General features: G+C 39.9%; 46 protein-coding genes, 3 tRNA genes and 1 other RNA gene (2 of these 50 cut by a window edge). 27 read left to right on the top strand and 23 right to left on the bottom strand.

The window, feature by feature from the left end; translation table 11 throughout:
- The 3 genes from G7B18_RS06315 to uvrC form a co-directional block, all read left to right on the top strand.
- Positions 1–2,975, top strand: the 3' portion of a protein-coding gene (locus G7B18_RS06315) for a tetratricopeptide repeat protein (protein WP_164122218.1). 181 nt of this gene lie to the left of the window's left edge; the window shows 2,975 of its 3,156 coding nt (coding positions 182–3,156); its start codon lies off the left edge, out of view; it ends in the stop codon at positions 2,973–2,975.
- 16 nt (positions 2,976–2,991) lie between these two features.
- A complete protein-coding gene (locus tag G7B18_RS06320) occupies positions 2,992–5,238 on the top strand; it encodes a penicillin-binding protein 1A (protein WP_164109000.1) in 2,247 nt (748 codons plus the stop codon).
- A gap of 130 nt (positions 5,239–5,368) precedes the next feature.
- Positions 5,369–7,183 (top strand): excinuclease ABC subunit UvrC, encoded by a 1,815-nt coding sequence (gene uvrC, locus G7B18_RS06325; protein ID WP_164108998.1) that lies wholly within the window; start codon positions 5,369–5,371, stop codon positions 7,181–7,183.
- 10 nt (positions 7,184–7,193) lie between these two features.
- Here uvrC and G7B18_RS06330 read toward each other — a convergent pair whose 3' ends face one another.
- Positions 7,194–8,807 (bottom strand): Na+/H+ antiporter, encoded by a 1,614-nt coding sequence (locus tag G7B18_RS06330; RefSeq protein ID WP_164122219.1) that lies wholly within the window; start codon positions 8,805–8,807, stop codon positions 7,194–7,196.
- A 98-nt stretch (positions 8,808–8,905) separates the two neighbouring features.
- A complete protein-coding gene (gene era, locus G7B18_RS06335) occupies positions 8,906–9,784 on the bottom strand; it encodes a GTPase Era (protein ID WP_164108993.1) in 879 nt (292 codons plus the stop codon).
- Positions 9,785–9,986: 202 nt separating this feature from the next.
- On the opposite strand from era, the gene G7B18_RS06340 reads away from it, so the two are divergent.
- From G7B18_RS06340 to G7B18_RS06375, 8 genes are all read left to right on the top strand, one after another.
- Positions 9,987–10,058: transfer RNA gene (locus G7B18_RS06340), tRNA-Met, on the top strand.
- Positions 10,059–10,138: 80 nt separating this feature from the next.
- A tRNA-Met gene (locus G7B18_RS06345) sits at positions 10,139–10,210 on the top strand.
- Between the two features lie 41 nt (positions 10,211–10,251).
- A tRNA-Met gene (locus tag G7B18_RS06350) sits at positions 10,252–10,323 on the top strand.
- Between the two features lie 344 nt (positions 10,324–10,667).
- Positions 10,668–13,673 (top strand): SusC/RagA family TonB-linked outer membrane protein, encoded by a 3,006-nt coding sequence (locus G7B18_RS06355; protein WP_240452785.1) that lies wholly within the window; start codon positions 10,668–10,670, stop codon positions 13,671–13,673.
- A gap of 15 nt (positions 13,674–13,688) precedes the next feature.
- Positions 13,689–15,401, top strand: coding sequence for a RagB/SusD family nutrient uptake outer membrane protein (locus tag G7B18_RS06360; protein ID WP_164122221.1), 1,713 nt, complete (start codon positions 13,689–13,691; stop codon positions 15,399–15,401).
- 184 nt (positions 15,402–15,585) lie between these two features.
- The gene (der, locus tag G7B18_RS06365) at positions 15,586–16,890 is read left to right on the top strand and encodes a ribosome biogenesis GTPase Der (protein WP_164108989.1); all 1,305 of its coding nucleotides are present in this window, start codon (positions 15,586–15,588) and stop codon (positions 16,888–16,890) included.
- 31 nt (positions 16,891–16,921) lie between these two features.
- Positions 16,922–18,394 carry a cysteine--tRNA ligase gene (gene cysS / locus G7B18_RS06370; RefSeq protein WP_164108987.1) on the top strand — a complete coding sequence of 491 codons (1,473 nt, stop codon included), beginning with the start codon at positions 16,922–16,924 and terminating at the stop codon, positions 18,392–18,394.
- Between the two features lie 24 nt (positions 18,395–18,418).
- Entirely contained in the window at positions 18,419–19,288 is an 870-nt protein-coding gene (locus tag G7B18_RS06375; protein ID WP_205600172.1) for a YybH family protein, read from the top strand.
- A 58-nt stretch (positions 19,289–19,346) separates the two neighbouring features.
- On the opposite strand, the gene G7B18_RS06380 is transcribed toward G7B18_RS06375, so the two are convergent.
- Positions 19,347–20,717, bottom strand: a complete 1,371-nt coding sequence (locus G7B18_RS06380) for a peptidylprolyl isomerase (RefSeq protein ID WP_164108985.1) — start codon at positions 20,715–20,717, stop codon at positions 19,347–19,349.
- A gap of 317 nt (positions 20,718–21,034) precedes the next feature.
- On the opposite strand from G7B18_RS06380, the gene G7B18_RS06385 reads away from it, so the two are divergent.
- Positions 21,035–22,117, top strand: coding sequence for a lactonase family protein (locus G7B18_RS06385; RefSeq protein WP_164108983.1), 1,083 nt, complete (start codon positions 21,035–21,037; stop codon positions 22,115–22,117).
- A gap of 280 nt (positions 22,118–22,397) precedes the next feature.
- On the opposite strand, the gene mtgA is transcribed toward G7B18_RS06385, so the two are convergent.
- Complete coding sequence (gene mtgA / locus G7B18_RS06390) at positions 22,398–23,126, bottom strand: monofunctional biosynthetic peptidoglycan transglycosylase (RefSeq protein ID WP_164108981.1); 729 nt, start codon at positions 23,124–23,126, stop codon at positions 22,398–22,400.
- A 100-nt stretch (positions 23,127–23,226) separates the two neighbouring features.
- Here mtgA and mutS point away from each other — a divergent pair, with 100 nt between their 5' ends.
- The 4 genes from mutS to fbp are packed head-to-tail and all read left to right on the top strand — an operon-like array spanning position 23,227 to position 28,140.
- A complete protein-coding gene (gene mutS, locus G7B18_RS06395) occupies positions 23,227–25,833 on the top strand; it encodes a DNA mismatch repair protein MutS (protein WP_164108978.1) in 2,607 nt (868 codons plus the stop codon).
- Between the two features lie 33 nt (positions 25,834–25,866).
- The gene (locus tag G7B18_RS06400; RefSeq protein WP_164108976.1) at positions 25,867–26,574 is read left to right on the top strand and encodes a tRNA1(Val) (adenine(37)-N6)-methyltransferase; all 708 of its coding nucleotides are present in this window, start codon (positions 25,867–25,869) and stop codon (positions 26,572–26,574) included.
- Between the two features lie 27 nt (positions 26,575–26,601).
- On the top strand, positions 26,602–27,096 hold the full coding sequence (locus tag G7B18_RS06405; RefSeq protein WP_164108975.1) for a metallophosphoesterase family protein: 495 nt from the start codon (positions 26,602–26,604) through the stop codon (positions 27,094–27,096).
- A 36-nt stretch (positions 27,097–27,132) separates the two neighbouring features.
- Positions 27,133–28,140, top strand: a complete 1,008-nt coding sequence (gene fbp, locus G7B18_RS06410; protein ID WP_164108972.1) for a class 1 fructose-bisphosphatase — start codon at positions 27,133–27,135, stop codon at positions 28,138–28,140.
- Here the strand turns inward: fbp and G7B18_RS06415 are convergent.
- The gene (locus tag G7B18_RS06415; protein WP_164108970.1) at positions 28,135–28,470 is read right to left on the bottom strand and encodes a MerR family transcriptional regulator; all 336 of its coding nucleotides are present in this window, start codon (positions 28,468–28,470) and stop codon (positions 28,135–28,137) included. The two genes, fbp and G7B18_RS06415, sit on opposite strands and share 6 nt — an antisense overlap.
- A gap of 265 nt (positions 28,471–28,735) precedes the next feature.
- Here G7B18_RS06415 and G7B18_RS06420 point away from each other — a divergent pair, with 265 nt between their 5' ends.
- Positions 28,736–29,083: a hypothetical protein gene (locus tag G7B18_RS06420; protein WP_164108968.1), complete on the top strand. Its 348-nt coding sequence runs from the start codon at positions 28,736–28,738 to the stop codon at positions 29,081–29,083.
- Between the two features lie 32 nt (positions 29,084–29,115).
- Here the strand turns inward: G7B18_RS06420 and accD are convergent, their stop codons facing one another.
- The 3 genes from accD to dprA all read right to left on the bottom strand — a co-directional run bounded on the left by accD (position 29,116) and on the right by dprA (position 31,571).
- Entirely contained in the window at positions 29,116–29,958 is an 843-nt protein-coding gene (gene accD, locus G7B18_RS06425; RefSeq protein WP_164108967.1) for an acetyl-CoA carboxylase, carboxyltransferase subunit beta, read from the bottom strand.
- A 224-nt stretch (positions 29,959–30,182) separates the two neighbouring features.
- Positions 30,183–30,280, bottom strand: an RNA gene (gene ffs / locus G7B18_RS06430) — signal recognition particle sRNA small type.
- Between the two features lie 190 nt (positions 30,281–30,470).
- Positions 30,471–31,571, bottom strand: a complete 1,101-nt coding sequence (gene dprA / locus G7B18_RS06435; protein ID WP_164108966.1) for a DNA-processing protein DprA — start codon at positions 31,569–31,571, stop codon at positions 30,471–30,473.
- 112 nt (positions 31,572–31,683) lie between these two features.
- Between dprA and G7B18_RS06440 the strand changes: the two genes are divergently transcribed.
- On the top strand, positions 31,684–31,917 hold the full coding sequence (locus G7B18_RS06440; protein ID WP_164108965.1) for a hypothetical protein: 234 nt from the start codon (positions 31,684–31,686) through the stop codon (positions 31,915–31,917).
- A gap of 79 nt (positions 31,918–31,996) precedes the next feature.
- Here G7B18_RS06440 and rsmG read toward each other — a convergent pair whose 3' ends face one another.
- Complete coding sequence (rsmG, locus tag G7B18_RS06445) at positions 31,997–32,632, bottom strand: 16S rRNA (guanine(527)-N(7))-methyltransferase RsmG (protein ID WP_164108964.1); 636 nt, start codon at positions 32,630–32,632, stop codon at positions 31,997–31,999.
- A gap of 58 nt (positions 32,633–32,690) precedes the next feature.
- Positions 32,691–33,833 (bottom strand): glycosyltransferase, encoded by a 1,143-nt coding sequence (locus tag G7B18_RS06450; RefSeq protein ID WP_164122222.1) that lies wholly within the window; start codon positions 33,831–33,833, stop codon positions 32,691–32,693.
- Between the two features lie 177 nt (positions 33,834–34,010).
- Here G7B18_RS06450 and tgt point away from each other — a divergent pair, with 177 nt between their 5' ends.
- The 3 genes from tgt to G7B18_RS06465 are packed head-to-tail and all read left to right on the top strand — an operon-like array spanning position 34,011 to position 37,195.
- Positions 34,011–35,141: a tRNA guanosine(34) transglycosylase Tgt gene (gene tgt / locus G7B18_RS06455; RefSeq protein WP_164122223.1), complete on the top strand. Its 1,131-nt coding sequence runs from the start codon at positions 34,011–34,013 to the stop codon at positions 35,139–35,141.
- A 39-nt stretch (positions 35,142–35,180) separates the two neighbouring features.
- On the top strand, positions 35,181–36,263 hold the full coding sequence (locus tag G7B18_RS06460; RefSeq protein WP_164108961.1) for an LptF/LptG family permease: 1,083 nt from the start codon (positions 35,181–35,183) through the stop codon (positions 36,261–36,263).
- Between the two features lie 14 nt (positions 36,264–36,277).
- On the top strand, positions 36,278–37,195 hold the full coding sequence (locus tag G7B18_RS06465) for a DMT family transporter (RefSeq protein ID WP_164108960.1): 918 nt from the start codon (positions 36,278–36,280) through the stop codon (positions 37,193–37,195).
- A 4-nt stretch (positions 37,196–37,199) separates the two neighbouring features.
- Here G7B18_RS06465 and mnhG read toward each other — a convergent pair whose 3' ends face one another.
- From mnhG to acs, 8 genes are all read right to left on the bottom strand, one after another.
- Positions 37,200–37,625, bottom strand: a complete 426-nt coding sequence (gene mnhG, locus G7B18_RS06470; RefSeq protein WP_164108959.1) for a monovalent cation/H(+) antiporter subunit G — start codon at positions 37,623–37,625, stop codon at positions 37,200–37,202.
- Positions 37,618–37,890: a monovalent cation/H+ antiporter complex subunit F gene (locus tag G7B18_RS06475; protein ID WP_079640941.1), complete on the bottom strand. Its 273-nt coding sequence runs from the start codon at positions 37,888–37,890 to the stop codon at positions 37,618–37,620. The genes mnhG and G7B18_RS06475 overlap by 8 nt, the downstream gene beginning before the upstream one ends.
- On the bottom strand, positions 37,887–38,363 hold the full coding sequence (locus G7B18_RS06480) for a Na+/H+ antiporter subunit E (RefSeq protein ID WP_164108958.1): 477 nt from the start codon (positions 38,361–38,363) through the stop codon (positions 37,887–37,889). The genes G7B18_RS06475 and G7B18_RS06480 overlap by 4 nt, the downstream gene beginning before the upstream one ends.
- A gap of 4 nt (positions 38,364–38,367) precedes the next feature.
- Entirely contained in the window at positions 38,368–39,876 is a 1,509-nt protein-coding gene (locus tag G7B18_RS06485) for a proton-conducting transporter membrane subunit (RefSeq protein ID WP_164108957.1), read from the bottom strand.
- A complete protein-coding gene (locus G7B18_RS06490; protein ID WP_164108956.1) occupies positions 39,873–40,229 on the bottom strand; it encodes a Na+/H+ antiporter subunit C in 357 nt (118 codons plus the stop codon). Before G7B18_RS06490 ends, G7B18_RS06485 begins: the two co-directional genes overlap by 4 nt.
- Entirely contained in the window at positions 40,229–40,654 is a 426-nt protein-coding gene (locus G7B18_RS06495) for a Na+/H+ antiporter subunit B (protein WP_164108955.1), read from the bottom strand. The genes G7B18_RS06490 and G7B18_RS06495 overlap by 1 nt, the downstream gene beginning before the upstream one ends.
- A 1-nt stretch (position 40,655) precedes the next feature.
- The gene (locus G7B18_RS06500; RefSeq protein WP_164122224.1) at positions 40,656–42,965 is read right to left on the bottom strand and encodes a putative monovalent cation/H+ antiporter subunit A; all 2,310 of its coding nucleotides are present in this window, start codon (positions 42,963–42,965) and stop codon (positions 40,656–40,658) included.
- 314 nt (positions 42,966–43,279) lie between these two features.
- Positions 43,280–45,196 (bottom strand): acetate--CoA ligase, encoded by a 1,917-nt coding sequence (acs, locus tag G7B18_RS06505; protein ID WP_164108953.1) that lies wholly within the window; start codon positions 45,194–45,196, stop codon positions 43,280–43,282.
- 187 nt (positions 45,197–45,383) lie between these two features.
- On the opposite strand from acs, the gene G7B18_RS06510 reads away from it, so the two are divergent.
- A complete protein-coding gene (locus G7B18_RS06510; RefSeq protein WP_164108952.1) occupies positions 45,384–46,244 on the top strand; it encodes a UbiA family prenyltransferase in 861 nt (286 codons plus the stop codon).
- Here G7B18_RS06510 and G7B18_RS06515 read toward each other — a convergent pair.
- From G7B18_RS06515 to rsmA, 3 genes are read right to left on the bottom strand one after another with little or no spacing between them, the layout of a single operon-like run.
- Entirely contained in the window at positions 46,230–47,159 is a 930-nt protein-coding gene (locus G7B18_RS06515) for an NAD(P)-dependent oxidoreductase (protein WP_164122225.1), read from the bottom strand. The genes G7B18_RS06510 and G7B18_RS06515 overlap by 15 nt on opposite strands.
- A 5-nt stretch (positions 47,160–47,164) precedes the next feature.
- Positions 47,165–48,328, bottom strand: a complete 1,164-nt coding sequence (locus G7B18_RS06520) for an FAD-dependent monooxygenase (protein WP_164108950.1) — start codon at positions 48,326–48,328, stop codon at positions 47,165–47,167.
- 5 nt (positions 48,329–48,333) lie between these two features.
- Complete coding sequence (gene rsmA, locus G7B18_RS06525; protein WP_164108949.1) at positions 48,334–49,113, bottom strand: 16S rRNA (adenine(1518)-N(6)/adenine(1519)-N(6))-dimethyltransferase RsmA; 780 nt, start codon at positions 49,111–49,113, stop codon at positions 48,334–48,336.
- A 175-nt stretch (positions 49,114–49,288) separates the two neighbouring features.
- On the opposite strand from rsmA, the gene pdxA reads away from it, so the two are divergent.
- The 4 genes from pdxA (at position 49,289) to miaA (ending at position 53,467) form a co-directional block, all read left to right on the top strand.
- Positions 49,289–50,344 (top strand): 4-hydroxythreonine-4-phosphate dehydrogenase PdxA, encoded by a 1,056-nt coding sequence (pdxA, locus tag G7B18_RS06530; RefSeq protein WP_164108948.1) that lies wholly within the window; start codon positions 49,289–49,291, stop codon positions 50,342–50,344.
- Positions 50,345–50,441: 97 nt separating this feature from the next.
- Positions 50,442–51,872, top strand: a complete 1,431-nt coding sequence (locus G7B18_RS06535; protein ID WP_164108947.1) for a CCA tRNA nucleotidyltransferase — start codon at positions 50,442–50,444, stop codon at positions 51,870–51,872.
- Between the two features lie 50 nt (positions 51,873–51,922).
- On the top strand, positions 51,923–52,513 hold the full coding sequence (locus tag G7B18_RS06540) for a plasmid pRiA4b ORF-3 family protein (protein ID WP_164108946.1): 591 nt from the start codon (positions 51,923–51,925) through the stop codon (positions 52,511–52,513).
- Positions 52,514–52,549: 36 nt separating this feature from the next.
- Complete coding sequence (gene miaA, locus G7B18_RS06545; RefSeq protein WP_164122226.1) at positions 52,550–53,467, top strand: tRNA (adenosine(37)-N6)-dimethylallyltransferase MiaA; 918 nt, start codon at positions 52,550–52,552, stop codon at positions 53,465–53,467.
- Positions 53,468–53,585: 118 nt separating this feature from the next.
- Here miaA and G7B18_RS06550 read toward each other — a convergent pair whose 3' ends face one another.
- Entirely contained in the window at positions 53,586–54,653 is a 1,068-nt protein-coding gene (locus G7B18_RS06550) for a branched-chain amino acid aminotransferase (RefSeq protein WP_164122227.1), read from the bottom strand.
- Between the two features lie 155 nt (positions 54,654–54,808).
- On the opposite strand from G7B18_RS06550, the gene G7B18_RS06555 reads away from it, so the two are divergent.
- A complete protein-coding gene (locus tag G7B18_RS06555) occupies positions 54,809–56,575 on the top strand; it encodes an OmpA family protein (protein ID WP_164108943.1) in 1,767 nt (588 codons plus the stop codon).
- A gap of 243 nt (positions 56,576–56,818) precedes the next feature.
- Here the strand turns inward: G7B18_RS06555 and G7B18_RS06560 are convergent, their stop codons facing one another.
- Positions 56,819–57,671, bottom strand: the 3' portion of a protein-coding gene (locus G7B18_RS06560) for a CHAT domain-containing protein (RefSeq protein WP_164108942.1). The gene runs 1,724 nt beyond the window's last position; the window shows 853 of its 2,577 coding nt (coding positions 1,725–2,577); its start codon lies beyond the right edge, outside the window; the stop codon is at positions 56,819–56,821.

A 57,671-nucleotide genomic window follows, 5' to 3' on the forward strand; every position in this document is an offset into this window, starting at 1 on the left:
AGTATAATATTCTTTATAACTCCAACCTGATGTTGGACAATGAAAGGGAAAGTATCTTTCACGGAGCTAAGAAGAATTACCAAGTTCGTCAATCTGTTTTTGATGAACCCCATGGCGATGGCGAACCCCATAAATTGATGGACTCGCTGATCCAGAAAGCCTACAAGATTGTAAATAATAAGCAGGAAAGCAAGTATGTTAATGAGGCTTATCTTTTGATTGGAAAGGCGAATTACTATAAAGGAGCTTACCACACATCAATCGAGTTCTTTAATCAGTTACTTCGTACGGCCTCTGAGGAGCAAAAGCAATATTTGCCGCTGGCCTATGCGTGGAAATCACGGGCTCTTTTGCAGATTGGAAAACAGGAGGCAGCAAAAATGGCTTTGGATTCGTCGTTTATTACGTTAGACGAAGAGAAGAAGAGCCGGACATTTGTGAACGCCGCTGCCGCTAATTATCATATCCGTACCGGAGCGGAACAGACCGCCATTCCTTATTTAGAATATGCTTTAGAGTCGAACTCCAATACATTGGATAATAGACGGTGGACTTTTTTATTGGCTCAGCTGTATAAGGATAATGGACAGAAGGAACAGGCATTCACTTATTTTGATAAAATCGCAAAAAGTAATGTACCTTTTGATATGGCTTTTGAGGCTAGTTTGCAAGCCGCATTTTTGGAGGGAGATAGGGGGCTTACTACTGCCGAGCGGGTGAAGCCGCTCAAACGTATGTTGAAAGAGGGGAAAAATGATGGTTATCAAGATCAGATTCTTTACCAAATAGGCGATATCTATTACGGGGCTGGAGAGGATGAGGAGGCGTTAACTTATTTTAAAAAATCCCTGTTGCAACCTAAACGCAGCGAATATCAATCTACAGAGACGTATTTGCGTCTTGCTGAACATTATTTTGATCAACAACGTTATTTTAATGCGCAGCGTTATTTTGATTCTGTTGCAATGGTTTTGCCGGCAGATTATACCGATGTAAATAAGGTGCGACGCAAATTGGGGTATATGGATGAGATAACGACCTTATATCAGGAAGTCGCCTGGCAAGATACCCTGCTTCAGCTGGCTGCATTGAATGATAGTGATCGTGATGCTACGCTGGACTCTTATGCACAGATACAGTTGTCATTAAAGAAAAAAGAGATTGAAAGACAAAAAGATCTGGCAAAGAAAGGGAAAAAGAAAGCTAAGGGAGAATCGATAACAAATGCGGCCTTTGCGGCCTACAATCAAAATCAAGCGCAAGACATTACACAGGCCTCAGATCGTACTTTTTATTTTAGTAATCCAGATGAATTGCTGGTCGGGCAGAATGCCTTTAAACGTAGATGGGGCAGTAGACCGTTAAAAGACAATTGGCGCTATGATGCTGATAATACGGGGGATTTACAAAATACAACTAAAATAGCGGTAATCGATACAGATTCTGTCGGGAAAGAAGAGGTCTTGGACGAGATGCAATTTATTGCATCAGCAAAGGAACGCTACAGTAAAGATATTCCAAAAGGAAAGGAAGCGTATGAGGCGAGTCATAAAATCGTACATGACAAGCTAATAGTCATCGGTAATATTTACAGGGATTATACACAAGATAATAAAGATGCAATAAAAGTCTATGAGGAGTTCTTGAGGCGTTACCCAAATACGGAAGCAGGAGCCGAGATCTATTACTCTTTGTATAGAATGTACGATGGAATCGATAAGGCCAAATCGCAGGATAATTTCAATAAACTGATAGCTCTTTTTCCGGGTTCACTCCATGCTAAAGTTGCTCAAGATCCATCCTACATGGATAAGATTAGACGAGATAAGAATATTCTTGACCGCGTTTTTGAGAAACTATTTGACTTGTATGCAAATGGAGATCATGCAGCTGTAATTCGTGAAGCAGATATTGATCTAAAAGAAAGATTTGAAAATACGGCATTGGTTGCCCAGGTCGAATACCTACGGGCGTTAGCTATTGGACGAGTAGGGAGAATCGAAGATTTTACGACGACTTTAGAGGGGATCATTGAGCGTTATCCACAAGACAGTTTGGTCGTTCCATTAGCCAAAGAAAATCTAGCTTTTATGGCTCAAAACCCGCAGTATTTTGTACACCGGGTGAATGCCCTTCAGGATATCGACAAGTCGCGTATTGCATTTGTTGATGAGCCCGATATGACGGCTTGGCCTAGTCTTGATATCGATGGTGACTATAGAAGTGGTACGGCAATTGTTAAGGAATTACCTAAGCCGAAAGAAGAGCCTAAAAAAGAGGTTGTAGTGGCTAAGATTAAAGAGGCTGTCAAGGAAGAACCCAAGAAAGAGGTTGTAGTGGCTAAGATTAAAGAGGCTGTCAAGGAAGAACCCAAGAAAGAGGTTGTGGTAGCCAAGGTGGAAGAAAAGGTAAAAGAAGAACCGAAGAAGGAAATTGTCGTGGCTAAGGTTGAAGCGATAAAAGAGGAAGAATTAAAGCGGGCTGCGCTTGCAGATGTAAAGGGTACCGATAACGTTGGTGTAAATAATAAATTGAATAATGATGTTGTTGTTGGAGTCGCTGACATCAAGATTGGAAACTCAAAGATTGATTTTGGTCCAAATGACTATAGGGATAAAAAGCTGTTCCCTGATACGGCAGAGTATTATTTTACGGTAAATGTCATGGATTCCAAAGTGAATATGGCTCCAAGCCGTTATGGGATAGGACAATTTAATCGAACTCGGTATCATAATACACCTATTAATCATCAGTTAAAGGTAGTAAATGGAGAAAACCAATTAATCTTTATTGGTCCATTTAAGTCTTTTGAAGAAGTAAAAGTTTATGAGTCAAGGTTATTGCCACTTATGCTAGAAATAATGAAAGTACCAGCGGAAATTTATAATACCTTTGTCATCACAAAACAGTCTATCCCATCGTTAACAGATGGGGTCGAGATCAAGAAGTATCATCAAAATTATATAGAACAATAGCGGATATTTTTAAAGGATGAAGAGAGAATCGAAAAACACTAAACTGACACCCGAGGAAATAAGTAAATATACACGTACATTCTGGCAGATTTTAATTGGTCTTATAGCCTTTGTATGTTTGTTTTTGGTCGGTGTACGTGTTGGATTATTTGGACAGCTTCCGTCGTTCGAGGACTTAGAGAACCCAAGGAGTAATTTGGCATCAGAAATTTTGACAGATGACAATAAAGTACTAGGCACATACTATCTGCAAAATAGGTCAAACGTAAAGTATAGTGAATTATCTCCCCATCTAGTTCATGCATTAATCTCTACAGAAGACAAGCGGTTTTATGCGCATTCCGGAATAGATTATTTCAGGACCCTTACGACGATTTTTCATACGGTTGTATTACGGGACAAGCAAGGCGGAAGTACGATAACACAGCAGTTGGCACTGAACCTGTTTGCAGAGCGTCGCGAGCGGGGTACAATTAAGCGTATCATGCAGAAATTTCAGGAATGGATTACAGCAGTGCGTCTAGAGCGGAATTACACCAAGGAGGAAATTATCATGATGTACTTCAATACGGTGGATTTTGGCTATAAAAATACCTTTGGTATAAAATCAGGAGCGCGTACTTTTTTCAATACTACACCGGATAAGCTTACGGCTGAACAAGCGGCTCTGTTGGTTGGTATGTTGAAGGGGCCGAGTATGTACTCGCCCATCAGAAATAAGGATAGGGCATTGACCCGTCGTAATCAGGTCTTGATTAATATGCATGGGGAAAGTTTCTTGACAGATGTAGAGTTAGAGGAGGCAAAAAATAAACCCTTAGAATTGGATATTAATATTTCTAGTTATGGTGAAGGTTTAGCCCCTTATTTTAGATCTGTACTGAAGGATGAAATAAAAAAAGAGTTTCAACGACTCTCCATCACCAAAGCGGATGGAACTCCCTACGATTTGGATAGAGACGGTCTACGTATTTATACGCCGCTGAACTATAAGATGCAGGAGTATGCTGAAGCTGCGCAAAAGGAGTGGATGCAGAAGCTACAGCGTGAGTTTGATAAACAATGGCGTAATAGAAATGCCTTTTCCGGAGATAGAGCAAAACTATTGGAGACGGGGATGAGACGTTCTGACCGCTACCGTGAACTGAAGGAAAACGGTGCTTCAGCTGAAGAGATCAAAAAAGCGTTTAATACAAAAGTTTCGATGAGTATATTCACGTGGAAAGGATCGGTAGATACTGTGATGACACCCATGGACTCTATTAAATACAATAAGCTGATGTTGCGCAATTCCATGATGGCTATGGATCCGATGACCGGACATATTAAAGCATGGGTAGGAGGTATTAATTTTGAACACTATAAATATGATCAGGTAAAAATGGGAGTTAGGCAGGTTGGATCTACGGCTAAGCCTTTTACCTATGCAGTCGCCATAGATAATGGATATTCGCCCTGTTACACTGTTCCTAATCACCAACAGACCTATGGTGACTGGACGCCTCGTGGTACCGTACAAGGAGGGGATCCTATTACGCTGAAGAATGCAATTAAGTATTCGCAGAACTTTGCTACGGCTTTTGTCATAAACGAAGTAGGGGCCGCGAGTGTTGCCGATCTAACACATAAAATGGGGATTACTTCCAATGTGCCAAATTATCCTTCGATTGCGCTGGGCGCATATGAGGCATCGGTATATGATATGGTGGGCGCATATTCTTCATTTGTGAATCATGGTACATGGATCGAACCGACTATGATATTACGTATTGAGGATAAGAACGGAACGCCTATTTATGAGCGTACACCGAAGGTCGTAAAGGCGTTGAATAGCGAGTCAGCATATATTATGGTCGATATGTTGAGAGGCGTAGTCGATGGCGGAACCGGTTCGCGCGTACGACGTGCAGATTATGGAGGATTGACCATTCCTATGGGTGGGAAAACAGGTACGACGAATGATAATTCAGATGCTTGGTTTATTGGTTTTACTCCGCAATTGGTGGCTGGTGTATGGACCGGAGCGGAGGATAGAGGGATCAGTTTCAGTAGTATGCAGTATGGTCAGGGAGCGGCTGCGGCGCTTCCGGTGTTCGGTCTTTTTATGAAGAAAGTATATAGCGATAAGTCGTTAAATTATACAAAGATGGATTTTCCAAAACCTCCGGGTGGTATGACGCGTGTGATGGATTGTTCGGAATACTCCAAGTACGATGGATATTCGTCGGAGCCACAGTTGGAAGATGACCGTTTAGGCTTTTAAAATCTTTAAGTTGCGTGTGGTTTTGATTACACGGTAACACAAGTACTCACCGCAAGAAATTATTCTTTCGGTGAGTTTTTTTTAAAACTGGTGCCAAATATAACATGTCGGCAAATAGTATGGATAAATAATGAGTTCATTTGACTATAAAATCGAATTAAAGCGAATCCCACATAAGCCTGGGGTTTATCAATATTTTGATAAAGATGATGTATTAATATATGTCGGAAAGGCCAAGGATTTAAAGAATCGTGTGAGTTCGTATTTTGTGAATGATCGCCAACTGAACTCAAAAACGAAGGTTCTGGTACGGAAGATACAGCGTATCGCCTTTACCATTGTAGATACGGAGATTGATGCTTGGCTTCTGGAGAATAACTTAATCAAAAAGCATAAGCCAAGATACAACGTCATGCTTAAGGATGATAAGACGTATCCTTGGATTGTGATAAAGAATGAAGCTTTTCCCCGTGTATTCTGGACACGTAAATATATAAAGGACGGGTCAAAGTATTACGGTCCTTATGCGTCGATCAGTATGATGCATATCGTCCTCGATACCATTCGGGAGTTATTCCCTTTGAGGACCTGCTCCCTGAATTTAGCCCCGGAAAATATTGCCAAAGGGAAGTACAAAGTCTGTTTGGAGTATCAGATAGGTAATTGCAAAGGTCCTTGTGAAGGATTGCAGAATACGGGGGAGTATAATCTGAACCTAGAAAGTATTAAAGATATTCTGAACGGTAAGATAGGTGTTGTGACGTCAAGACTTAAGGAGCAATTAAATGATGCTATCGCAGCGCTAAATTTTGAAGAAGCTCATATTTTGAAGACAAAGTTGGATAAACTGGACAATTACCAGAGCAAATCAACAGTTGTCAGTTCGTCGATTACCAATATTGATGTTTTCAGCATTGCCTCTGACGAGAGCTACGCTTTCGTTAATTTCCTGAAGGTCATGAATGGTGTCGTGATTCAGACGCAAACGTTGGAAATGAAAAAACGATTGGATGAAACGGATGAAGAGCTTCTGGCAATTGCCATCCCTGAGATCAGAAATCGATACAAGAGTATTTCGCGCGAGGTTATAGTACCCTTTGATATGCAGATCGAAGGTTTTTCGCCCGATGTCACGTTTTTTGTGCCTAAATCGGGTGATAAGCGAAAGCTATTGGACCTTTCGTTGAAGAATGTTGCGTATTTTAAGAAGGAACGATTGCTACAGTATGAAAAGCTAAATCCTGAGATAAAAACTGAGCGCCTGTTAAATCAGATGCAAAAAGATCTGCGGATGAATGTACTGCCTCGACATATTGAGTGTTTTGACAACTCGAATATCCAAGGTAATTTCCCGGTATCAGCTATCGTCGTTTTTAAGGATGGAAAGCCGTCTAAAAAAGACTATAGGCATTTTAATGTGAAGACCGTAGAAGGGCCGAATGATTTTGCGACAATGGAGGAGGCTGTTTTTAGGCGCTATAAGCGACTGTTGGATGAAAATCAAGAACTGCCTCAGTTGATCATAATTGATGGCGGAAAGGGGCAGCTTGGGGCCGCACTGAAAAGTTTAAGGTTGCTAGGGATCGAAAAAAAACTTACTGTAATTGGGATCGCTAAACGTTTAGAAGAACTTTATTATCCGGGTGACCAGTATCCGTTGTACCTGGATAAAAAATCAGAGACATTACGTGTGATCCAACATCTTCGGGATGAAGCGCATCGTTTTGGTATTACCTTTCATCGAAATCAACGCAGTCGCAAGACCTTTGTGTCGGAACTGGAGAATATCCCGGGCATCGGTAAGACAACTGTTGAAAAGCTTCTTAAGGTGTTCAAGTCGGTCAAACGGATTAAAGAGCAATCTGATGAAAGTTTAGCAGCGGTATTAAATGCAAAGCAACTAAAGGCACTTCGGACATATTTTGAAGCCCCTTCAGAGAGCTGATTTGAAGCTATTAAGTGTGTTGAAAGCCAGTTATTTTTACTTCGTCATAATCGAGCTGGTTTTCAATATTCCGTAATACGCTGTCTTCAAAGGTTTTCTCTTTCCGTATTAAACGTAATTCATTTCGTTCTTCCTGGATAAGCGCCCGAATAATCTGTCGGCTTTCGGCTTTGTCAATCGTAAAGTTGCTGGGGCCTGCAGTACAGATGTTTTTATCTTCCAGCATGGCGATTTCGTTTTCCAAACGATGTTTGTAATGTCGCACGAGACCATTGTTTTCTATTTCTTGGGAATAATCATTTTTTAATTTATTCAAGGAGGCTTGTTTGATTCTCTTTTGAACAATAATTTCCTGTTTGTCGGGAGAAATTCCTGTGCCTTGATCTTCGACTTTTAGTAGGTGTAATAACCACGGAAGAAGTAAGCCCTGCCCCACTAGAGTAATCAAAATGGTTACAAATGTTACGAATAATATAATATTACGATGTGGAAAAACTTCACCGTTGGGTAATAAAGTAGGAATGGATAAAGCCGCCGCTAGAGAGACCACTCCGCGCATAGCCGCGAGGCTAATGATTAAGGGCTCTTTCCAATCCGGTTTTGGGAGGTTCTTGTTCTTAAGTTTGGAACGGTACCAAGGGATATAAGTAACCATAAAGCTGTAAGCTATACGGACTAGGATGATGACAAGACTGAGTATAACGGCATAGTAAATGCCCTGTTTGATTGTGTGATGCTGCATATGAGCAATAACAACAGGGAGTTCTAATCCTATAAGAATGAATACGGCTGCGTTCATCAGAAATATGACGACTGCCCAGACGGAGGTTGCTTGAAGCCGCGAGGTATGACTGAGGTAACAGTCGGCATGATAAGACATGAATAGGCCTGCAGATACTACGGCCAGTACACCTGAGAAGCCATAGTGTTCGGCTACGATGTAGACGATATAAGGGACCAATAAAGTAAATACCGTATCAATATTCGAGTTTGAGGGCATTTTGCGGAGGACGAAGCCTGCAAAAGCCCCGATAAGTAAACCTATGGCAGTTCCGCCTAGGGCCATAATAAAAAAGTCAGATATTGCTTCCTGCATTACAAACTGGCCGGTCATTACTGCGGCTAAAGCAAATTTGAAAACGATCAAACTAGACGCATCATTGATCAAACTCTCTCCTTCTAAAACACTCGTTATCTTTTTGGGGATTTTTAAATGTTTCAAGATGGAAGTTGCTGCAACGGCGTCTGGAGGTGAGTTTATGCCTCCTAAAAGGAAGCCCATAGCAAGTGTAAGTCCCGGGATTAAAGAAGATGATACATAAGCAACAACCAAGGAGGTGATGAACACGAGTCCAAAAGCCATAGAAAATATTTGTTTCCGCCAATTGTGAAAATCCTTCCAAGAAGTAAACCATGCTGCTTCGAATAGGATGGGGGGAAGAAATAGCAGAAAAATAAGATCGGAGTGAATTCGAATGTGGGGCATACCGGGAGCGAGGCTGATCAGTAGTCCGGCGATAACAAGAAATATTGGGTAGGCTATTTTTAGTTTTTGACCTAATAGTACTAACATCATCACGCTGAATAGTACGCCGATAGTGGTTAATAGATAATCGTGTATCATGCAATAAAACCATTTATTAACTAAAAATAGTAATTAGTTTCTTTGCTTTTTCTTTCGAAAAAAAAATGCCAGTAAAAAAATACTGGCATTTGTATGTTTTAGTCTTCGTATCCGAATCGTTTTAAGTGATTTTTCTTAGATCTCCAATCGGGGATTACCTTAACAAAGAGTTCCAGAAATACCTTTCCATCAATAAACTCTTCGATGTCTTGGCGCGCATAGGTGCCCACTTTTTTGATCATTGATCCGGCTTTACCTATTAGAATGTTTTTCTGTGAATCCCGCTCTACAATGATTTCAGCCGCTATACGTGTTATTTTAGCTTCTTCTTTGTAGGAGGTTACAACCACTTCTGTACTGTAAGGAATCTCTTTGTCATACAATTTGAAGATTTTTTCCCGAATCATCTCTGAAGCAAAGAAACGCATGGATTTATCTGTAAGTTCATCCTTCTCGTAATACGGAGGGTGTATCGGGAGTTTCTCTTTGATATAGCTGAGTATCGGAGGGACATTGTATCCTAATAAAGCAGACATCGCAAATATAGCTTCCGGATTGAGTTTCTCTTTCCAAAACTCGATCTTTTCTCGTACTTCTTCTTCCGAAGATTTATCAATTTTGTTAATTAATACAGCTACTGGGGAAGAACTATTGCGTAATTTGTCTATGACGTCATTCTCGTCATATTTTTCGTGAATGTCCGTAACAAATAAAATAATATCTGCATCTATCAACGAGCCCTGTACAAAATTCATCATAGATTCTTGTAACGTATATTTGGGAACGATCACGCCCGGAGTATCCGAAAAGATAATCTGATGATCTTCATCGTTGACTATACCCATAATACGATGACGGGTGGTTTGTGCTTTTGGTGTGATGATAGACATTTTTTCACCTACTAAAGCATTCATTAGCGTAGACTTACCTGCGTTTGGTTTACCAATGATACTTACGAATCCAGCTTTGTGCGACATTATTTTGCTTTTTATTTGTTTTACAAAGAAACAAATAATATCTTTGTACTCCAATTAAGGGAGTAAATAATATTTGATTTTGACAACAGGAACAAAGATTTGAAATAAGAAAAGTGGAGAGATGGGGTTAGTTTAACTCATCAGGCTTAAATTCGCCAGCTGGTGAACATTGGGTCGAATCTCAAAAGCAATAAAGATATATTGCGGGGTGGAGCAGTGGTAGCTCGTCGGGCTCATAACCCGAAGGTCATCAGTTCGAGTCTGGTCCCCGCTACTAAAAAACACTAAAGCGCGATGCTTTAGATAAAAAATACTTGATAGACAGACGGATCTTGAAAAGTAAATAAAATATATTGCGGGATGGAGCAGTGGTAGCTCGTCGGGCTCATAACCCGAAGGTCATCAGTTCGAGTCTGGTTCCCGCTACTAAATAAGCCAAGTGCCTACTTGGCTTTTAAAAAACATATTGCGGGGTGGAGCAGTGGTAGCTCGTCGGGCTCATAACCCGAAGGTCATCAGTTCGAGTCTGGTCCCCGCTACTAAGTAGAAAGCTTAATCGAAAGATTAGGCTTTTTTTGTGTTTAGATATAAAGTTTGTTATGTAATTAAATTTGTCTTTTATCTATAAATATATGTCTCAATTGGCTTTTTTTTGGGGGGGCTTGTAACTTTTTGATTGTTAATGCAAACGATTGTTTAATTTACGCAAACGTTTGATGTTATCGTGAAATTCTTAATTCTGTAACATTAAGTTAATTTGGATCCATAAAACTAGATTGTGGTATCTGACTAGTTTACCGAGTACCTTAAATTAAAATTTATGAAAAAATGTTTTTCAAGGCCTTTTTTTGTAACTGGATTTTATCCGATTACATCAGCCTTAATGTTAGCTCTCATAACACCTAGTTCGATCCGAGCGAATACCTTTGCCTCGGAGCTAAGTATTCGCGTGGAGGAAGGCCAGCAAAAGATTACTGGTAAGATAACCTCCAGTTCAGGTTCTGTGAGTGGTGCAACAATTACAGTGAAGGAAAATTCAACGTTGACTACTTCATCTGACCAAGATGGTAATTTTTCTATCTCGGCGGTGCCGGGGCAGACTTTGATTGTAACAGCTGTCGGCCATGAAACTGTGGAACGGAAAATTGTGGGAGGAACGATTCTGATAACATTAGTAGAATCGAGTGAAGAACTGGAAGAAGTTGTGATTGTTGGATATGGGGTTCAAAAAAAAGAAAGTTTGACTGGCGCGCTGCAAGTTGTCTCTGGGGAGAAACTTCGTGATGTCACTACGCCCAACGTAGAGAATATGTTGAATGGCAAAGTGTCTGGAGCTTTTGTGGCTCCTGGTTCAGGACGTCCAGGATCAGGTGGTGCTGTTGTTATTCGTGGTCAGGCTACATTGAATGGTAGTACAAGTCCTTTGTGGGTTATTGATGGTGTTATTGTAGGATCTGGTGCTGGAGATTTGAATCCCGATGATATTGAGACAATGACGGTATTGAAAGATGCCGCTTCTACAGCGATCTATGGTTCACAAGGTGCGAATGGGGTAGTTGTTGTGACTACGAAACGTGCAAAATCAGGCGTGTCTGATATTACCTTCTCCACAAGAATAGGCTTCAACCAGTTGACAAATGGTAACCTTGAGGTAATGAATGGAGAGGAGTTGTATGACTATTATGCTTCATTCTCAAATGCTAATACAATCAAGTTCCCCCGTTGGAATGAAAAGTTGCGAAATAGTAATTTTGATTGGTGGGATTTAGCAACTCAAAATGGGTTTGTGCAAAATCATAATATTTCTGTTTCCAGTGGGACTGAAAAGTTACGTTCTTATTTATCAGTAGGGATGTATGATGAAAAAGGGGCCGTAAAAGGGTATGATTATAAAAGATATAATGTTCGCCTTAATCAGGAATATAAGCCATTTGATTGGTTGACAATTAAGCCTTCAGTTGTGGGATCACGTCGTGGCGTGGAAAACCGGGAATATTCCGTTGGGGCAATGTATTCTAATCTGCCGTGGGATAGTCCCTATGACGCAGAGGGTAATTTAGTGCCACACCGTTCGAGTAACTGGGTGAACAGCGCGAGTACCAATTATTTGTACGATTTGCAATGGGATCATTCCTCTGGTGTCAAGTATGAATTAATGGGTAATTTGGATTTTGTGGTTAAATTGACAGATTGGTTAACCTTTAACTCAGTAAATAATTACCGTTATATTAATGATGCCAGTGCCGGTTATACGGATCCGAGGTCGAATGGAGGACTGAGTGTTCAAGGTCGGATTACCGATTATCGAAATGAAGTAGCTCGACGTTATACCAATCAAATGTTGACAGTGAACAAGTCTTGGGGTAAACATACGTTGTTTGCTGTTGGGGGATATGAATTTAACGACTATTGGTCTAAGAGTCTAGATGTTTATGGTACGGGCTTTATTCCTGGTTTTGAGATTTTAGATGTGGTAAGCAAGCCTGAAAGAACAAAAGGAGGGATCAATGAGTGGGCTGTTCAGTCTTTGCTCTCTAAAGCGAACTATACTTACGATAATCGCTATTTGGTAGAAGCGTCGTTGCGTCGTGACGGAGCCTCAAATTTTGGAGATAATGCAAAATACGGTAATTTTTTCTCTTTTAGTGGTGGTTGGAATATACATAATGAAAGTTGGTTTAATGCGCCTTGGGTAAATACGTTGAAATTGCGTGCATCTTACGGATCTACAGGTAATAGACCAAGCGCCTTATATCCGCAATATAATTTGTATTCAGTTACTCAGAATTACAATGGACTGCCAGGAACTTTAATATCAAATATTGGCAACAAGGCCTTGACTTGGGAGAAAACAATGACAACAGGTATTGGGGTTGATGCGACATTCCTGAATAATCGTATTCGTACAACGGTAGACTACTACGATAAAGATACCGACAATGTTTTGTATAACGTACCGATCAGCGGATTAACTGGGGTTACGAGGATATATCGAAATATTGGGAAAATGAACAATAAAGGTCTTGAAGTAAGTATTGGTGGAGATATCATCAGAACTAATGACTGGTTGTGGAGTTTGGATGTGAATGTAGGACATAATGTTAATAAGTTGATTGATTTATTCCCTACTCGTAATGGGGATGGTTCATATTCTGTTAAACCTCAGTTTATCGGAGATGGTTCAAATATTGCAGGATCTGCTCAATACGTGTTAGAGCCCGGGCGCGCTGTCGATACATACTATTTGAAAGAATGGGCCGGGGTAAATCCAGATAATGGTGCTCCAATGTGGTATATCGTAAAGAGAGATGCTGAGGGGAATGAAACTTCTCGTGAGACAACTTCTGATTATTCAAAAGCGACAATTGAAAAATTGGGAAAATCTTCTCCAAAGTTATTTGGTGGTTTTTCTACGGCACTACAATACAAGCAATTTGACTTGGGAGCGACGTTCGGATACTCGATAGGGGGTAATTTCTACAACTATTCCCGTCAAGAATATGATTCGGATGGTACTTATACGGATCGCAACCAGATGAAACTGATGGATGGCTGGAATCGCTGGGAGAAGCCAGGTGATGTAGCAACACACCCTATTGCCAAATACAACAATCAAGATAAGGGAAATCAGGTGTCTTCACGCTATATAGAAGAAAATGATTTTCTACGCTTGCGCTCACTGACTTTAGGATATAATTTGAAATTGAACCAATATGGTGTTAAAAATGTACGCTTGTTCTTCTCGGGTGAAAATCTATTTGTCTTAACAAATTATTCGGGGGTCGATCCGGAATTGCCTGCAAATGATGGTTCCGTATTGTCATCAACTGGACCGGCGGTATACCCCGCAACACGTAAGTATATGTTTGGTTTAAACGTCTCATTTTAAAAAGAAGAATAGAACATGAAAAAGATATTTATAGCATTATTGGTTTCGGCTACCTTTGCCTCTTGTGATATAGAGCGTTTGCCGTATGGATCAATGGATTCTGATCGTATAGTTGCTGATCCAGAGGCAGCTCTAGATGGTCTTCTGAATGGAACCTACGCGCAATTAAAGGCGTGGTCAGATCCGATGCACCGTGCGGGTGAGTATGCTGGAGATAATATGATGATTCGGGGATCTTCTACAGATGCTTTCTATGAATTTATATCATATGCCCGAACGCCTAATAATGGGCGGTTGTCTCAGTTTTGGGATGCAAGTTATAAAGCTATTGCACAGTCTTCGAATATCATAAAAATGATTAAAGAAGGGCAAAGTGCTGAAATTGATAGTAAATTAGGCGAGTGCTACTATGTTCGTGGGATGCTGTACTTTTATTTAGTACGCGCCTATGGAAGACCCTATTATCAAAGTCCAGAAACGAATTTAGGGGTGCCGATTGTAAATGGTACACCGGATAATGTGTTGGATATGACGCTTCCTGATCGTTCAACGGTCAAAGAGACTTACGAACAGATTGTAGCGGATTTAAAGCGGGCTGAGGAACTGATTGGTGATGGTCAAAATCATATCAAGGCTACAAAAGGTGCAGCTCAAGCCATGTTGTCTCGAGTGTATCTGTATATGAGTGGTACCTATGACAATCCGAATAGAGAGTATGCACAGTTGGCCGTTGATTATGCAGACAAAGTAATTAACTCTGGAAAATACAGCTTATTGTCACGTGCTGACTTTATGAAGTATAATACATTTACGCCAGAAAACAATAAAGAGACGATTTTTGCAATCAAACGCGTGGCGTCTGAGTTTTCGGGGTATGATCACTATTACGGTGTAGGTGGTATGTATGCCAATATCGGTGGCATGGGCTGGGGAGAGATGTACGCTAGCGCGAAATATATTGATTTATTGAATGAGACAGGACGCAATGATTGGCGACCTGACAGTTATAAGATCGTAGATGCTCGGGCTTCATTTATCGAGCCCACATATGCAAAAGATAAGACGGGCAAATATTTGGAGGTTTTTCGTTTTATAGTAGATGATAATGCTAATACTCAGAACTACATTCAAGATACCGTAGTTCGTACCGGTAGTGTAGTTAGTACGAAACGAGGAAATGAAACTTATACCTTGAAGGCTGTGGATGCTGCTCAAGGAATATATTCTGTAGATTATAAAGATGGAAAGACCTATAAAGGTGTAATTGACAATTTCATTTCTTTAAATCGTGTTTATCCTCAATTCTATATAACGAAAAGTTCTAGAGAGGGAGAGGATTCCCATCTGCATTCTCCAGTTATCAGCCGATTGGGTGAGGTGTACTTAAATCGTGCAGAGGCTTATGCTAAATTGAATAATTATGGAGCAGCTTTGTCGGACTTGAACCTGATCCGTAACCGTTCTATTGTAAATGGAGGTTACGCTTCATTGGATGCGAGTAATGCAAGTGAGCGTATCGACAAAGAACGTCAATTGGAGTTGGCTTATCAAGCTGAGCGTAGTTACGATGTGTTCAGAAATGGAAAGTCATTGACGAGGAGATATCCTGGGCCTCACAATCAAGCAGAGGAAATCACCGCAAGAGATTTTCGTGTGGTCTATTATATCCCGCAATCTGCAATTAACTCTTATCCGGGGCCTTTGACACAAAACCCAACAAGTAATTAATAACTTGTAAATATCATATTACTTCCTTTTGAGCTCCATAGGTTTCCTACGGAGCTCTCTGTTTTAATGCGTTATTGAAAAGAATAATACCACTGATTTTACGTAACTTTGTCGCTTCTATTTATTGTTTAATAAAAGATTAGTTGCCGAGATGGTAACGCGCGAGAAAAAAAATATATAAGATATGGCAAACATTGTTGCAATTGTAGGTCGCCCCAACGTAGGGAAGTCGACCTTGTTTAACCGCTTGACGGAGAGTCGTAAAGCGATAGTAGATGACTTTAGTGGCGTGACACGTGACCGTCACTATGAAGTCGCAGATTGGATCGGTAAAAAATTTACTGTAATCGATACCGGTGGTTTTGTACACGGATCCGACGATGTTTTTGAAGAAGCCATACGTGACCAGGTGCACATTGCTATCGAAGAAGCTTCCGTCATTATATTTATGGTGGATGTAACGACCGGGATCACCGATCTGGATGATGAGATAGCTGACCTATTACGTCGCACATCCAAACCTGTATATGTCGTAGCTAATAAGGTGGATCATGCCAAATTACACCATGATTCCGCAGTATTTTACGCTTTCGGCTTGGGCGAAATCTATAATGTGTCTTCGGCTACCGGTTCGGGCACCGGAGAGTTGTTGGATGCGGTAGTTTCCAACTTTCCAGACGAAGAAGAGGAAGAAGATACACCACTACCTAAAGTCGCGATCATAGGTCGTCCAAATGTAGGAAAGTCATCTATGACCAATGCATTATTGGGTGTGGATAGAAATATTGTTACAGACGTCGCAGGTACCACGAGAGATTCTATCCGTATCCACTACAATCAGTTTGGACACGAGTTTTTGCTGATAGATACTGCTGGACTTCGACGTAAAAGTAAGGTAAATGAAGATATAGAATTCTATTCGGTCATGCGGACGATCAAAGCTTTGGAGGATTCCGATGTTGTAGTTTTGATGCTGGATGCCAACGATGGGATAGAAGGACAGGATATTAATATTTTTCATTTAGCGGAGAAGAATAAAAAAGGAATTCTTATTGTGGTAAATAAATGGGATACCATCGAAAAAGACCACAAGACGATGAAAGAGTTCGAAGCTCGAATAAGAGAGAAGATCGCTCCGTTTACAGATGTGCCTATCTTGTTCACTTCTGTTACGGAGAAACAACGTATCTTTAGAGTTGTGGAAAAAGCAATGGAAATTTTCCAGAACAAGACGAAGAAGATCCCTACGTCCAAATTGAATGATGTGATGTTGGAAATTATAGAAAACTATCCTCCTCCAGCGATCAAAGGGAAGTATATTAAGATTAAGTATGCAACTCAGTTACCAGGCCGTAGTCCGATGTTTGCTTTCTTCTGTAACTTGCCTCAGTATATTAAAGATCCTTATAAACGGTTTGTAGAAAACAAATTACGGGAGCACTTTGATTTTAATGGCGTTCCTATTCAAGTGTATTTCAGACAAAAATAATTAGATCACTCCATATATTATCTGTTTTTATATGCAACACAATCTATCGGTATACAATACCCTAACGCGCAAAAAGGAAAAGTTTGAACCTATTCATCCTAATCTTGTCGGTATATATGTATGTGGACCTACTGTCTACTCGGATGTACATTTGGGAAATTGTAGAACTTTTGTGTCCTTTGATCTGATCTTTCGGTACCTCTTGCATTTAGGTTATAAAGTACGATACGTACGTAATATCACTGATGCAGGGCATCTAGAAGGCGATAATGATGAGGGTGATGATAAATTTGCAAAGAAAGCTAAGTTGGAGCAATTGGAGCCAATGGAGATTGTGCAGAAATACACGCTGGGATTCCACGATGTGTTGCGCATGTTCAATACCTTGCCGCCCAGTATAGAGCCAACTGCAACAGGACATATATCCGAACAAATCGAGATGGTTAAGCAGATCATGGCGAATGGGTATGCTTATGAAGTAAATGGAACGGTGTATTTTGACGTCGATAAATATGTTAAAGAACATAACTATACGGTCCTGACCAACCGTAATCTAGAGGATATGTTAAATAATACCCGTGAATTAGGGGGACAGGATGAAAAGCGTGGCCGGTTGGATTTCGCCTTGTGGATCAAAGCCAAACCTGAGCATATCATGAGGTGGCCTGCACCATGGAGTGTAGGATTTCCTGGTTGGCATATAGAGTGTTCGGCAATGAGTCGTAAGTACCTTGGTGATCAATTTGACATACATGGCGGCGGAATGGATTTGGCAGCTACACATCACACCAACGAAATCGCTCAATCTGAGGCATGTAATCACGTTCAACCTGCTAAATATTGGATGCATACAAATATGTTGACTGTAAATGGAGCACGTATGTCCAAGTCAGCAGGAAATGGATTCCTACCGGGAGAGCTATTCACTGGTAACCATCCACTTCTTGAAAGGGGATATTCTCCAATGGCTGTTCGTTTCTTTATGTTGCAAGCGCACTATAGAAGCACACTGGATTTTTCAAACGAGGCTCTAGATGCTGCAGAAAAGGGATACAAAAGACTAATGTCTGCTATAGCGCTGTTGGATAAAATTACGCCGGCAGGTAAGACAAAGATAGACGTGGATCTGGACGAGCTGCGGAAGCGTTGTCATACTGCAATGGATGATGATTTTAACAGTCCGATATTAATAGCTGAGCTTTTTGATGCTGTACGCCTTATTAATTCTATTTACGATGGTAAGCAACAGGTCAACGTGCAAACATTGGATTCCCTAAAGCAACTGATGCAAGAGTTTGTATTTGATATTATGGGCTTAAAAGATGATCAGATTGTGGGGGATAATCAGAGTATGGATGACTTGATGGAATTGGTGATTAGCCTTCGAAATGAAGCGAAGCAAAATAAAGATTTTACCACCTCCGATCGTATCAGGCAAGAACTGTCTGCAATTGGAATTCAGTTGAAAGATAGTAAGGAAGGAACACTTTGGAATAAGATTTGATATTGTAGGTTCAAATTGTTTTAAATGAAGTATAATAGGTTTTTAACCAGCATATCCCTTAGTTGTTTGATGTTGCCGGCGCAGGCACTATTTGCCCAGTTGCCGGACAAGGTGGGAGGGTTGATTGCAGCCGATAGAAATGCGGCGACTATCTCTAGGACACAGTCACCCCATGCGGCTTTTTCGTCAATCATAGATAAGGAGTCCGTTTTTTATGTGCCATCGGCCGTAAATGCATTTAACTATCTGAACAACCGACCGAATATTCCCGATGTATTATCTTGGGATCCCAATTTTGCCGTTGTTTCCAAGAGCTTGGAGTGGGGAGTTACCTCCGGTAAGATGGAATTCCAAAAGGTTGGAGCAGTAAAGCGTAATGGTCAATACTTGACGATTTGGAAACGTGGTAAAAAAGGAGACTGGAAGGTTGAATTACGTGCCGAAGTGGAGAATTATGGTAAGAATGCCGCTAAGGAGTTGTGGTATCACGAACCGGATGATTCTTGGTATTTAAAGCATCGCTCGAAGGTACGTCTTCAGCAGCGAGAGGATATCGTGATGTCCACAGATCAATTGTTTTCTACTGTACTAAAAGCAAATAACGATGCTGCTTACTCTGAGTTTCTAGCTGATGATGTTCGTTTTTACTACCCCTGGCAAGAAGAAATTTCTGGCAAGAAGAATGTATTGTCTTTTCTCAAGAAACAACGGATAGACATCGTCACAGAACCTACTGATGTGGGGAGGGCCTATAGCGGAGAGTTTGCATATTCTTTGGGTACTGCAATGGTCCATTCCAAAGAAAAGGATGTTAAGTTCAACTATATTCGGGTATGGCAGCTAAAAGATGATTTTCAATGGCGGGTTATTCTCGAGATGTTGTTTGAGCGATAAAATATAATGAATTAATAGAACAAGAAGGGGAAAGTTTAACTTTCCCCTTCTTGTTCTATTAATTGCCTTTAGCAATTTTGTCTTTATCGTTGACCCAGACCTTTAATTCGTCGCAGGACATGAACTCGGGATTTATGTCTATGTAAGTGGTTTCTCTTCGGGACTCAAACCATTCACTCAGGGTACGGTTTACTTTGTCCTGACGTGCAGCTTCTTTGATCTTAGCAAAGTCCTGATCCAAGTTTGCTTTATGCGGAGCTATTCTTGATTTAAGATAATAAATACGATAAGAGGTTTCGCCGGTCCTTTTATCTGTATACAAAGTAGCTTTAGAAACATCCCCTTCTTTAAGTGGGTCAATAGCATTAAATACGGCGACATCATCTAGTTGATCAACAGGGATCAATGTAGAACGATCTTCCATATTGGTAACAACACCACCATTATATTTGGTTTCTTTATCATCCGAATATATCGATGCCGCGGTATTGAAGTTCATTTTCTTTAAGTCAACAATAAGATTGTATATACTATCTATTTTACCCTTGGCACGGTTGAGGGCAGCCTGTGTAGGTTTAGTTTTCACAAGGATATGACGTACATTGACCTCTTCACCACGTCTCTCTAGGACCTGAAGAAAATGGAATCCAAATTGTGTTTCGAATACAGGGGATATCTCTCCGGCTTTTAGTCTAAACGCTTGTGCCGAAAATTCCTTTACCCAAGCGTCCCGTGTGCTGAAACCAAGCTCACCGCCATAGGGAGCCGAACCATCTTCAGAGTGAAAACGAGCAATGGTTCCAAAGTCGGAACCGTCCAATATCTGCTTTCTGTAGCCTTCTGCTTTTGTGCGGAACTGTTCTTTTTCTTCTTTCGTCAAAACAGGGTTGATAACCAATTGCGCATATTCAATTTCCGTATTGAAATAAGGCAAGCTGTCTGCATTTAGACCTTGGAAATATTTTTTCACCTCTTGAGGTGTTACATCTACTTTAGAAACCAATTGTCCCTGCATTTTGTTCCCTTTTAACTGCTCGGCTACAGCTGGACGCATTTCTTCTTTGTGCTGTAGGATAGACCGGTTTAAAAATTCTTCCAATCGTTCCTTGCCGCCAGCTTTTTGAATCATCGAGCGAATACGGAAGTTCAGCTGATCGTCAATCTCACTTTCGGATACTTCGACAGAGTCAATTACGGCTTGTTGTGCTAATAGCTTCTGCGTTAGCAATTGCTGAAGTATATAACATTTTATCTTGTCGTTAGGAGGATTTCCTTGAGCTAGAAACTGTGTGTACTCCAGTTCCAGATCCGATTGTAATATATGACTTGATCCTACGGTCGAGATTACGCGGTCTACTAGTTTATCTTGTCCAATGACAGGTGAGAAATATGTCGATAGAACAAGGAATATCCCTAAGATTTTTTTCATTTGTAAAAAATTATTTCATGATCCGTCAGTTGAGGGATCGGTTTGTCTTTTAGCGGCTATATGGAATATCCAAAGTGTTTTTATGCGAGTTTGTATAGCATATACTACATGGGTATTTCATGTGATTGTAGCTCAATATTTGTTTACAAAAATATCAGAATAATTTGTAAAAGTTGTATTTTTCACCTGAATAATCATTCTAAGGTTTTATATTCCAGCTTTGTCTGACATTTTTTTACGAATATAGCTTTTTGGTGAGCGTAAACATGGTTTTTAACGAATTTTAACTTGACTGAAATATGTTTGATTTGAAGAAGATGGCATTATTTATCTCTAGTATATTAGCTTTTGGTTTGTTTCCTACCGTAGTAGCGCAGACGACAAGCCTTTATGTGGGCACGTATACCGGAATAGGGGGAAGTGACGGTGTACAATGTTATGAATTTGACGAATCTAACGGACGAGCAAATTTTAAGTCCACGCTGAGAATGAGCAATCCATCTTTTTTGGCAAAAAATGGACAAGTACTATATGCTGTGAACGAAGACAATGAAGGGATGGTCTCAGCGGTGGATCTGAAAACGGGTGCTCTTTTAAATCAATTGCCTACAAGGGGGGCACATCCTTGTCATGTGGCCGTTAGCCCCAATTTACCTGTACTTGTAGTATCCAACTATTCCGGTGGCTCCCTTATCTTATTTTCTATTCGGGAAGATGGAAGTCTGGCTCAGCAAGAGGATTTCATTCAGTTTGATGGAAGCAGCATTAATCAAGAACGACAATTGAAATCCCATATTCATTCCGCTTTTTTCTCAAAAGATGGGAAAAAGCTTTTTGTCTCTGATTTAGGAGCTGATTTGATTTATGTTTATGAAGTAAAAGAAGAGGCAGGTCGATTTGCTTTGCATCGTCTCGATACCATAGCTGTAAAAAAAGGGGGAGGACCGAGGCACCTTGTAGTCGCTGCTGATGCGAAGACTATTTATTCCGTATTAGAGTTGACAGGAGAGTTAGCTGTATTCCAACAGAAAGGACGTGAATGGAAAAACACACAGATCCTACCTATTTATGCAACAGGTTTCCTGGGTGAGCATGGTGCCGCCGATATCAAGATCTCCAAAGATGGAAGGTACGTGTATGCTACAAACCGAGGTGATGCCAACGTGATAGTATGTTATGAAGTGTTAAAAGATAAGTCTTTACGGGTAAAAGATATTACCTCTACAGGAGGGATTTCTCCCAGAAATTTAAACATCTCGAAAAGTGGCAAGTGGGTGTTCGTAACGAATCAGGTAAGCAATGCGATAACCGTTTTCAAACGCAATCCTAAAAAAGGTACGCTTCATGCGGTGGGTTCTTCAATGATATCTGTGCAAAAGCCTGTTTGTGTCATTTATTAAATCTATTAACCAGAGTTGATTCGTCTACAAGCTGTGCATTTTATTCAAATGCCGCCTTAGCGGATTGGCTATAGTAGGATGAAGCACTACCATTGTGCCAATACGGTACAGCGGCGAGTTTTTGATTACTTTTTTCGGAAATCACGCAGTGTTCATGAATGCCTTGAAGGCAGATGCTAATGAATAAAAAGTAATTGCCTACCCGGCATAAGGGTGAAACAGTTAAAAAGGGTTTGATAATAAACAAAACGACAGTTGAACTAAAGTTAATACACCGGTTTTATTCGGGTATATCGTAATGACCTAAGTAGCGTACAATACTATTTGCCCTTGAATTGACATAGTTTGACGGACGTCGTGCATCCCACTGTCTAGGGTTGGGAAGGATAGCGATAATTAATGCTGCTTCCTTCTTCGTTAAGCTTTTAGCTGATTTGTTGTAGTAATAATGCGATGCAGCTTCAGCTCCGTAGACCCCCTGTCCCATTTCAATAACATTAAGATAGACTTCAAGGATGCGTTTTTTACTCCATAGGATCTCGATGAGAAACGTAAAATACGTTTCAAGACCTTTTCGCAACCAAGAGCGTTCGGGCCATAGAAATACATTTTTGGCGACTTGTTGGCTAATCGTACTACCTCCACGTAAAGGCTTCCCGGATTTGTTTTTCTCCAAGGCCTGTTTGATGGCATTGGTGTCAAATCCGTTATGCGTCATGAAATGTGCGTCTTCGCCGGCTAGGGCTGCTCTTTTTAAATTGTTTGATATCTCATCATAAGGCAGCCAGTCTTTTTCTATTTTAAAGCCTTTACCGTCGGCCTGCCATTGGAAGCCTCTTTTTAGCATCAGATAGGTAATAGGTGGATTTATAAACTTAAGACACAGTACCCAGAAAATAGTCAGTACGAAAAAGCCGCCGATAATACGGATCGACCATTTTTTTAATTGTGCTTTCCATTCTACGGGTACTGTTTTCTTTTTTTTGTAGTTACTACGTTTTATTGCCATGACCTAAACTGAATTTCGATGCAAACCTAAATAAAAAGAGAGACCTTGCCAAATCCCCACAATTCTCTTATTTTTACACCTCAACAAAAAAAGATTCCCATTGGCAAAGGCAAAGAAAGAAACCCCTCTAATGCAGCAATACAATAGTATTAAGACGAAGTATCCTGGTGCATTATTACTATTCCGTGTAGGTGATTTTTATGAAACTTTTGGCGAGGATGCGATCAAAGCTTCCGGTATATTAGGTATTGTCTTGACTAAGCGTGGAAATGGTTCCGAATCCGAGACTGCTCTAGCTGGTTTTCCACACCATTCGCTCGAAACCTATTTGCCCAAATTGGTACGTGCGGGACAACGGGTCGCGATATGCGATCAGTTAGAAGACCCTAAACAGACAAAAACAATCGTCAAGAGAGGGGTTACAGAATTGGTCACACCGGGGGTATCTTACAACGACAATATCGTACAGCAAAAATCCAATAATTACCTAGCCTCTGTCTATATGGACAAAAGCTCGATTGGAATTTCTTTTTTAGATATTTCGACCGGAGAGTTCTTGGTAGCACAGGGAAATGCCAATTATATCGACAAGTTACTGCAGGGGTTTAAACCTACTGAAGTGATTATGCCACGTAAGCAGGCTAAAGAATTTGTTTCGCAATTTGGTAGTCCGTATTATACTTACTCGCTGGAAGAGTGGCCGTATACTGGCGATTATGCCGAAGAAAGTTTGTTGAAACATTTTGAGGTAAAGTCATTGAAAGGATTTGGGATCGATCGCATGCCTACTGGGATCATTGCTGCCGGAGTCTCCTTGCACTACCTAAATGAAACTGAACACCGTAACTTGCAACATATCACACATATTGCTCGGATTGAGGAGGATCGCTATATGTGGCTGGATCGTTTTACGATTCGTAATTTAGAACTTATTGGTTCGGCAAATGAAAATGCGATTACACTGTCCGATGTATTGGATGAGACAGCCTCACCAATGGGGGCACGTTTGTTAAAGCGTTGGATTGTAATGCCATTAAAAGATAAGAAGTCAATACAAGAACGACTGAATGTCGTCGACTATTTTTATCAAAATCGGGAATTGCGGGATGAACTGGTGCGTGAGATTAAGCAGGTCGGTGACTTAGAAAGATTGATCAGTAAGATCGGGTTGCAAAAGGCTAATCCCAGAGAGATATCTCAACTGAAACGTTCTTTATATGCTGTCGAGAAATTAAAGACTTTGACGAATATTAAAGCTTCTGAATCGTTAGCGATGATTTCAGAACAGTTGAATCCCTGTTCTATTATTAGGGACAAAATAGAGAAAACGATTCAAGCTGAGCCACCCGTGGCACTAAATAAAGGAAATGTCATAGCGGATGGCGTTGATGAAGATCTGGATAAATTACGTAAAGTTGCCTTTGGCGGCAAGGGCTACTTGTTGGAGATACAACGACGTGAATCCGAAGCAACCGGGATTCCATCCTTAAAGATAGCTTTCAATAATGTATTTGGGTACTATTTAGAAGTGACAAATACACATAAAGACAAGGTTCCGACATCTTGGATACGAAAACAGACACTTGTAAATGCTGAGCGATATATTACAGAGGAGCTTAAAGAGTACGAAGAACAGATTTTAGGTGCCGAAGAGAAAATCCAGGCAATTGAGAACCGTATCTATGGTGAGTTACTGATTGCCATAAGTGAATATATAAAGCCAATACAGCTGAATGCACAGTTGATTGCTAAATTGGATGTCTTGCTTAATTTTGCAGTTATTGCTGAGCAGAACTATTATATTAAGCCAGAGATCAGCGATGCCAAGATTCTAGATATCAAAGGTGGACGTCATCCTGTGATCGAGCGAAATCTTCCAATAGGTGAAGATTATATCACCAATGACACCTACTTAGATCCGGAGACACAACAGATCATTATTATCACAGGTCCCAATATGGCTGGTAAGTCGGCGTTATTACGGCAAACTGGATTAATCGTTCTGATGGCGCAGATAGGAAGTTTTGTGCCGGCCAAGGAAGCGCATATCGGTCTCGTGGATAAAATTTTCACGCGTGTAGGGGCATCTGATAATATCACCTCGGGAGAGTCTACTTTCATGGTTGAGATGAACGAGACCGCGAGTATTATGAACAATCTATCCGACCGAAGTTTGATTCTATTGGATGAAATAGGAAGGGGGACGAGTACTTATGATGGTATTTCTATAGCTTGGGCTATTGCGGAGTTTCTACATACACACCCATCCACACGGGCCAAGACGCTATTTGCTACGCATTATCACGAATTGAATGAGCTTAGTACATCTATGCCTCGTATCAAAAATTTTAACGTATCTGTCAAGGAGGTGAATAATAAGGTAATCTTTTTACGTAAACTTGTGCCGGGAGGTTCTGAACATAGTTTTGGTATACATGTAGCCAAATTAGCCGGGATGCCACCACGTTTGATCGGTAGGGCCAATGAAATTTTAAAAAGATTGGAGCAGGAGCGTACAGGTGGCGAGAAAATTAAAGACAGTATGCGTAAAATCCAAAAGCAGGCATACCAGTTGCAAATGTTTGCGATCGACGATCCTATCTTGGAGAAAATCAGGGATATGTTGAATAATCTAGATGTTAATACGTTGACGCCAGTAGAGGCACTTATGAAACTGGACGAGATACAGCGGTTGTTGAAAAATTAGGGTATACGTATTTAAAGGTAATTTTTGCAGTCTATGGGATCGGTGTTTAAGTTTAAAGAGTTTGAAGTAAATCAGGAGGGCTGCGCAATGAAAATCAATACAGATGGGGTTTTGTTGGGTGCCTTAGCCGTAGCAGAGCACCCTGCTCGGATCCTTGATGTCGGATCGGGTACTGGAGTGATAGCGATGATGTTAGCGCAGCGTTTTCCTAATGCCCAGGTGGATGCTATAGATATTGATAAAGTAGCTTTTTTAAGAAGTGAAGAAAATTTCATGAAATCACGGTTTGCAGATCGTATGACCGCGTATTATGGCGATTTCGGAACGTTGGAGTCCAGTGCTTTGTATGATCTTATTGTGAGTAATCCGCCATTTTATATAAATACGCTTCATAATCCTGATCAACGCAAACGGTTAGCACGTCATACTGATTTGACTTTTTTTAAACGATTGATACGTTTCTCCAAAGAGCGGTTGGTCGAGGGTGGAACCTTACAACTCATTCTGCCTACGGATCTGAGTGACGAGATTAAAGTCTATACGGATTCGGAAGAGCTGACCTTAATTAGAGCGGTCAATGTGCAGTCGTTTAGTAATACGGAGATTATTCGTAAAGTTTTGACTTTTAGCAAAACAGAAAGTGATTACCAACAATTTAGTAACTTTGTGATTTACCATCAGAAAGGAGTTTATTCGAAGGATTATCAGTCCCTTCTAAAGCCATTTTTTCTAGCATTTTAATAATACAAATCCCAATAGAAGGATAATATGAAGAAGATAGGTCTCTTATCCGACACACACAGTTACCTGGATGAAGCCGTGTTCAAGCATTTTGAAAATTGTGATGAAGTCTGGCATGCAGGTGATTTTGGTAACACAACTGTTATAGACCAGTTGAAATCATTTAAGCCTTTTAGGGGGGTCTATGGGAATATAGATGGGAAAGATATTCGAGTCGAATGTCCTGAGCACTTACGCTTCGATTGCGAAGGGGTGGATGTTTGGATGACACATATCGGGGGGTACCCCGGACGTTATGCAGCGGCAGTCAAACCAACAATTTTAGAAAATCCTCCTAAATTATTTATTTGTGGACATTCGCATATTCTAAAGGTTCAATATGATCCAAAACTTGCTCTATTGCATTTAAACCCGGGTGCAGCAGGAAAACAAGGCTGGCATAAAGTACGTACCTTGATGCGGTTTGAACTTAATTTAGGTAAAATTGATAATTTGGAAATAATAGAGTTGTTTAATCGGTAAATATTTTCATATTTTTGTTTTTTATAAAAATAAATTATGAAATCCTTAAAAACTTTAGGTCAGTTTATTATTGAAAAGCAAACGGATTTTCCGTATGCAAAAGGAGAGTTGTCCCGATTGTTGCGCGATATCGGAATTGCAGCTAAGATTGTCAACCGTGAGGTCAACAAAGCTGGGTTGGTCGATATTTTAGGTACAGTTGGTGGTACCAATGTGTTTGGAGAAAATCAAAAGAAGTTAGACGTTTATGCCGATGAACAATTTATAGCTGCGCTAAAAGACGGGGGAGAGTGCTGTTTTGTGGCGTCCGAGGAACAAGAAGAAGGGGTGGAACTAACGGATGCCGGAATCTCTAAAAACGCAAAGTACATTGTTTGTATAGATCCGCTGGATGGCAGTTCGAATATAGAGGTAAATGTCTCTGTCGGAACTATCTTTTCGATATATCGCCGTATTAGTCAGGTCGGTGAGGCCTTGACTCAGGAAGACTTGCTACAGACAGGCTTACAACAGGTGGCAGCTGGTTATATCATTTACGGATCTTCAACCATGTTGGTTTATACAACGGGAAAGGGAGTTAATGGATTTACATTAGACCCTTCTATAGGTGAGTTTTGCCTGTCACACCCAAACATGAAAATTCCTACTCAAGGGCATATCTACTCGGTCAATGAGGGTAATTACCTGAAGTTTCCACAAGGTGTAAAGAATTATATCAAATATTGTCAAGAGGAAGATGCTGCAAGCAACCGTCCGTACACATCACGCTATATTGGCTCCATGGTCGCAGATATTCATAGAAATCTTCTCTTGGGTGGTGTCTTTATCTATCCACAGACATCGTTACAGCCAAAAGGTAAGTTAAGATTGATGTATGAATGTAATCCAATTGCTTTTATTATAGAACAGGCAGGGGGGAAGGCTACTACAGGTACGCAAAGAATACTGGAAATTGTACCGGAAGAGCTTCATCAACGCGTGCCAGCCATATTGGGTAGCACAGATATGGTGAATAAAGTTTTGGAGTTTATGGATAAATCATAAACTATCCCTTACTTCCATTAAAAAAGATTTCAATCGCTCTAGAGAATCAACAACCCGTTGGTTCTCTTTTGCTTCCGTCTTATTCGTGCGTAAATAATCTCTGGCACCTTGTAAAGTATAGCCTTTTTCTTTGACTAAGTTGAAGATTATTTTAAGATTAGCGATGTCATTTTGTGTAAATAACCTATTTCCTTTTTTATTCTTTTTGGGTTGAAGAATATCAAACTCGCGTTCGTAAAAACGTATCTGAGAGGCGTTCACGTCAAACATCTTGGTTACTTCGCCCATTGTATAATACAATTTGTTGATTTCACGTTCTTTATAAGGCATACTAAATAATCTGTTTTGAACCAGTAACAAACTTAGACAAAATGCTTGGCATTCACGAATACCTAATTAAAAAAAACAACGTTTGTTTACGTACTCTGTACGGTCTATAGGTTCTTTTCATCAGTTTGTATATTTTTGTTTTATGAAATTTTGCTGTAGTACTGACTGGGCCAACACGAATAAATGTAATTATTTCATACGCTCGCTGTATTCGGTTTGGGACATCAAGTTGGCTGTTGATTGTTGAAAAATAAACTATATGAATATGAAAGGCAAAGTAATTGTTAGCTCGTTTCTTACACATTTGTTTTCAGCGGGTAGAGCGAGTGCTGTGACTATTTTTCCTTTTATTTTTGTAAAAACAAAAAAGCTAGGCGAAGATATGGTGTTAATTAATCATGAGCAGATACATATAAAGCAGGCTTTAGAATTATTGGTATTACCATTCTATATACTTTATCTACTCGAATTTTTGATTCAACTTGTGCACTGTCGGGATTTCCACCGTGCCTATAGGAACATAAGCTTTGAGCGGGAAGCCTATTTCAATGAAGGGGATTTGGATTATAGGAAGAATAGAAAAGTATGGAGTTTTACGAAGTATTACCGCTAATAAAAAAGCGCTTTTTTATTAGCGGTAAAGTTTTATTTGACAAGTTTCAAAAATGTAGAAACCTTCTCTTTAAGTTGTCTACGATCAACAATAAAGTCTAAAAATCCATGTTCTAAAACAAATTCAGAAGTTTGAAAGCCTTTAGGTAGGTCCTTCTTTATTGTCTCTTTGATGACCCGGGGTCCTGCAAATCCAATGAGAGCGCCTGGTTCAGCGATATTAATATCCCCTAGCATCGCATAGGAGGCTGTAACACCACCTGTCGTTGGATCCGTTAAGAGACAGATGTAAGGGAGTTTTGCTTGACTCAAAAGGGCTAATTTCGCAGAAGTTTTTGCCATTTGCATTAATGAAAATGCCGCTTCCATCATGCGCGCTCCACCTGATTTCGATATCAACATAAAAGGTAGTTTATGTTCGATACAGTAATCGATTGAGCGGGCTATTTTTTCGCCTACGACAGAGCCCATAGAACCACCTATGAAGTTAAAGTCCATACAGGCAATAACAATATCTTGGCCATCTAGCTTACCGTGAGCACTCCGAAGAGCATCTTTTAAGCCTGTTTTTGCTTGGCTTTCAACCAATCGCTCGCTGTACGGTTTGCTGTCTACAAAATGTAAAGGGTCTCCTGCTGTTAAATTAGGGAACAGTTCGGTAAAGACGTTATCATCTAATAAAATAGAGAAATAGGCGGCTGACCCTATCCGGATATGGTAACCACAATATTGACAAACGTAGTTGTTTTCGATTTGTTCTAAGTTCAAAAGAGGCTTTTTACAGGATGGACATTTATTCCACATGCCATCGGGTGCTTCTTTTTTATTCTCTGTTGCGGTATTGATACCAGCTTTGTTGCGTTTAAACCAACTCATATACTCGTGTTAATTCGAACTACAAATAAACGAAAAGAAAGTTAAAACTTAAAAGTTAATGATAGCTAATGTGATAATTGGAGTAGGAATGCACCGACTTAGTCCTTGGAGTACGCTAGCTATAAGGTACTTGAACGGATTTTAACGTACTTGGTCGGTGTTTCAAGAAAAATGAATGGATGATTTTGGTTGAAGTTTAGGGGAGGTAAATTTTGGGCAAAAAAAATGGGTAAGCTCCCTTTATCGCACCGCTCAACCAAATACCCTTGCTTTGTTCCCAACCTGGGGGAGTCAATGGGAGCTGGTCGTAAAGGACTTACCCACCACAAAAGTAGGAAAAAAAACCATTTACAAAAAACTTAAATCCGATTAAATCATACGTTCTTGATAGTCAGCTGAAAAGAATTATATTTTGTTGTGGTTATACTTACTGCTGAGCATGTAATACTCCAATATAAACCAATAAATGGAAATAATTGGAGTCTATAAATAACAGGATAATAGTGTCTATGTTAGATTAATTTAAATACTTTTCCTGGTAAGGAGAGTAGAAGTCCTTTTATTTCCATTTCCAATAAAATGATTGCTAGTTTGCTTTGGGGCCAATCGCAGTAGTTCGCAATCTGGTCTATTGTGCTTTGTTCAAGTTCTTGGTCGGTAAGAAAGGTATGAACTTTTTGCTCGTCACGACTTAAATCCGGAGGCGTGATAATGAGTTGTTTTTCGGTTTTGCTAGGAGCTTTTTCCCAATTCATCAGGTAACACAGGTCATCAGTATGGCGTATGAGGTGCGCTCGATTTGTCTTTATCAAGTAGTTGCATCCAGCAGAGTATTCTTGCTCTACAGAGCCCGGAAATGCACAGACATCTCTATTGTAGCTGTTAGCGATCTCAGCGGTGATGAGCGCTCCACCTTTCATAGCGGCTTCGATTACAATTGTCACATCGGACAGGCCGGCAATAATCCGGTTACGCATCGGGAAATTTTGCCTATCTGGATTAGTACCGGAAGGGAATTCGGTTATTAATCCCCCATTATCCAACATTTTAGAGGCGATCTCCCGATGAGTAGCGGGGTAAATACGGTCTAGACCATGCCCTAATACGCCGATTGTTGGGATTTGCTGGTTGACTGCATGTCGGTGCGCCAACACATCTATACCATAGGCCAGACCACTGATGACCTGTACGTCGAGTGCTTGGAGTCCTTCAATCAATTGCTCACATATGCGCTTGCCATAGTGTGTCGCATTGCGCGTGCCTACAATACTGACAGCCCGAGAGGGGTTGAGTGTTGCATTACCTTTATAATAGAGTAATATAGGGGCGTCTTCACAGTTTCTGAGCCTGCGTGGGTATTTGTCATCTTCTATCCAAATAGCTTCAATATGGTGTTTTTCGATAAATGCTAATTCGGCTTCGGCTTCTTCTATATAACTTTTAGATAAGATGCTGTCAACTGCAGCAGGTCCAATGCCGGGGATGGACAGTAACTCTTTTTTCGAACTATTGAAAATAACATCTACTGATCCACAGTGGTTCAAAAGGTTTCGGCTCAGTTTGGAGCCTATTCCCTTAATTTTTGTTAAGGCAATTTTATCTAGTCTGTTCATAATCGGTACCTAAATTTAAGCAAATTCTATTAGATATCCAATAGAATTCTTCCGAAGTATAAGGTATTACTACATTGATATTATTAACTTTGATGTTTAAAAGCAGGAAATAATGGAAATGCAAGAGCCTTTTGATATAGAGATCGGAGATACTGTGTACTCAGTTTTTCCAGATGAAAAAGATACCTATACCGTTTTTAAGGACGGTAAGGAGTACGTTCAGATTATTAAAGATACAGATACCCAGTGGTTGAAGTTACATCCAGAAACTGGTTTGCCTATGTTTGGAATGGATGAAGAGGTCAATCTTATCGGTAAGCGAATTTCTGAGGAAATCGATAGTTAGCTTAGACGTTTTTTAACAAATTAAAACAGGGCTCTGTCTTTTTGGCACAGCCCTGTTGTAGGTGTTCATTGAGGCTAGATTACATCGGTACGTATACCACATACTTCGTTTCAAAGAAGTCTTCGTTAAAATACGATGATAGGGGATGTAATTCGGCTTTCAATTTAGATTCTTTTATTTCTTCTTTTAGATCTCCGCCTTTAAGATATAAGATACCATTTGGTATCCCATTTTTATCCTTTTTTTCAAACTTGTTTCTGATCCAAGGAGCAAAGTCAGCAAGTCTGGTCACAGCGCGAGAAACAACAAAATCATATTTGTAGTCCAATTGTTCGGCACGGATATGATCTGCTTCCACATTCGTTAGGCCGATCGCTTCAGCGACACCACGTACCACTTTTATCTTTTTACCGATGGAATCAACAAGGTGAAATTGGACTTCAGGAAATAGTATGGCTAAAGGTATGCCTGGAAAACCACCTCCAGTGCCTACATCTAGGATTCGTGTGCCAGCGACAAACTCATGCACAAATTTTGCTATACCCAATGAATGCAGCACATGCTTCAGGTACAAGCTCTCGATGTCTTTCCTGGAAATAACGTTGATCTGATCATTCCAAAAAGGATAAACCTCCTCCAATTTGGCAAATTGTGCTTTCTGCGTTTCTGTGAGATTTGGAAAGTAATTATATATAATATCTACTGTTGGATTCACGATGTTTTAAATTATTAATATACTATGTAATACGATCTTTGAATAAAAAGGTTTTAAATTATTTCCAGGACCTTTGTTTCTTCTTTCTGTTAAACAGGCCATTGAGGCAAATGTAGAAGTAGAAGAAAAAGTCTAATATGGGCAGCCAGAATAAAAGATCCTTAACTTGCAATTTACGGAAGATTGGACGGAACACAATAACCTGGCTCAAATAACGTAGCAAAAAAGCTCCTAAAGCCCAATACCATAACATGGGAAATAGAGCAATGCACATAAGAAGGGTTGTGTGAAATAAAAAAGCCGTTACTAGTTGAGTGCCTAGCATACGCTGATGAGATTTTTTATAGACGACCGATGCACCAGCGTGTCGTGCTTTTTGTTTGTAATAAGACTTCCAACTATCTTTAGCAACAGAGTAGATGTGTGCGTCAGGGTGTATAGCGATATTTACGTTGTTCTTTGTTGCGTTTTGATTCACGAATAAATCATCATCTCCTGATTTGATGTGCATGTGTGAATTAAAACCTTTGCCCTTGAAGAATAAGCTCTTTAAGTAGGAGAGGTTTCTTCCTACTCCCATATAAGGGTCATGTTTTAACGCGTAAGAGAGATAGCTCATAGCAGTATGGGTCGTTTCAAAACGGATTAGTTTGTTTAGAAAACCGCTGGTCTTAAAATAAGGGGAATAGCCTAAGACAATTTCTTGGGATGTGCTGTATGCGCCTCCCATTTCTTTCAGCCACAAAGTTGTTTGGGGCTGACAGTCAGCATCGGTCATTACCAAGTGATCATTTTTTGCTGCTTTGATACCAAGGGTCAAAGCAAATTTTTTGCTGTGCTTAAGTTGTATATGTTCTTTTATCTCGACTACGCGAAGGTGCGGATACTGTGCTTGGAAACCCTGTAATACCCATTTGCTTTCGTCACTTGAACAGTCGTCTACAACAATGACTTCATAATCAGGATAGTCCTGTTGTAGGATAGTCGGTAAAAACGTTTTAAGGTTATCTTGTTCATTATGTGCGCAAATTATCACTGATATTGAAGGGAAACTCTTTTTTTCTTGATAAGATCGCACCTTGTGTTGAGCTAATTTGCTGTAAACAAATAGGATATAGTAAAGTTGGATTAGTAGGAAAAGGCCTAAAATTCCGTAGACGAAATAGGCGATATTGGGTGTGATATGACTATATAGATTCATATAAAATGTCAAAGATAAGGCGTTCTTTTTAATAGTTATAACAATATGCGTTAAGAATTGCTAATTAAATAGCAAAGATGTCGTAGGCTCAAAATTTTATAGTATTTTTGCGACCAATAAGAATTGATAAATCCACTAGTTGGTGGTTAGCCCCTAAAAAGGCAGATTGTTACATATATGAAATTTACGCTTCAAGCACAAGATAAACTTTCCCAGGCACGTGCAGGGGTAATGGAAACTGCACATGGGACGATAGAGACTCCTATTTTTATGCCGGTAGGTACGGCAGGAACGGTGAAGGCAGTCCACCAGCACGAATTAGTGAATGATATTCAAGCCCAGATTATATTAGGAAATACGTATCATCTTTACCTAAGACCAGGACTGGATGTATTGAATAAGGCTGGTGGTTTGCATAAATTTAACGGTTGGGACAAACCAATCCTTACCGATTCAGGAGGGTATCAGGTATACTCTTTGACCGAAGTTCGGAAAATTAGAGAAGAGGGAGTTACTTTTCGATCGCACGTTGATGGATCTAAACATTTGTTTACTCCGGAAAATGTCATGGATACACAGCGTATCATAGGAGCTGATATTATCATGGCGTTTGACGAGTGTACGCCCTATCCCTGCGATTACCAATATGCCCGTCGCTCTTTGGATATGACACATCGTTGGTTAAAGCGGTGTTGCAATCGTTTTGATAACACGGAACCTTTGTATGGTTATAATCAGACCTTATTTCCTATAGTACAGGGATCCGTATATAAAGATCTGCGTGCAAAGTCTGCAGAAGTTATAGCTTCTTTCGACCGGGAGGGAAATGCAATTGGTGGGCTTTCAGTTGGAGAACCTGCCGAAGAGATGTACGCAATGACAGAAGTGGTCACCGCTATATTGCCTAAGGAAAAACCGCGGTATTTAATGGGGGTAGGGACGCCTATAAATATTTTGGAAAATATAGCATTAGGTATAGATATGTTCGACTGTGTAATGCCTACGCGTAATGCACGTAATGGAATGTTATTTACCCGTAATGGCATTATTAACATCAAGAATGAAAAGTGGAAAGCGGATTTCTCACCAATAGAAGCGGAGTCGGATTTGATGATGGATCAGTTTTATACAAAGGCTTATTTAAGACATTTAATCCGTTCTCAGGAAATTTTGGGCGCACAGATTGCTTCCCTGCATAATCTGCATTTTTATCTTTGGCTTGTAAAACAAGCGCGTGAAAAAATTATAGATGGGACATTCTATGATTGGAAAGAGAAAATGGTAAAAGTCTTGGGACAACGGTTATAGATTTTTGATTTTTGCTTTTTTAAATTTTTACTTTGAGAAATGAATATCATCGATCGCTACATCATCCGTAAATATTTAACTACCTTCCTATTCACGGTAGCTATTTTTATTGTGGTAATCGTGATTTTCGATGTCTCCGAAAAGCTAGACGATTTTTTGAAGAATAAGGCTTCCTTTACGCAGGTTTTGTTTCAATATTATGCTTTAGGGTCTGTACCATTCTTCCTAAATATGCTCACACCGTTAATCAACTTTATTGCGGTGATTTTCTTTACTTCTAAGATGGCGGATCAAACGGAGATTGTACCTATATTGAATGGAGGGATGAGCTTTAATAGGTTGCTACGTCCTTATATGATAGCTGCCACGTTGATTTTTACGTTTACGTTGCTTTCTAATCTTTATGTACTACCGCTCACCAATAAAATGAAGGTACAATTTGAAAACGTTTACGTCAAACCACATAAGATTAATACCAATACGTCTTCCACGCATATGCAGATTGATAGTAATACGTATGTCTATATTGATAACTTCGATACACAGCGAGCTATAGGTTATAATTTTGTGATGGAGAAGTTTGACGGATTGGAGTTGAAAGAGAAGCTTATGGCCGATCGTGTAGCTTGGGATTCTGTGGCTAACAAGTGGCGTATAGAAAATTATACCAATAGAATTATCACGGGCTTGAAGGAAGAGATGGTGAAAGGTGAAAAGCGCGATACAACACTGGATATGAGACCCCAGGATTTCGAGGTCTATGAAAACATCTTTACCGCGATGGGTACGGAGGAACTGAATGAGCGTATCCGTAAAGAAGAGATCCGTGGTACAGGAATGATGACAGACCTCTTATTGGAAAAATATAAAAGAATCGTACATCCCTTTTCGGCGTTCATATTGACATTAATGGGAGTTGCGCTATCCTCTAAGAAGGTGCGGGGAGGAATCGGCTTAAGCCTTGGTATCGGAATCGGTTTAAGCTTTGGCTTTTTAGTTTTTAATCAATTCTCCACGATGTTTGCTTTAAAGGGAGGATTACCTCCTTTGTTTTCGGTGTTAATCCCCAGTATGACATTTTTGTTACTTGCTATTATCTTGCTTAAAAAGGCTCCTAAATAATTATACACATCTATATGCAATTTATTGTTCGCGATCGCAATTTGCTGATTCTGCATTTTACGGTACTGATTTGGGGATTTACAGGAGTGCTGGGTGATTTGATCACTGTTTCGGCTCTTCATTTGGTCTGGTATAGGGTATTGATTGCAGCCCTGACATTATTTGTCTATCTTAAAATGAAAGATCAGATTGTTCTAGTCCCTTCGACGAAGATGTTGAAATTTATAGGCGTGGGGGTGATTGTTGGTATACATTGGGTTTCTTTTTTTCACGCGATTAAGATTTCTACGGTTTCGGTCACTTTGGTAACGCTATCTTCGTTGACTTTGTTTACCGCCATCCTGGAACCTATATTTAACCGTAAATCGATCGCTCTAGGCGATGTCATAGTAGGTTTGGTTATTATTTTTGGTATATATCTTATCTTTAAGTTTGAATTCCAATATTGGCAAGGAATTATTTTTGGGTTATTGGCAGCACTTTGTGCGAGTTTCTTCTCTATACTTAATTCTAAGATGGTAAAAAAAGATAGTCCTACAATAATTACGTTTTACGAGATGATCGGGGCTTTTATCGGAGTTTCTGTTATCCTGTTATTTTCAGGACAGTTTAACAAAGAAATGATTCTTTCTTCCTCTGATTGGGTTTACTTGTTGCTGTTGGGGAGCGTCTGTACGGCTTTTGCTTATGTGTTAGGGGTAGCAGTGATGAGAGAGTTAAGTGCATTTACAGTAGCGCTAACTACGAATCTGGAACCCGTTTATGGGATATTGCTGGCTATTCTGATACTGGGGCATAAAGAGACTATGAGTATAGGATTTTATTTTGGTGCAGTAATTATATTAGGTGCAGTGTTTTTGTATCCGTTATTAAAGAGCGGCCTCGAAAAATCTAGAAATAGAAAACTATTACGCAAACAGGAAGAGTTTTGATGAGTTATCTCGTTTCTTTATCGCAATCTGCAATCTGCCCCTTTGGTTTGTCCCCGTCAAAAGAATGCTTGTTGCTCTCTTCATTTTTGAGTTGGTGCGTTTCTTTATCATATTGTCCAGCCAACTCGTCCACGATAGTTCCTTTCCAAAGCGGTGTGCCTGTAAAATAAGCTGCTCGTCCGATCATATGTGCGGCGATAGGAGAGGTGATAATCAAGAAGAAAATAATAGCGATTGCTTTGGTGCTGACAGAGATGTCGGGAAATAAAATAGCGGCACATAGCAATAACAACCCTACCCCTAGAGTTGCAGCCTTAACAGTGACCGATAACCGGAGATAAAAATCAGGCATTCTCAAAATCCCTAAGGAGGCAAAGAAAATAGCTAAAGCTCCTATTGTGCTTAGTATGGCAATTAATATATCAATCATCTTCTTTTTTTTCTATGTAAAATGAAAAAGCTACAGTACTTAAAAATGCGATAAGGGCGAGTATAATCGCAACATCTAATAGTACTTTTTGGTTTGATCTTATTGTGAAGATAGTAATGATTCCGATACCAATCGTGATAATAAGATCTAATGCGATGACACGGTCTACAACTTTCGGGCCTTTAACCAGGCGGATGAACACCAGAATCACCGATATCGTTAGGATCGGTAGTATAAAATAATCGAAGTATGCTGCCAATGTCATCTTAAAGCTTCTAATAGTCTGCGTTCTAATCCTGTCTTTGTGTCTTGAACAAACTTATTGGGATCGTCTAAGTACATAACATGTATATACATGGTTTTTTTATCCTCGCTGATGTCTAGGATCAACGTTCCCGGTGTCAACGAAATCATCATAGACAAAATGTTGATTTCCATCTCTGTCCGTGCGTTCAAGGGATATCTTACGACTCCCGGACGCATAAAATAGCGTGGTGTCATTACGTCATAAGCCACCTGAATGTTCGCTTTGATCATTTGATATAAGAAATAGAATACAAAGCTAACGACACGAGGTACTTTATAAAAATAACGACGATCCCCATCATTGCGGCTCATAATCCATAGGATAGCAAAGCCGAGCAAAAAGCCAAATACAAAATTAGTATAATACATGGAACCTGTTAGTGCTACCCAAATAAAGGAAAGCAAAAGGTTCATTAAAAATTGCTTAATCATACTCCTATTTTTGTTTACCTAATACCGCATCTACATAAGGTTGCGTATTTATTAATTGGCCAGTAATCTTATCAACCAATTGAATGACAGTTTCCGAATTCAGACCAATATATACCGTGGCTAACCCCAGTATTCCTATAGGTAATACAAGAAGTATCTTGCGGACCAACGGAAGGGGGGCGAATTTATTTTCTATAGTAATATCATCAGGCACATTTTTCCAGAATACCTCAGCCCACATTTTGGCTATAACATATAGCGTGACAAAGCTGCCTACAATGAGGGCTCCGATGAAAAAATACTGCGTTTGTGTAAAAGCTTCCTTGAACAGAAATATTTTTGGCCAAAACCCAGATAGCGGAGGGATTCCGACAAGTGAAAACAGGACAACGGCTATGAGCAAGGACAATTTGGGATATTCACCATACAGTCCACCGTTTTTTTTCATATCCATGCTACCGCGAAGTTGTCCGATCAAACCTGCGATTAAAAACATATTTGTTTTGACAAGGATATCATGGAATAAGTAGAATATGGTTCCCATCAGGGCTACTTTGGTAAACATACCGATCCCGCCTATCATAAAACCGATATGACACACGATCAGATAGGAGAAGAGGCGTCGGATGTTTGTTTTGATCAATGCGCCAAAACTTCCTGTCAATATCGTAAAGACGGCTAGCCATATCAAAAGATCTTTTATGAATTGATCGGGGATAAAGATTAGGCTAAATACGCGAATCATAGCATATATCCCCACTTTTGTAAGTAGACCTCCAAATGTAGCAGCTACTGCTGACGGTGGAGTGTGATAGGATGAAGGTAGCCAATAATACAAGGGGAAAATAGCCGATTTTATTCCAAATCCCAGTAAGAAGAAACAAGCCGTAATACCGACAAGATGAGTGTTTTGCACTTCTTTAATTTTGACCGAAAGGTCGGCCATATTCAACGCACCTGTCATACCATATAAGATACCTATACCGGTAAGGAAAAATGTCGATGCCAATATATTCATAGCCATATACTTTACAGCTCCTTCTAGCTGAGTTTTTCGACCGCCTAGTGTCATGAGTACAAATGAGGAAATGATAATAACCTCGAACCAGACGTAAAGATTGAAAATATCTCCTGTTAGAAAAGCGCCGTTTAGTCCCATGACTAAAAAGTGAAAAATAGGAAAGTAGCCGTAGTTCATCCGTTGCCTATTCAAACCTGTTGAGGAGAATAAAGAGACGGCTAGTGCCGCTAGAGAGGTGATAAGAACAAGCGAACTACTCAATAAGTCTGCTACAAATACAATTCCAAATGGTGATTCCCAATTGGAAGCATTAAGTGTCAAGATTCCCTGTTCATTTACTCTATCCAATAAGCGTAGTGCGAGAAGGACAGCCAAAAAGCTTCCAATTACGCTCATAAAGCGTTGCGTAACGGTCTTTCTCCACGCAATAAGCTGTAGGATGGCCGTAAACAGGTGGATGAAAACAGGAGCTAATATGTGGTTGTCTATCATATATCTTCTTCCTCTGGGGTATTTAAATCATCTAAATCGTCCGAATCTACAAGAGCGTAAACTCTTTTTAATAACACAATGGCAAAGGCCGTCAAAGCAAAGCTGATGACGATCGCTGTAAGGATTAAAGCTTGGGGTATAGGATCTGCGAATGCATCCTGAAAAAGCTTTGCATCTTCGTCGATCACAGGTGGCTTACCTTTGGTGATTCCGGCGAGTAAAAAAATCAAAATATTAGCACCACTGCCTAGTAGCATAATCCCCAATAGAAGCTTAACCATACTTCTCCGGAGGATGAGATAGACGCCTGCTGCGTATAGCAAGCCTATTAATATGATAAGCAATAATTCCATTAGCTGTTTTCCTCCTCGTTATTTAAGGCAATCGTAAATAAAATTGTCAAGACCACACCTATGACGACCAAATAGACGCCGAGGTCGAAGAACAGCGAGGAACCGACCATTCCGATTACTGGGACGGGGTGTTCAAACCATAGCCCTGTCATTGGAGGTAAGCCAAATGCCATTGGTATAACCATGCTCATTGTTGATAAGCTCAATCCTATTGGGATCAGAGATAGCGGTTTTCTTTTTAAAAGTTTCATTGTCTGTGCTGTCCCATTGGCCAAACTGTGTAATACAAAAGCTATGGATGCGACCAGCCCTCCGACAAAGCCTCCTCCAGGGTAATAGTGTCCCCGCAATAGGAGGAAGAAGGAGAATAGTAACAATATAGGCAACAAATATTTTGTCGCAGACTGTAACATTGGACTCTTCATATTATTCTCTTTCGGATGATTTTAAGCGTAATCGAATTAAACTATATACTCCTAATGCCGCAATGCTCAATACGACAGTCTCAAACATGGTATCTATCCCCCTGAAGTCGACGAGGATGACGTTTACCACATTTTTTCCCTTTGCAAGTAGGTAGGCATTCTCTCCATAAAAATTAGAAATCTCACGTGCAATAGGTTCGGACCATGCCTTTAGTGCAACCAATGCTATCGTAATACCAAAGCCTATGGAAACGAGGGCATCTCGATAGAGTATCTTTTTGCTGGCGAAATTGATAAATCCAGGGAGTTTGTACAGCACGAGTACAAACAATACGGTTGAAAGCGTATCAATGGTGAATTGGGTCATCGCAAGATCAGGGGCGCTATAGATTACGAATATCAAACAGATACAGTACCCGATGACACTCATCGAAACGACTGATGTCAGTCTGGATGGCGTTGTGACAATAATATACAAAGCGCCAATCAATACGGCTACGATGACGACTTCATAAATGTCTGGATAGGTAAGTGTCCATAGATCTAATTGTATGGGGCCACTGACCCACAATTTATAAGCAAGCAACACCTCTGCAAATAATATAATCTTTAGGTGATATGATCTTAAATATCCGTTGTGAAAAAGGTTGGTAAACCAATTTGCAAAACGTAGGATATCGTTGGCAAATCTCGTTATGATACGTTGAGGCGATATATTGTCGAATCTTGCTAACCGCTGTAGTTTAGATGGGCTGGGTTTATTAAGTACATAAATAATACTACCCAGAAGGAGAGTAGCGATGCTTAATATCAGAATTAAGTTGAAATGCCAGATCTGTAGTTTTTTTGTAATAAATGTTGCACCAATGGAACTGGCAGCGGGGATACTTAAATAATCGCCCGCAAAGGAGGGTAAGATCCCAAAGACTATTCCTAGTAACGCCAATAATAACGGGGGGATCCATAAGGATCTGTTAGGTAAATGTACTTGTTGAAATTGGCTTGGTAATTTTCCAACGAATGGTTTTATACCCGCCATAAATCCAGCGGCGATTAAACCAACGTTGGTTGTGATCGCTAGACCTGTAAAAATCCATACATAATCATTACAGGGACTGTGGAGTGTGGCTTCATAGACAAGATCCTTGCCAATAAATCCAAAAGTAAAAGGCACTCCTGCACTGGATAATGCCGCTAATATTGCTGCAAGAGCTACAGGAGGCATCACCGTTCTTAGGCCGGATAATACGGTGATATCGCGTGTACCTGTTTCATGGTCTATAATCCCTGTGACCATGAATAGTGTTGCCTTATACAAGCCATGAGCTAAGAGGAAGACCATGGCAGCAATGAATGCATCTTGTGTTCCGATTCCTATTAAAAAGGTTAGTATGCCAAGCGCTGATATTGTCGAGTAAGCCAATATCTCCTTTAAATCAATTCGGAAAAGAGCATGGATGGAAGCGTAAAGCATCGTAACTCCACCAATAATCATCAACGTGTAGCTCCAATAATCTGTACCACCTAATATGGGGGTAAAGCGTGCTAGCAGATAGATTCCAGCTTTAACCATCGTTGCAGAATGTAGATAAGCCGAAACAGGTGTGGGGGCCTTCATCGCGCCGGGTAACCAAAAATGAAAAGGAAACTGCGCAGACTTTGTAAAAGCCCCTATAAATAGAAGTCCAATGACTAGCGGGTACAAGGTGCTATTTAAAATAAGGTCCTTGTTATTGATCATTTCAGAAATGCTGTAAGTGCCTGTAATATTTCCGAGAAGGATTAACGACGCTAATAAGAAAAAACCTCCTAATCCTGTTATACTAAGTGCCGTGAGGGCACTTTTTCGGGAATCTATATTGTCGTTGTTAAAACCAATTAGAAAAAACGAAGAAATACTGGTGAGTTCCCAAAAAATAAAGAGTAGGATGATGTTATCAGAAAGAACAACACCCAACATTGCTGACATGAAAAGGAAGAGATAGCTAAAAAAGCGATCATAATAGATATGTCCTTTGAGATAGGATCGGGCGTACACGAAAATAGCGGTGCCAATACCTGTAATCAATAAAGAGAACAAGAGGGAGAGACCATCAAGTTTAAACTCAAAATTGACCCCTAATGAGGGAACCCATTTGATGTGTTGTAATTGCTGATTGCCACTTGATATTAAGGGAATATGTCCAGCAAAAAATAGAAATAAAAGAGCAGGCAGAACAGGGAGGATAAAACTCCACTTAGATTTTAAATATTTGCCGATAAAGACAACTGAACATGCCGAAATTAATCCCGATAATATAGTTAATAGCATCTATCTTTTTTGTGAAAGTGTCTATTTATTGATTTCTTTTAATCGATGTCACCTAATCTTTCCGCTAGGAATTTCTATAGATATCATCAAGAACTTTTTTCATGCTGTTATCCTTTACTGTCGGAATTCAAGAACTCTCCCGATAATATCGGGATCGGTTTATGTCTTTGCTCTTGCCGAAAGGAGAATGAAACCTTATATGCATTAATGGAAAGTCATAAAAATAGTAAAAAAAAGACTATTTTTTTAGGTTTTTTGAAGAAAATACGGGCAGGATTGTAAGAAGGGGGCGAACATAGGCCCCCTAATTTTGGTTATTTTTTAAACTCTTCAGCTCCTTTGATGATGGCCTGTACTACAGTTGGGTCCTGTAATGTTGAGGTGTCACCTAAGCTGGACAATTCGTCTTCGGCCACTTTACGTAATATGCGCCGCATTATTTTGCCCGATCTGGTTTTGGGTAGATCAGTTACAAACTGAATGATGTCCGGTTTAGCAATAGCTCCGATCAGACGGGTCACAGTTTGTAGAATATCCTGACGGGTTTTTTCGGCATCGATATGATGATGAGCGATGACATACGCATATATACCCTGGCCTTTTACTGGATGTGGATAACCTACAATCGCAGATTCAACGACATCGGCATGCATATTTATAGCGTTCTCGACTTCGGCGGTTCCAATTCGGTGACCAGATACGTTTAATACATCATCTACCCGACCAGTAATACGGTAATATCCTTCGGGACTGCGGTAACACCCATCGCCGGTAAAGTACATGTCTTTGTATGTGGCAAAATAAGTTTGTCTGCAACGTTCATGATCTCCCCAAGTCGTCCGAAGCATGCCTGGCCAAGGAAACTTAATACAAAGGTTTCCTGAGACATCATTTCCTTCTATTTCTTTACCGTTTTCATCCATCAAGCAGGGCTGTACTCCTGGTAACGGTAGTAGAGCATAGCCTGGTACCTGTGGCGTTACACCGGCAATAGGAGTGATTAAGTGTCCTCCATTTTCCGTTTGCCACCATGTATCGACTATAGGACATTTACCCTTTCCGACTTTTTCGTTGTACCAGTTCCAAGCCTCCTCATTGATAGGTTCACCAACAGACCCCAATACACGAAGAGACGACAGATCCTTATTGTCAATATAACTCTCTCCAAATGCCATTAAAGAACGTATTGCCGTAGGAGCTGTATACAAAATATTGACTTTGTATTTGTCTACGATATCCCAATATCTTCCTGCATCTGGAAAGGTTGGTATTCCCTCAAACATTAAGGAGGTAGCGCCTTGTGATAATGGACCATACACAATATAACTGTGACCGGTGATCCAGCCTATATCTGCAGTACAAAAGTAAACTTCACCCGGTTTGTATTGGAATGTATTGGCAAAAGTATAGCCGGTGTAGATCATATAACCTGCCGTAGTATGTACCACACCTTTTGGCTTGCCCGTAGATCCAGATGTATATAAAATGAATAGCGTATCTTCTGCATCCATTTCTTCTGCAGGACAGGCTGGGTTGCCCTGTGTTTCGACTTTCTTTATCTCATCTTCCCACCATACATCTCTGCCTTTTATCATTGAGATAGGAGTACGGGTTCGGGTTAATACGATTACTTTTTCTACAGATTTACATTGCATCAGTGCATCATCTACGATCGATTTAAGCTCTAAGACTTTGTTGCCGCGGAGGCCCCCATCTGAGGTGATCACCAGTTTGCACTCTGCATCGTTGATTCGGTCGGCGATCGACTGCGCAGAAAACCCTCCAAAGACAACAGAGTGAATAGCACCAATACGTGCACAAGCCAAGATAGCAATAACCAATTCAGGTACCATGGGTAGATAGATACACACGCGGTCACCTTTGCGTATATTATTGTTTTTTAATACTGTCGCAAACTGTTCTACTTTGCTTAGTAGCTGTTTGTAGGTTAGAATACGATGTGATTCTGATGGGTCGTTGGGCTCCCATATAATAGCAGGAGTATCTCCATTTTTATAGATATGGCGGTCTAAGCAATTTTCTGTGATATTCAGTTTCCCCCCTTCAAACCATTTAATGTTTGGCTCTTTAAAGTTCCAATTGAGTACATTGGTCCATTTTCTTTTCCAGAAAAAATTTTCAGCTATTTCCCCCCAAAATTCCTCTGGATTGTCGACGCTTCTTTTATAAGCATCCTGATACTCTTCAAAGTTTTTAATTTGAAAACTCATTTCTTACTTGTAATTTTTAGTATAGGTCTATATTATATTTATTTTTTTATTCAAAACAGACAGTTATTTATTGATAACTGTAAAAGAGCCTGTTGTAGGGCTAATTTAATTTTTTTTGCTCTCAAAAACTAATTTTTATCATAACAGGTAATTGAATTTGTTCTGTAAATTAGCATAAAGAATAGGTGTGAATCAACTCAAGACAATCTACCATTTTGTTATTTTTAGCAATCTTCTGATTGCTATGGCAGCGATCGCCCAATGTCTGCTGACTTATGTTGTTTTGGAGCAGGATTATAATTGGTATGTGGTAGGTATCGAAGGAGCAGCAACACTGTTGTTGTATAATTTTAGTTTGTTTCTATCCAAGCCGAAAGAACCACGAAAATCACCTTATACACGTACTAGGTGGGTATTTGGGCATGAGGTAGTGTTTTGGGTAAATAATATTGTTGCGGTATTGCTTCTTATTTTTTGTTTGTTGCAAGTGCATTTTCATACCTGGGTATTTTTAGGCTTCGTAGGATTGGTTAGTGTTGCTTATAGTTTACCTATTTTACGTGTTAGAGGGAGATCAGGTGGTTTGCGTCAGGTTCCAGGGCTCAAGCTTTTTCATATAGCAGTTGTCTGGTCGTTGAGTAGCGTCGGACTTCCTGTGATAGAGATGTGGACCGCTGAGGTAGCGATGGACTGGGAGATGGCGAATGCCTTGGGTTTGTTGAAAATACTGTTTTTGCTTATATGTACCTTGCCATTTGATATCCGGGATATGGAACAGGATTCCTACTACCATTTAAAAACCATTCCAAATCTAATAGGGGAGAAGCGAGCGAAACTTCTTTGTTATTTCTTAATTGTCATTCACATTTTACTGTTGGTTTTTTCGCCGTTTGATGCGCCTGTCAAAGCCGGGTTTATTCTAACCGATGTCCTTATTGCTGTTGCATTACATTTTATCCTATTCCGCAAAAAGGCCGGTTATCACCAAGTGTACCTGTTGGATCTAGCATTGTTGGCTCAGTATTTCTGTGTGCTAATTTTTGTTTAGACTTTCTGTTATTTTGTCCGCAAGAATTGCAGACAGTTTATAATAACTTTCAAACGTCCAACCGGCAACATGTGGACTTAATAGCACATTGTCCCGACTGATAAGGTTGATATACCAATCTTGATAGGAAAGTGCCGGAAATTTTTCGACAGGTAGCACATCAAATGCCGCGCCCAGGATTTTTCCATTGTCCAAATATTTTAAAACAGATGGAATGTTGACTATTCCTCCACGGGCTCCCATCAAAAAGAATATGGGTTTTCGAAAATGGAAAAGGTATTCATCGTCAACGAGTCCTTTGGTCTCGCGCGTCAGCGGAATATGAAAACTTAATACATCAGCCTGTTTAACAATTTCTTCCATAGAAGCCTCTGTTGCATATTCATCTGAAAACCCAGTTTTGTATTTGTCGTAAGCCAATATTTTAACACCAAAGCCAGCTAGTTTTTTTGCCATGGCTTGACCATTGTTACCATAGCCTATTAAAGCTACCGTACGTCCCATAAGCTCATAGCCCCGGTTCTCTTCTCTGCGCCATTCCCCTTGTCTGATTTCGCTGTCACCTCGATTTAAGTTGTTCATTAGGCTAAGCAGCATACCAATCATGTGTTCGCCTACAGCGTCTCTATTGCCTTCGTTGGCGGAAATCAAGGTGATTCCTTTTGTTTTGGCATATTCCTCATCAATGTTGTCCATGCCAGCGCCTGCCCGCCCGATTAATCGAAGTCTAGGAGCTAAATCAATGAATTTTTCGTCCACCTGAAATTTCGAGCGGATGATCAGTGCTTCATATTCTGGAATCAATTGTTCTGCATCCTCCCGTGTGATGTCGGGTTGGTAGTTGTACAAGATATTGGATTGATTAAGTTTCTCCAGTAATACCTCGTGTATGTCGTCTACAATAAGAATTCTCATTTTTTTTAATTGTTTTCCTTCATAAAATCTTTGGAAAGTAGCTTTAATAAACTATACTGTTTGATCCGATTCGGAAGGGCTTTGGCCAACGTATTACGAATCGCGATGGACCAGGGGTGTTCCCATTGGGCTATTTTTCCAATTTGTTTTGAAGTTTCGGTGATATAATGCGTTCGCGCCAATCGCCTCTTTTCAAAAGATTGAAAGGCATTAACCGTTGTTTTGTTTTTTTTTAATTCATCTATGAGTACAGCTACATCCTCTATTGCTTGGCAAGCTCCTTGTCCCATATTGGGCGTTGTAGCGTGGCCAGCATCGCCAATTATCAACATATTGTGATAGGCCAGGTGATTTAATGGTTTGATATCAATAATATCGCTCCAAATAAGGTCCTCATTGTTTGTCGCTTGTAGTATTCTTGGGATTGGATCGTGGTAGCTCGCAAATCTATTGTATAGGTCTGCTACGGTGGTGGTTTTAAACTGTGGATCGTTTGCTTTCCCATTGACGCATGCGTACCAATAAATTCGATTGCCGATCAATGGAGTAACTCCAAATCGGCCAGACTTTCCCCATGTTTCAAAACCTGTATTTAATTTGATATTGGAATTATCAATTGTAGCTCTCCAGCACGTGTATCCGGCAAAGCGAGGAGTTGACGATGGTACTAATTGTTGTCTTAGTAAAGATTTGACCCCATCCGCTATCAGCAGATAGGTCCCAGTATGGATACTTCCATCTTCAAAAAATACACGGACAAAACCAGTTTCCTGTTCTAATTTTATAGCACGTTTGCCTAGTATAATTTTTTCTGATGGGATTTTCGATAGTAGGTGTTCGTGTAAATCTGCGCGGTGTATAGCGAAGTTTTTCTGACTATACTGATTGGATATCCTGCTTGTATCAGGTTTGAAAAGAATATTTCCTTTTTCACTAAGGATATGGTAATTGTCCAAATAATAGCCTATTTTTTCTATATCTCCTTTTAAACCTAATAAATCAAGGGCTTGCATGGCATTGGCTGCTAGCCCAAAACCAGCACCTATGCCATGAAGTATTTGACGTTGCTCAATCAAGACAAATTCACGACCGATAGATTGAAGTGCGATAGCAGCGGTTAGACCCGCTACACCTCCGCCTATAATCATAAACTCGCTGTCGGTAATCATTTTTTCTATCTTGCGTTGAATATTTCGTTAGTAAGCTGAACGAAATCGGCTACAGTAAGACGTTCGGCCCGTAACTCATATAGTGGGTTATCACTCATTTTATCTTTTACGACCACAGCAGACAGTGCATTTCGTAGTGTTTTTCTACGTTGATTGAACCCTGCTTTTACGACTTTCCAAAATAGTTGTTCATCGCAGTCTAATTTTTCTACTTCATTCCGAGTCATACGCATGACCCCCGAAAGCACTTTGGGGGGAGGATTGAAGGCTCCAGCTTTGACCGTAAAAAGATACTCTACTTTATAGTATGCCTGTAAAAAGACGCTAAGGATCCCATACTCTTTGCTACCCGGCTTGGCGACGCAGCGTTCAGCAACTTCCTTTTGAAACATGCCAGCCATTTGGATCACACGGTGTCTCTCGTCAAGGATTTTAAAAAGAATTTGAGAGGAGATATTATATGGGAAATTACCGATAATAGCCATTTTTTCTCCAAAATATTTGGAGAAATCCAGTGCTAGAAAATCACCATGGATTAAGCGGTCTCCCAGTTCACTATACTTTTCTGCTAAAAAATCAATGGACTCATCGTCGACATCAATTAAGTAAGTTTCGTATTCTTCTTTTTGTAAGAGAAAATCAGAAAGAACCCCCATCCCTGGACCGACTTCTAAAACCTGAGCGAAACCTAATGATGGATCCAAGGCTTCAACGATTCGCTGCGCAGCATTTTTGTCGTTTAGAAAATGTTGTCCAAGGTGTTTTTTAGCGCGTACAGTACTCATGTGAAATGTCAAAAAGTGAAAAGTCTCAAAGACCAAAAGTAAAAAAACGTCATGAATGTTTAAAATAAAGATTCTATAACAAGTGAGTTTTGGGAGTAAAAGCTATAATTTCGAATGTAGAGTGTTTTTCATTGCCTAATTTTTGTTACTTTTGAGTATAAAATGCTTTAATGTAATGAGTGAAAAATTGAAAGTAGGTATTAGTATTGGTGATTTGAACGGAGTAGGGATGGAAGTGATTATCAAATCATTGTTAGATAGTCGTGTTTTAGAATATTTTACACCCATTGTTTATGGTAATACCAAAAATGCTTCATTTCATCGTAAAGCAAATGACATTAATGACTTTAGTTTTAATGTTATACAAACTCCGGATCAAGCAAACTCAAAGCGTCCCAATATTATTAATTGTTGGCAAGAAGATGTCAAAATTACATTAGGGGAGGAAAATGAAATAGGCGGAAAGTATGCGTTTATTTCGTTGGAGAAAGCCGTCGAAGACCTTAACTCGGGAAAGATAGATGCCTTAGTGACAGCACCGATAAATAAACATAATATACAACAAGAAGGATTTCGGTTTCCGGGGCATACAGAATACCTTCAAGAGAAGGTTGGTTCTGATGACGTACTTATGTTTATGCTTTGCGATGACCTTCGTGTAGGTGTAGTGACAGGACATATTCCTATTAAAGATGTCGCTTCGCAGATTACGGAAGAAGGGATATTAAAAAAACTTAGATTAATGCATACTAGTCTTAAAAAGGATTTTTGGATTCAGAAGCCGAAAATTGCTGTTTTAGGGCTGAATCCACATGCCGGTGATAATGGTATAATTGGTGTTGAAGATGAGGAAATTATACGTCCAGCTATTTCTAAAGCAAATGCAGAAGGTATACTTTGTTTCGGGCCTTATCCCGCCGATGGTTTCTTTGCATCGCATGCTTATCAGAAGTTTGATGCCGTACTTGCTATGTATCACGATCAAGGGCTTATTCCATTTAAGCACATCGCAGATCGTAAAGGTGTTAATTATACGGCAGGTCTTCCTATCGTAAGGACTTCTCCTGACCATGGGACGGGATACGATATTGCAGGTCGTAATATGGCCTCGCATGAGTCTTTTTTGGAAGCTATTTTTACAGCGGTGCATATTGTAAAGAATAGGAGAGAGCAGGCTGAATTAAGTGCAAATCCTTTGGCATTTCGTAAGCTTTCAAGAGATAGAGATTAACCTTGCTGTCGAATTAACTCCGTTTATCTTTTAGAATATTCTTTTAAAATAAGTACTTTTGTGACTTGTTAGGCCTCTAGGTCTGTATGCGCAAGCTATGATAGAACAATTGCAACACCCTATATTTTCGATTATTAGAGATTTGGCCGATAAAACGGATACAGCATGCTATGTGATTGGTGGCTATGTTCGCGACCGGATTATGGGACGCCCCTTTAAATATGATGTAGATATCTTGGTGATCGGCTCCGGGATCGAGTTTGCAAGCCTATTAGGTGAACAGTTGAATACTAAGGTTGTGTTATATAAGTCTTTCGGTACAGCTATGTTGGTGTACCAGGGACTCGATGTTGAATTTGTGGGGGCGCGGAAAGAATCGTATCGAAGAGATTCGCGCAAGCCTATTGTTGAAGATGGTACGTTAGCTGATGATCAAAATCGACGTGACTTCACGATAAATGCAATGGCTTATTCTCTAAATGGAGCCTCTTTTGGAGAACTCCTCGATCCTTTTGATGGGCTTGGCGATATAGAGCGACGTATTATTCGTACGCCATTGGATCCCACGGAAACTTTTTCTGACGATCCCTTGCGGATGATGCGGGCTATACGATTTGCCACACAGTTGAATTTTAAGATCGATATGCAGGCTATACAAGCTATTGTCGATAACAAAGAACGGATTAAAATTATATCCAAAGAGCGGATTACAGATGAACTTAATAAGATTATCTTAGCCCCGAAACCATCTATTGGATTTCGTTATCTTTTTGATACGGGATTGTTAGAACTCATATTCCCTGTGATGTGCCAATTGTACGGTGTGGAGATTGTGGAAGGACGAGGGCATAAAGATAATTTTTACCACACTTTGGAAGTTCTGGATAATGTAGCTGAACTTTCGGATGATTTGTGGTTGAGATGGGCTGCTATTATGCACGATATTGCCAAGCCTGCGACCAAACGATTTGACAAAAAGGTGGGATGGACTTTTCACGGCCATGAAGACAAGGGGGCGCGTATGGTGCCTAAGCTTTTTGCGGAACTAAAATTGCCATTGAATGAGAAAATGAAGTTTGTCCAGAAATTGGTCCAACTTCATCTTAGACCCATCGTATTGGCACAAGATATTGTTAGTGATTCAGCAGTGCGTCGTTTATTATTTGAAGCAGGTGATGATATTGATGCATTGATGCTACTATGCCACGCTGACGTAACTACAAAAAACGAGTTTAAAAAGAAAAAATACCGTGACAATTTTGAACTAGTTAAACAGAAGTTGAGAGATGTTGAGGAGCGAGACCACTTGCGTAACTGGCAGCCTCCAGTGACGGGTGAAGATATTATGCATGTCTTTGGGTTACAGCCTGGAAAGCAAGTTGGTGTCATCAAGAATGCCATTCGGGAAGCAATTTTAGAAGGTGATATTCCTAATGAGAGAGAGGCTGCTTACGAATTTATGGTGGCCCGCGCCAAGATACTTAACTTAGAGCCGAAGCAAAGATTGTCCATAGGGACATCAAAATAATTTATATTTTTACATTTGGATAAGCTTTGGCTTATTTTCAATATTGATATATGGCAATTTATAGATTTAGAGTAACATTTGAAGATTATGAAGATGTATATCGGGACATAGATATGCCTTCAAAAAGTACATTCATGGAGTTGCACGAAGAAATTCATAAGAGTACAGGGTATCAGATAGATACTTCTTCCTCTTTTTATGTGAGTAATGACCAGTGGAAAAAGGGTACTGAAATTGCATTAAAGCCAGTACAGCGTAAGGTCGAGGCTGGTGTACTGTTGATGGAAAACATACGGTTGAGTAAATTTATTGATGATCCACATCAAAAATTTTACTACATCTATAATTTTGATCGTCCTTATGATTTTCACGTCGAATTGATAAAGATCTTAAAAGAGGAAGAAGGAAAGGAATATCCGGCAATCTTTAAATCTGTGGGTCAGGCACCTAAAATGATTGCTTCAGCTAATTTTCCGGTTTCTACAGAGACGGAAGACGATGATGATTATGTCGAAGAGATTGAAAGTGCGGAAGAATACGGCGTAGATGAGGATGATGATTATGAAACTATGGACGGCGATGAGGAAGGGGATGAAGAAGGTGATAAAGAAGAGTTCGGGTCTGCAGATGATGATTATTAATATGTCTTTTTCAATAATGACATTTTAGGGAGTACAGTGGATAATAAAAATAAAAAGACTTTGGTCGTAGTGGTAGGACCTACAGCAGTAGGGAAGACGGCTACGGCTATTTTTTTAGCTCAACATTTCAAGACAGAAATATTATCCGCTGATTCCAGACAGTTTTATAAAGAGATGACGATTGGTACAGCCAAGCCAAACTTCGACGAGTTGGGGTCTGCTGTTCATCATTTTATTGATTCCCATTCCGTAGACGAAGAGTATTCTGCAGGAGATTATGAAAGGGAAGCTTTGGCATTGTTAGACCGATTATTTGAGATACATGATGTCGTAATAGCTGTCGGTGGTTCAGGGCTCTTTATTCGGGCACTGACTGAGGGGCTAGACGATCTACCCAAAGCGCCTGAAGGGATTCGCGAACGGCTAAACGCATTGTCCGAAGAACAAGGTCTATCAGTTTTGAAGCAGCGTCTCCAAGAAGTAGATCCTGATTATTATGCAATAGCTGATACAGACAATCCACAGCGTGTTATCAGAGCTTTGGAAGTTTACGAAGCTACGGGTAAACCTATGTCTTATTATCAAAAGAAGATTTTTTCGCAAAGACCTTTTAATGTGATCACCATCGGTCTCAATGTGGAGCGAAGTGAATTGTACGATCGTATTAACCTACGTGTGGATCAAATGATCGGGATGGGATTAGAAGAAGAGGCTAAATCATTAATAGATTATCGCTATAAACCAGCATTGCTTACAGTAGGTTATGCAGAAATGTTTGATTTCTTTGATCATAAGATCTCGTTTGAAGAGGCCGTTGATAAAATAAAGCAAAATTCAAGACGTTATGCCAAGCGGCAGATTACTTGGTTCAAGAAATACGGTAATACGACATGGTTTGAACCGGAGGATAAGGACAATATTATAGGATTTATCCAGGCAAGGATAAAAAAATAAAGAGCAAAGACTAAAAATTTTTGCTCTTTATTTTTTTCTGAAAGTGTATGTTTTCAGAGACCATCAAGAACTTTCATCTCTGTTGGTGATTCAATGGAATCATGAAAGTTCTTTCTATTTATACGATAAAGTTCCACCCAAACGGATCTTCGATTTTACCGTAACGTAGCTGGTTTAGATAATCCAGTACTTTCAATGAGAATTCTCGTCCTTCTACTGGAGGTAGCGTGTAATTATTGCCTTCGAACCCGATACGGTCTATATGTGTAATAGTTGCAGCTGTGCCGGCAGCAAAAGCTTCGGATACCGTACCATTTTGGATGCCATCGATCAACTCTTTAACGGATACTCTTCGTTGTTCTGTCTTATAGCCCCATTTGTCTGCCAACTCCATGATAGTACGCCTCGTTACCCCATGGAGGATAGTATCTCCATGCGGCGTAATGATCGTATCTCCAATACGGAAAATTAAATTGGCAGTACCTGCTTCTTCAATATATTTGTGTTCTGCAGCATCTGTCCACATTATTTGATCATAACCTTCGTCATTAGCCAACTGTGTAGGGTATAAAGAAAGCGCATAGTTACCCGCATTTTTCGAGAACCCAACACCACCTTCAGCAGCCCGTGTATAGTGTGTTTCTACTTTTAACGAGATAGGTTTGCTGTAATAAGCACCTACCGGACAAGTGATAATGATAAATTTGTATGATATAGAAGGGTGTACACCTAGTGCTGCTTCTGTAGCAAACATAAATGGACGTATATACAAGGCAGTTCCCTCTTTAGATGGGATCCAATCACGGTCGATATCTAATAGTTTCTTTAATCCGTCCAAGAATATGTGTTCAGGAACTTCAGGCATTTGCAAGCGTGCTGCAGATTTATTGAAACGTTCCCAGTTTTTGTCCGGACGGAAGATACTCACCGTACCATCCTCAAATTTATATCCCTTAATTCCTTCGAATATAGCCTGTCCGTAATGTAAAGCAGACATAGAAGGGCTGACAGCGATATCGCCATAAGGCACAATGCTGACATCTGTCCATTCTCCATTATTGTATTCGGCCACGAGCATGTGGTCTGACATAATCTGCCCGAATTTTAAATTGTTAAAGTCTACCTGCGAGAGTCTTGATTGTTTAGTTGGCTCTACGCGAATTGAAATTTGATCTACCGCGCTCATATCAATGATATAGTTTTTGAAAGTCGCAAGTTAGGAAAAAAAAACGTTGATTTTTTTCATTTAGTGGGTAACAAATAACAAATCGACATTATATATCAATAACAAAGTGAATCCTAAAGGAGGAATAACAAATTGTAAACAAAAAAAAGATGAATATGAAAAAACTTTTACTCGCATTAATGTTATTGGGAATTACATTTTTAGCAAATGTTCAAGGGCAGGAGAAAGGGGACCTGCAAATTGGTGTTCAGGGAGGGGCAAGCTTTCCCATTCAGAAATACAAAAAGATTGGTGAAGTCAAGACGGGTTTTTACTCTGGGTTGTTTGTCGATAAGTATTTCAATGGAAATAAATTTGGATTGGGAGTCGATGCACGGTATATCCGTAATGATATATCCAAAATGGATAGTTTTTATTTTGTGAATGGAAGTATATCCACTGCCTATAAGAATGACTCGAGATTTGAAAATTACCTTTTCACCTTAGGGCCAACTTATAAATTCACTAAGAATAGGTTTCATGCCGAAGCATATGTCCGAGGCGGGGTGATGATACAGTATTTTCCGGAATATGTACGTACAATGAGCTATTCGGATACTAGGGGGACTTACGACTATCCCATAAAATCTACTGACAACGACTCTACGAACAAGGCAAATAGTTGGGCGGGACTCGGAGGTCTACGATTTAACTACATGCTGGGATCTAATTTTGCGGTGTTTGCGCATGTCGATTATGTCCAGACGTTTGGTGTCAAGTTTGGTAATAAAGCAAGTAAGTTTGCCGTAAAGGAAAGTGTCGAAACAGCCAATCCTATTGAATCCACAACAACGATTAAAGGATACCTAGACCATTATGAGGAGGTGCCGGTGGTACGTAATACATTCCATCAAACGGTACAAGCTGGGATCGGAGTTAAATACCTGTTTGGGAAGTCCAAACGGCCAGAGGCCCCTCTAGTTGCTCCCGATAAGCCTAGATACGACGAAGTTGTCCAATCTAAAACGGAGTCAAAAGACCTACAGATTATGGTACGGGATAAGCAGACCAATTTGGCGTTGAGTGGCGTTGTCGTTTCTATCGATGGACCAGAAACACAGGAGAAATCAACGACAGATGCAAACGGGTTAGCATCTAAGTTGATGGCAGTCAAAAATGGAAGATATGAAGTGGTTGGAGAGAAAAATGGTGTAAAGACGCCATTGCTAATCTTGACGGATGCCGATTTTAATACGAATAGCAAAGTTATTTTCAAGGAAATATTTCACGATGATCCGCGGTTTACGCTGATTGGAGAGACATTTGACTGTACTGTAGAACGTAATTTGCCGAATATTAATACGGTCTTGACCAATAGCGCTAATAGAATCAACTCTAACCAAATATCTGATAGTGAAGGTAAGTTTATTTATCAGTTGGATCCCCAAGCGGATTTTACTGTTGTAGCCAATCAGCAGGGACGATACTCGCAAACTGAGTTGGTGACTACCAAAGGATTAGATCGTAGTCAGACGTTGTATGTAATCTTAAAATTAGGTGTATGTGATCTGGAAAAGGATGGAAGCTGGGTGTTAAAGAATATCTTGTACGATTTTGATAAAAGTAACATCCGTTCTGACGCAGCGTTGGTTTTGGATAATGTAGTCACCATAATGAAGCAGAATCCAAGTCTACGGATAGAACTGTCAAGCCATACCGATAGTCGGGGCGACGGTATTTATAATCAAAAGCTATCTCAACGTCGAGCGGATGCAGCTGTAGCATATTTAGTCTACAATGGAATTGCTAGGGATAGATTAATTGCTAAAGGTTATGGGGAATCAAAATTATTGAATCACTGTGAAAATGGTGTCGAATGTTCTGAAGAAATGCACCAAGAGAATAGAAGGACTGAAATTAAAGTTTTGGCATACGTGAAGTAGCAAAGTTTTGCTGATCAACGTTTATTAAATAATCAATAAACTTAAATGATATGAAATATCTTTTTAGCAATAACTGCGCAAGCACGAATGACCGCGAAGCTGTATGCATACCACTTTGCAGCAAAAACGTGCATAATATAGTCGGATATTCCATAAAGCAGTTGTAAATCAAATCATATACACATGAAAGAAGAGATAGAAGAAGAACTTTGGTATCGTGACGAAGATTATAGGCAGATTACTCTATTTAGTTTTATTGTTGGCTTTTTTGTCTTTATTTTCAAACGTTTTATAAAACCATAGTGTCACAGGGTATTGGAGAGCTAGTACGAGTAGTGCTAGCACTCCAACAGTAAAAAAAGGTAGATTTGATCGTTTTTTCAAACCTATTTTGTTCCCTATACCTGTATAATTGATATTGGCCCAGTACCAAGGATTTTGTTGAACGGGGGGCGCTGATTGTAGGAATGTTCGTTTTGCTTCTGCTAATGCACAAATTGGATCATCGTTTTCAAAGAGTTCTTTGTAGAACGAAGTGGTAATGTTTAGCATGGTTTCGTCATTTGCAAACCAAAATGTCGATATAACTGAAGGAACGTTTTTACTTAAAAATACCCGTTGTATACTTTCGGTACCCTCCGATGGGAGAGGACGACCGTGACCAGTATTGCATGCAGAAAGAAAGACTAGTGGTGCATTCATTTCATAAAACCGGAGCTGGTTGGTAGAAATTGGTTCATTGAGGTATATGACTGGAGCAGTAGTCGTATCCAATATGGTATGTGCTGCGATATGAATTACATTGGGCGTTGCAAATTGTTCTCGTATTATAATATCGTTTTGTTTTCTAGGTCCGATTTTATTTACAGCGTATCGTTTGGCTATATTTTGTACTTCTTGTTTGACAAACTGGAGATTAGGGAGAGGTTCGGGATAAGTGGAGCGGTACATTAATGCTATGGCTGATTTTTTCTGAGGTTTTGCGGTTAAAAGGTCGAATAGTAAAAAGGAATTCAGATAAGCAAAATTATGAGTCTTGATTAAAAAATCATTTTTATACAGGGCGTCAAAAGGGAAGCCGTACAACTGCCCATCC

The organism is Sphingobacterium sp. xlx-130, from assembly GCF_011007405.1.
GTDB lineage: Bacteria > Bacteroidota > Bacteroidia > Sphingobacteriales > Sphingobacteriaceae > Sphingobacterium > Sphingobacterium luzhongxinii.

Excerpts from the sequence above, each read along its gene's own strand:
- G7B18_RS06490 (WP_164108956.1), bottom strand. The coding sequence starts at position 40,229 with ATGGAATTATTGCTTATCATATTAATAGGCTTGCTATACGCAGCAGGC.
- G7B18_RS06375 (WP_205600172.1), top strand. The coding sequence starts at position 18,419 with ATGAAGTATAATAGGTTTTTAACCAGCATATCCCTTAGTTGTTTGATG.
- G7B18_RS06500 (WP_164122224.1), bottom strand. The coding sequence starts at position 42,965 with ATGCTATTAACTATATTATCGGGATTAATTTCGGCATGTTCAGTTGTC.
- G7B18_RS06450 (WP_164122222.1), bottom strand. The coding sequence starts at position 33,833 with ATGAATCTATATAGTCATATCACACCCAATATCGCCTATTTCGTCTAC.
- rsmA (WP_164108949.1), bottom strand. The coding sequence starts at position 49,113 with ATGAGTACTGTACGCGCTAAAAAACACCTTGGACAACATTTTCTAAAC.
- acs (WP_164108953.1), bottom strand. The coding sequence starts at position 45,196 with ATGAGTTTTCAAATTAAAAACTTTGAAGAGTATCAGGATGCTTATAAA.
- G7B18_RS06385 (WP_164108983.1), top strand. The coding sequence starts at position 21,035 with ATGGCATTATTTATCTCTAGTATATTAGCTTTTGGTTTGTTTCCTACC.
- G7B18_RS06405 (WP_164108975.1), top strand. The coding sequence starts at position 26,602 with ATGAAGAAGATAGGTCTCTTATCCGACACACACAGTTACCTGGATGAA.
- era (WP_164108993.1), bottom strand. The coding sequence starts at position 9,784 with ATGTCGCACAAAGCTGGATTCGTAAGTATCATTGGTAAACCAAACGCA.
- dprA (WP_164108966.1), bottom strand. The coding sequence starts at position 31,571 with ATGAACAGACTAGATAAAATTGCCTTAACAAAAATTAAGGGAATAGGC.
- der (WP_164108989.1), top strand. The coding sequence starts at position 15,586 with ATGGCAAACATTGTTGCAATTGTAGGTCGCCCCAACGTAGGGAAGTCG.
- mtgA (WP_164108981.1), bottom strand. The coding sequence starts at position 23,126 with ATGGCAATAAAACGTAGTAACTACAAAAAAAAGAAAACAGTACCCGTA.
- G7B18_RS06495 (WP_164108955.1), bottom strand. The coding sequence starts at position 40,654 with ATGAAGAGTCCAATGTTACAGTCTGCGACAAAATATTTGTTGCCTATA.
- G7B18_RS06480 (WP_164108958.1), bottom strand. The coding sequence starts at position 38,363 with ATGATTAAGCAATTTTTAATGAACCTTTTGCTTTCCTTTATTTGGGTA.
- cysS (WP_164108987.1), top strand. The coding sequence starts at position 16,922 with ATGCAACACAATCTATCGGTATACAATACCCTAACGCGCAAAAAGGAA.
- G7B18_RS06320 (WP_164109000.1), top strand. The coding sequence starts at position 2,992 with ATGAAGAGAGAATCGAAAAACACTAAACTGACACCCGAGGAAATAAGT.
- G7B18_RS06460 (WP_164108961.1), top strand. The coding sequence starts at position 35,181 with ATGAATATCATCGATCGCTACATCATCCGTAAATATTTAACTACCTTC.
- G7B18_RS06360 (WP_164122221.1), top strand. The coding sequence starts at position 13,689 with ATGAAAAAGATATTTATAGCATTATTGGTTTCGGCTACCTTTGCCTCT.
- G7B18_RS06415 (WP_164108970.1), bottom strand. The coding sequence starts at position 28,470 with ATGCCTTATAAAGAACGTGAAATCAACAAATTGTATTATACAATGGGC.
- G7B18_RS06475 (WP_079640941.1), bottom strand. The coding sequence starts at position 37,890 with ATGACATTGGCAGCATACTTCGATTATTTTATACTACCGATCCTAACG.
- G7B18_RS06540 (WP_164108946.1), top strand. The coding sequence starts at position 51,923 with ATGGCAATTTATAGATTTAGAGTAACATTTGAAGATTATGAAGATGTA.
- uvrC (WP_164108998.1), top strand. The coding sequence starts at position 5,369 with ATGAGTTCATTTGACTATAAAATCGAATTAAAGCGAATCCCACATAAG.
- G7B18_RS06515 (WP_164122225.1), bottom strand. The coding sequence starts at position 47,159 with ATGAGAATTCTTATTGTAGACGACATACACGAGGTATTACTGGAGAAA.
- G7B18_RS06465 (WP_164108960.1), top strand. The coding sequence starts at position 36,278 with ATGCAATTTATTGTTCGCGATCGCAATTTGCTGATTCTGCATTTTACG.
- G7B18_RS06550 (WP_164122227.1), bottom strand. The coding sequence starts at position 54,653 with ATGAGCGCGGTAGATCAAATTTCAATTCGCGTAGAGCCAACTAAACAA.
- G7B18_RS06485 (WP_164108957.1), bottom strand. The coding sequence starts at position 39,876 with ATGATAGACAACCACATATTAGCTCCTGTTTTCATCCACCTGTTTACG.
- G7B18_RS06330 (WP_164122219.1), bottom strand. The coding sequence starts at position 8,807 with ATGATACACGATTATCTATTAACCACTATCGGCGTACTATTCAGCGTG.
- G7B18_RS06535 (WP_164108947.1), top strand. The coding sequence starts at position 50,442 with ATGATAGAACAATTGCAACACCCTATATTTTCGATTATTAGAGATTTG.
- tgt (WP_164122223.1), top strand. The coding sequence starts at position 34,011 with ATGAAATTTACGCTTCAAGCACAAGATAAACTTTCCCAGGCACGTGCA.
- G7B18_RS06420 (WP_164108968.1), top strand. The coding sequence starts at position 28,736 with ATGAAAGGCAAAGTAATTGTTAGCTCGTTTCTTACACATTTGTTTTCA.
- pdxA (WP_164108948.1), top strand. The coding sequence starts at position 49,289 with ATGAGTGAAAAATTGAAAGTAGGTATTAGTATTGGTGATTTGAACGGA.
- G7B18_RS06440 (WP_164108965.1), top strand. The coding sequence starts at position 31,684 with ATGGAAATGCAAGAGCCTTTTGATATAGAGATCGGAGATACTGTGTAC.
- G7B18_RS06380 (WP_164108985.1), bottom strand. The coding sequence starts at position 20,717 with ATGAAAAAAATCTTAGGGATATTCCTTGTTCTATCGACATATTTCTCA.
- accD (WP_164108967.1), bottom strand. The coding sequence starts at position 29,958 with ATGAGTTGGTTTAAACGCAACAAAGCTGGTATCAATACCGCAACAGAG.
- G7B18_RS06520 (WP_164108950.1), bottom strand. The coding sequence starts at position 48,328 with ATGATTACCGACAGCGAGTTTATGATTATAGGCGGAGGTGTAGCGGGT.
- fbp (WP_164108972.1), top strand. The coding sequence starts at position 27,133 with ATGAAATCCTTAAAAACTTTAGGTCAGTTTATTATTGAAAAGCAAACG.
- G7B18_RS06355 (WP_240452785.1), top strand. The coding sequence starts at position 10,668 with ATGTTAGCTCTCATAACACCTAGTTCGATCCGAGCGAATACCTTTGCC.
- G7B18_RS06400 (WP_164108976.1), top strand. The coding sequence starts at position 25,867 with ATGGGATCGGTGTTTAAGTTTAAAGAGTTTGAAGTAAATCAGGAGGGC.
- mnhG (WP_164108959.1), bottom strand. The coding sequence starts at position 37,625 with ATGATTGATATATTAATTGCCATACTAAGCACAATAGGAGCTTTAGCT.
- G7B18_RS06555 (WP_164108943.1), top strand. The coding sequence starts at position 54,809 with ATGAAAAAACTTTTACTCGCATTAATGTTATTGGGAATTACATTTTTA.